Here is a 56,696-nt window from a genome sequence, read left to right on the forward strand (position 1 = left end):
GGCGCGGCCCGGCCCGCCGGGGCCGGGCCCGCCCCCCGCCCCCCCCCCAGTGGGGAGCGAGGTGTGCAGGGTCTTCTTGTTGCCGGAAATGACTGGCGCCTGGGAGTCGTTCCCGCCCTTACGTCATCGCGACGACGACTTTGCCGGCCTTCGCCCGTCCCTTTTCGACGTATTCCATGGCCTGGAGGGTTTCTTCGAACGGGAAGACGCGGTCGATGACGGGGCGGATCTTCCCGGTGTCGATGAGGGGGGTGAGTTCGCGCAGTTGGTCACCGCTGGCCTTCATGAACAGGAACGAGTACGTCACACCGTGACGCCTGGCGTTGCGCCGGGTTTTGAAGCTGAGGGCGGTCATGGCCAGGCGGAGGATCGGGTTCGCGCCCAGTTCGCGGGCGAAGGCCGGGTCGGGCGGGCCCGCGACGCTGATGGCTGTGCCGCCGGGCCTGAGAACGCGCAGGGACCTGGCGAGGTTCTCGCCGCCGAGGCTGTCGAGGACGACGTCGTAGCCGTCGAGGACCTCTTCGAAGTCCTGGGTGCGGTAGTCGACGACGACGTCCGCGCCGAGGTCCTTGGCCAGATCGACTTTGGCGGTGCTCACGGTGGTGGCCACGTGCGCGCCCAGCGCCTTGGCCAGCTGGACGGCGATGGAGCCGAGGCCGCCGGCGCCCGCGTGGATGAGGACCTTCTGGCCCGGCTGCACGCGTGCCCGCTCGACCAGTGCCTGCCATGCGGTCAGGCCGACCAGGGGGAGGGAGGCGGCCTCGGCCATGGTGAGGGTGGCCGGTTTGGGTGCCAGGTCGTCCTGGCGGACGGTGATGAGTTCGGCGAAGGTGCCGATGCGGTCCTTGTCGGGCCGGGCGTAGACCTCGTCGCCCACCGCGAAGCGGGTGACGGACGGGCCGATCCGGACGACCGTCCCTGCGAGGTCGTTGCCCAGAACGAGCGGGAGACGGTAGGGCATGAACGCCTTGAAGTCTCCGTTGCGGATCCTGAGGTCCAGGGGGTTGACGCTCGCCGCGTGGATCTTGACCAGGACGTCGTCGGCACCTACCTGGGGGTCGGGTGTTTCGGCGGCGCGCATCCTGGCTTGGTCGCCGTATTTCTCGACCATGAAAGCCTTCATCGTCGTCTCCCTTCCGTTTCCCGTCCATGAAAGGCCGGGGAGCCGTTTGCCCCGGGTTTTACCCAGTGCAGGGCAGTTTGTGTTGTTTTTCTGGGCGCGCGGGCGCACCGCGTTCTCAGGCGCGTTCACCCATCAGGCCACCGGCACGACCGGAGCGGTGACGCGGTCGGCGGCGCCTCCCTGGAGGCGGTCCAGGGAGGCGGTGATCGCCTCGTGGGGCATACCGAGCGGCACCGCGCTGACCTCGGCCAGGCGGATGTACTGTTCATCGGTCAGGTGGACGTCGAGGGCGCCGAGGTAGCTGTCGAGCTGGGAGAGATTGCGCGGCCCGATGATCGGGACGAGCGTGGCCACGGAACGGGCGGCGCGCTCGCGCACCCAGGCCACCGCCACCTGGGCGGGCGTCATACCGGTCTCCTCGGCGATCGCCAGAACGGTGTCGACGACGGCGGTCTTCTGGCCGGTGCTCTCGGTGTGAATGACCATGCCCAGGTCGCTCAGGCGCCCCTCGGTGGAGCTGCGGTACTTGCCGGTGAGCAGTCCGCCGCCGAGCGGGGACCACAGGGCTGCGCCGAGCCCGAGGCTCTCGGCCATGGGCAGGAGCTCACGGTCGGCGGTGCGCTCGACGAGGCTGTACTCGTGCTGGATGCCCACGATCGGGGCCCAGTTCTTCAGGTCCGCGAGGGTTACCGCGCGCGAGACGCGCCAGGCGGGGAAGTTGGACAGCGCGGCGTGGTGGATCTTGCCCGCGCTCACCAGGTCGTCGAGTCCGCGCAGGAGTTCCTCCACAGGAGTGAGCTCGTCGGGGAAGTGCACCCACAGCAGGTCGATGTGGTCGGTGCTCAGGCGCTTCAGGCTGGCCTCGACCGAGGCGACCAGGTTCTTGCGGCTGTTGCCGGTCCTGGAGATGCCGGGCTGCGGGCCGGCGCCGAGGGCGAACTTCGTGGCCAGGACGAAGTGGTCGCGGTCGGCGGAGATCAGCTTTCCGGTCAGTTCCTCCGACTCGCCGAACTGGTAGGCGTCCGCGCTGTCGAGGAAGGTGCCGCCGGCCTCGGCGAACCGGTCGAAGATCCAGCGTGCCTCGTCCGGCTCGGCGCCTGCGCCCCAGCCGGTGCCGAAGTTCGCGGTGCCGAGCGCGTACTCGGAGACGCGCAGTCCGGTCCGGTGGCCGAAGGTCGTGTAACGCATGAGATGTCCTTGCGTGAAGGGGTGTGAAGGTGGTCGCGCCGGGTGGAGGGGTGAGCGTCAGCCCGCGTTCGGCTGGGGTGCCGTGGACAGGCTCCGCTTGACGTACCGGCTGGTCTCGTCGGCGACGATCTCGGGCAGGCCGGTCTCGATGCCGTACAGGGCCTGGGCCGCGACATCGGCGGCGGAGACCTTCTGATCGGCCGGCACGCCGGCGGCCATGTCGGTGTCCATATAGCCGACGTGCAGCGCCGAGACGGCGATGCCGCGGGGTGCCAGCTCCTCGCGGGTGGCACCGGTCAGCGCCCACGCGGCGGCCTTGGACGCGGCGTAGGAGCCGAGTCCTGCCGGGTGGAACCAGGACAGGGCGGACAGGACGTTGAGTATGGCGCCGCCGCCGTTGCCCTCGATGACGGGGGCGAAGGATCGGGTCGCGGCGAGCGGGCCGAAGAAGTTGGTCTCCATCTCCCGGCGCACCTCAGCCACGTCGCCTCCGATCAGCGACGCGCCGGTGGAGATACCCGCGTTGTTGATCAGCAGTGTCGCGTCGGACGCCACGCGCGCGGCCTCTCGTATCGAGGCCTCGTCCGTGACGTCCAGCCGCAGCGGGATGACGCCCGGCGCGTCGACCGTCTCGGGGCGTCGGGCCGCGCCGTACACCTTCGCGCCGCGCTCGACGAGCTGGGCGGCCAGGTGCCGCCCGAAGCCCCGGTTGGCGCCGGTGACGACCGCGACCGCGTTCTTCAGTTCCATGCTCGCTCCTGGTCGTGGCGGGTGCCGTCGGCCACCCGCAGGAATTAGATTACGAATGCAATCTAAACACGGGGTCTATGATAGATGCCAGTCGACATCCAAATGGGAGGTGGTCATGGGCCGCGTATCGCAGGCGCAGGCGGAGGAGAATCGCAGGCGGGTGGTGGACACCGCGTCCCGGCTGTTCCGCGAGCAGGGCACGCAGGTCAGCGTCGCCGACCTGATGAAGGCGGCCGGTCTGACACACGGCGCCTTCTACAAGCAGTTCGCCTCCAAGGAGGCGCTCGTCGACGAGGCCACCGCCCACGCCTTCGCCGAGCTCGCCCAGCGCTACAGCGCCGGGCTCGAGCGGCACGACGGGCAGCGCGCCGCCGCCCAGCAGGCGCTGATCGACACCTACCTCTCCGTCGAGCACCGCGACGACCCGGCGGACGGCTGCCCGGTCGCCGCGCTCGCCACCGACATCGCGCGCGAGGGCGGGGGGCGCGAGGCCCGTCGCGTCTACGCCGAGGGGGTGGCCGACTTCGCCGATTTCCTGGCCGGTGACGACCAGGACGGCATCGTCCGGCTCTGCACCCTGTTCGGTGCGCTGGTCCTGTCCCGGGCCACCAAGGGCTCCCCGCTCTCCGGGGAGATCCTCGCCGCCGCGCACGCGGCCTTGACCGCGCGGGCTGATCAAGGGCAGTAGGCAGACCGTCTGCCTCGCTGGTCGGCTCGGCCGGACCGGTGGCCGCCGCACCCGGCCGATGGTGTTCCACTTGTTTCACGAAGTACCGGCGTTCGAGCGGACGGCGTCCCTCGCGACCTTCCTGGCCTGTGCACTCATGGGGGAGGCGCTGCATCGGAGGACACCGTCAAGGTCTCGTCCTGAGATTCTCGACGCTCGCGTGATGCGTGATGCTCGAATCGGGAACCTCAAGAAGCGTGAGGCCGAGTGGCTGCTATGACCTCGCCGCCTTGATACCAGCCCGGCATCATGACTGCATGGCGATGCCACTCCGACTCCCCGACGACCTTGACGCAAAGCTCACCGAGCGGGCTCGTCGGGAGGGCCGCAGCAAGCAGGAACTAGCCATTGAGGTCATCCGTGACGCCCAGAACCGAGCCGAGCTGAAGGTCGATGACGTTCTGGCCGAGCTCATGGACAGCGATGCGGAGATCCTGGACTACCTGAAGTGACGGACGTGCGCTACATCCAGATCGACGAGATCCTGGCAATCGCCCGCACGGTCAACGGTACCGAGCACAGCGTGCGTGACATGGGCCTTCTGGTGTCGGCGATCGAGCGACCCCGGACCAGCGTCTTCGGAGCCGAGTCGTATCCCACGCTGCACGAGAAGGCTGCGGCACTGCTGCACTCCGTCGCCCGCAATCACGCGCTGATCGACGGCAACAAGCCCACCGCCTGGCTCGCCATGCGTGTCTTCCTGCGGTTCAACGGTGTCAGCGCCAGTACCGTCTCGCCGCCCGTCTCCGTTGCCGGCCCGTTCGTCGAGGCAGTCGCACAGGACGACATCGATGTACCGGCCATCGCCAAGCGCCTCTCGACCTGGTTCCCCGCTTCTTGACGTTCGACATCGTGCGGCGGGGACGAAACGGAGTTCCGAAAGTGGCAGCCGGCTCCATGCATTCTGCCGGGCAGACTGATCCCGTTCTTTCGGGATCTGTTCGTTCGGCGGATTGATGCGTAGCTCGGGCCGGACGTGACGCCCGCATGACGCCCAGGGTCTTCGGCCAGGCTCCCGGAGCCTGTAAAGCTCCCGGCTGACCAGATGTCTTAGGCGCCGGTGTGACGTTCGCTCGGCGCTCGGGCGCCCGCAGGACTGTCCAGGCCGGTCCCGAGTAGCCGGTAGTCGTCCCCGGCGCCTTCTTCGACCTCAGCGTCCCTGCCGGCCTCGCCGGCACCGGCACGCCCATCTGTCCTCAAACGTTGCTTCGTCCGTGTGACCTGGCCTTGTCTTGTGCGTCGGGGTCCGGTCGGCGCGGGCACACTGCGGCCGACGGGTCGCTCGGCCCGGTGTGCTGCCCAGAGAGGTGCCCACGTGAATCGCCTGACGATGAGGGCTGCCGTGCTTGCGATGGCCGCCATGTTCGGATTGGTCTCTCCGCTGCCCGCCGCCGGGGCTGCGGAGCCCCTCCAGGGGGCCCGGGCGGGCTCCCGGTCACACCAGGCCGCACCGCGCCCCCAGTACAGCCCGAACATCGACTACATCACGTGTGAGATCAACAAGGAGCGGGCCGGTCAGGGCCTGCCGGCGCTTCGGATCTCCGAGCGCGCGTCTGACGTGGCAAGGAGCCACGCGGCCGACATGAGCAGGATGGGGCGGCTCAGCTTCGTCGGCACCGACGGCAGGAGCACGCGGGACCGGCTCAACGATGCCGGCCTCTTCTCCCCGATGTACAGGGAGCACCTGCTCTACGGCTACAACCACGACGGGTGGTTCGCGGACAAGGCCACCGACCCGGCCCCGGAGAACGCGTTCTACAAGCGGCTGATGAGCCGGGACGTCGTGGCCTTCAGCCTGGGCTACGACAACCTGTACTGGGACGTGCTGCTCCTTGGGCCGCACCGCCGTCTGGTGACCAGGGCCGCTGCCTGCGGTGGGAGCGTCGGCTGACAGGAACTGAACCGTACCGGCTGCCGGGCGGCCGGTACGATTCGCCACTGTCGTCACTATCACTTGAATTTCCGTCAGCAATGACGGTTGCAGAACTGTGAAACTTTTCGCTGTATTGGATCTTTTCCCGCTGGAAGAATTCCCCCTTGGTTGCCTCGTTCGAGGAGCCGCAGCGCAACTGAACACCAGGGGGAAACGTGGCAGGAGTGACCGGTCGCGGCGGATGGAAAGTCGAACGGGATGACGATTCGTGGACCGTTCCCGGATATGTCGATCTGAAGAATCTGGGTAAGGGTGGGAATGGGCGGGTAGTGATCGCCCGTCACGAAGCGACCAGCCGAAACGTCGCGATCAAATACCTCAATGAGGAACTTTGTTCGAAGACGGAATTTCGCACTGCCTTGCGAAATGAGGCCCGGCTCCTCAGTGGTCTGACATCGCCTCATGTGACGCGGCTGTACGAGTACGTCGAAGCCGAGCAGGGCGCGGCCATCGTCATGGAACTGGTTTACGGTGCCGCACTCCGCGCGCTGCTGAAGAAAGAGGGACACACGCACCCCGAGGCCGCACTCGTCGTGCTGAAGGGGTCTTTGCGCGGGCTTGCCGCCGCGCACGGTGTCGGCGTCGTGCACCGCGACTTCAAGCCCGAGAACGTGCTGGTGAACTGGGACGGCCAGACCAAGCTGGTGGACTTCGGGATCTCGGCGCGCACCGGCGACCGCCACAACCTGTGCGGCACCTTTGCCTACATGCCCCCGGAACAGTGGAAGACGGAAGCCGCCACGCCGGCCGGCGATGTGTACGCGGCGACCGCCACCCTCTACGAGTGTCTGACCGGTGCGCGTCCGTTCGAAGGGCCGGAACCCGTCGACTTCCTGCGCCAGCACGTCGAGGAGCCGGTGCCGATCGAGCGGGTGCCGGAAGAGGTACGCGGGCTGGTCCTGCACGGCATGGCCAAGGACCCGGCGCTCCGTCCCGCCGGCGCTCTCGACTTCCTGCGGGAGCTGGAGTGGGTGGCCGAGAACGCGTACGGAGCCGACTGGGAGGAACGCGGCCAGAGTCGGCTGGCCGCGGTCGCGGCGGCCCTGGTGCCGGTGGCGATCTCACGCCTGGACGCTCGACTGGTGGGCTCCTCGGCCGAACTGGCCCGCACCGTGCTGACCGCACGGCGCCGCAAGCGGCTGCGCAGGCGGGGCGATGTACTCACCGGCGCGGCCGCCGTGGCGGTGGCGGGGTTGCTGAGCGTGATGCCCAACGGCTGGGCGGGCGGGGCCGAAGCGCACGCCGGTGCGCACACCGAGGCCGTCACCAGGGTCGACGCGCTGAAGGACACCGGTTCGTCGAACGAGACGCGGGGTAGCGAGCGTGACCGCACGCCCGAGGCTGTCGAGGACTCCGACGGGGCGGGCGCAGCGCCCGCCGATGGTGGCACCCGTTCCGACTCGGGCTCCGGCGGGGAGGCCGGGGACAGTGGCACGGACGCCCGGCCTCGGGAGGGGGATACCGGCCGGGGTACGGAGAAGAGCGGTGGCGGGCCGAGTGACACCGGAACCGATGCCGACGAAGGCGTGGACGGGGGCCCTGGTGTGGAGAACGACACCGACCCCAGCGACACCGAGCCCAGCGACACCGACCCCAGCCGCGTCGAACCCAGCGACAGTGCTTCCCCTGAGGACGGAAACACGCCGGGTGGCAAGCCGGACGACAGGGGCCCTGATGAGGGCAGGGGATCCAGCACAGGCCCCACAGACCAGCCCGGATCCGGACAGGACGGCTCCGGCCCCGGCCCCGGCACCGGAGAGAACACCCCGCGGCCGGGACACGGTCACTCGAACGGTGGCACCGGCGACGGTGTACCTGGGTCAGCGGGCGGCCCTGTGACCGGCGGGGGCACGGGCCCGGAAGGTGACACAAGCCCCAGCCCCAGCACGCAGTCACACGCCACCAGCCAGAGCAGCACCGACTCCGGTACCTCCGTCGGCGGCAGCGGCGGCGACGCCGGCTCGGGTTCGGCGGGGACATCGGCGGTGACTCCGCGGCAGGGGACCCCGGTGGCCGTGGAGGGTGAGCCCGGCTGACGCCTGTCCGGCTGAGTGTCTGAGAGCGAGTCGAACGGAGGGCGAGGATGACGGACCGCGGCGAACGCCCGGTGGTGCCGTGGGAGTTACCGGAGACGGGCCTGCAGCCGACCTTGCAGGATCCGGATGTGCAACCGACCATCAGGGACGTCGTCGACGCCACCTACGTTCCGACCGCGCTCGACGCCCACTGGACCAGTACCGAGCCCGCGCCCGCGCCCACGCCGGATCCCGAGCCCGCGCCCGCGCCCACGCCGGATCCCGAGCCCGAGCCCGCGCCCGAGTCCGAAGTCCTGCACTTCGGGCCGGGCGTCCCGCCCCTGGGACTGACGGACACCGCCGTCGACGTCTGGCGCGGCACGGGGAAGCACATGAGCCGGAAAGCTTCCCGCGGACGGCCGCACTGGCTGCGCAGATACGGCCTGGCGGCGGCCGTCCTGGTCGTCGGGCTGGCCTGGTTGCTCTGGCAACGGCAGACAGGGGACCTGAGGATCACCGAGGTCACGGCACAGACGAGCAGCGTCCTCGGATGTGACGGAACCGCCGAGGTGGTCGCGGTGGTGCACACGAACGGGGCGGCCGGCGCGTTCACCTACGAGTGGAACCGCAGTGACGGCACCTCCTCGGGCCCGCGCGAGGAGCGGTTGGGCAAGGGGCAGGAGGAGACGCGTCTGCGCCTGCTGTGGACCTTCCGTGGCAAGGGCACCAGCAAGGCGACGGCGTGGCTGGTCATCAAGTCCCCCAGCCGGCACACCGCGTCCGCGTCCTTCTCCTACACCTGCCGTTGATACCGGTTGAGGGGAGGCGGGGTGAAAGAACCGTCTCTTTCAGCGGGCCCGTTCACGTCAAGCGGGAGCCGAATTCCAAACAGGAGGGCCACGAATCGGTCGGCGTCGCAACGACGGGGAACAGAGCGGCAATCATTTGATACGCAAATTCACATCTTGCGTCGTATGTCCCGCCGGCTGGATAAAATTCACGCAGACGGGACATCTGCGAGGGGGACGGTGTGCCCAGTGTGTGGGAACCACATGGGGAGCGCGGGTCTGCACTGCGTCAGGCACAGACCGCATACCCGCGAGGCACGCTGTTGCGGGAGCTGAACGGAGTGGCCGAGGCGCACGGCGGAGCTGCCGACCAGGCGCGGTCGGCCCTGCTGCAGGCCGGCACCGTGCGCACCTACGAGGCCGGCGAGATCATGCTGCTCGAAGGCGCCACGGACACGTTCGTGCTCGTGCTGCTGAACGGCTTCGCCAAGGTGGCGACGACCGATGATCAGGGCGCGACCTCCCTCGTGGACATCCGTGCCGCCGGTGATGTCACGGGAGAAACCGCGGCCTTCGACAACGAACCCCGTTCGGCCACGGTCACGGCAGCCGAGCGGCTGTTCGTGCGGCGCATATCGCAGCAGGAGTGGCTGGGTTGGCTCGCCCGGCACCAGGCCGCCGGGCTGGCCGTCAGCCGGAGTCTGGCCCATCGCAGTCGTACCGCGGTGCGTCGCCGCACCGAGTTCACGCGCGGTCCTGTCATCGCGCGTCTGTGCCGTGCCGTACTGGATCTGACGGAGCAGTACGGAGCCCCGACACCGGACGGTGTGTCGGTCAGGCCCGGGCTGACGCATGCGGAGTGGGGCGAGTTCATCGGAGCGCGGGAGCGGCGTGTGCAGCATGCGCTACAGGAGTTGAGGGCCTCGCGAGCCGTCAGCTACGGACGCTGCCGCCTCACCGTCCACTCGGTTCCCGTACTGCGGAGAATCGCCGCCGCTCACTGACCGCGCGGCCCGGTCGGCGGCGTCTCCGCTGAGAGGACCTGGCCGAAACGTTTTCTTGGCCGACCTTGGCCCGAACCCGCACTGCGACCGGTTCGGACGGTCGTCGGACGGCTTCACTACGGGCCAGGAGTACGGGGGAGCGTCACGCACGGTTCGCCGTATTCGCTTGTGTGTCAGGCGAGACCACCATGTGAAGCGCTGCGAGGCACTGCATGCCGACCATTCCCGTCACCGTGCTCGGCCCCGCCGAGTCCGGCAAGACCGTCTACCTCGCCAGTCTGTTCCGCAGACTCGCGATCCCGCGACCGGACCTGGGGTTCCACGTCCAGCTGCCACCAGAACAGTCGACCAGGTTGAACAGGATCTACCAGCAGATCACGAGCCCCGACGCCTGGCCGGACCCTCAGCGCCGGCACGACATATCGGAGTGGGAGTTCACCTGCTCCGTCCGCACCGCGCGCAACGAGACCTACAGCCCCTTCTCCATCACGTACCTGGACTACTCGGGCGAGCACCTCACCGAACCGGACGGGCGGGTGGAGGCAGGCAACCGGGTCCTCAGCCGGATCCAGGAGTCCGAGTTCCTCCTCGTCCTGCTGGACGGCGTCAAGGTGCTGCGCTTCCTGGACGGAGACCTCACGCTGATGGAGGATCTCGTCGCCGTCTTCAGTCACATGCTGAAGAGCCGGGGCATCGTGCACTTCGTCATCACCAAGTGGGACGTCCTCGTGGCGGCGGGGCACACGGTGCAGGCCGTCAAAGACTGCCTCATGCGGCACCCGGACTTCAGGGACACGGTGGAGACCCAGCTGCGGTCCCCGGGCAGCGCCAAGGGAGTGCGTTTCATCCCCGTCAGTTCCGTCGGGCTGGATTTCGCGACTCTCGGTCCGGACGGCGTGACCATGGTCAAGAAGGGCGGATTCCCCACGCCGTTGCACGTGGAGATTCCGTTCATGGCGGTGCTGATGGACCTCTTCGAGGCCCAGTTGAAGGAGATGGAGCGTCACGCGCCACCCGAATCCCAGCAGATCGAGCGGAGCAACCAGCGGCTCGCGTGGATGCGGATGGTCAAGGACAGGGTGCCGCTCGTACGGACGCTGCTGAACACGGCCGCCACGAGGTCACCCGTGATGCGGTTGGTGCGGGACCACATGGCCGACGTCTTTCTCCAGTTCGTGGAGACCCAGGTGACCGCCTACGGCGACCGGGTCGAACAGGACATCAAGCAGCTGCGTGACCGCATGCTGCGGGCCACCTCCGAGAAGGAGGCGCTCGCCGGGCTGGTCGCACTCTTCCACGCCAAACTCGCCGAGTTCGAGGCCGAGCATCCGGGCTCGCGGTTCATCAGGGAGGAATCGTCGTGGACCACGGCATGAAGCACTCCTCATCCGTCGAGGTATGGCCGTTCGCCCTCACGCGGTCCGTGAGAACCGGTTTCCGGATCGTGGCCGCGCCCGACTTCCTCGTGGACGAGCACAGGCACTCCCTGCTCCACGACGTGACGGCCGGCGACCCCACGGAGGACGCGGTCTACCGACGTGAGTACCGGGGACGCGGGTCGGAGTCGTTGTTCCTGCTGTACCGGGTCGTCTATCTCAAGGCCGCCGATGTGGGCCAGGACGGCGAATACGCGATGAGCGGACCCCGGCGCACCCCTCTGATCGAAGGAGTCGTCTGCAGGACGCCTCCCGGAGCGCCCGCCACCCAGGAGCTCCTCGCCGACGTCCATCGCCGATGCCGAGCGGACGTACGGGCGTTCTTCGAAGCCGACACCACTGCCCACCCGGTGAGCCCCTGCCCGTCGTTCGCCGCACCGGAGACCGGCGAGACCCTACGGGTCGTGGACCTCGACCCGTACCTCACGGAGCCCTCCCCCTCGGAAGGGAGCACTGTGACGGCCCACCCGGGCCGTCGACCATCGCGCATCCCGCGAATCGCCCGAGCGCTCCTGTCCGCTGTCCTGTCGGCCCTCGGTCTGCGCCCTGATCGACAGGTTGCTGACGCTGGGGACTCCGTACCTGGAGAGGGCGGAAAGAATCCTGTATCTCCTGAGCAGGCTCGCGGCGGGGGAACAGGAGCGGGACATCCCGCGTCAGGCAGGCCCCGGCGGTTGGCGCGAACCGCCGGAGCGATCCTGCTGACCGTCCTTGTCTTCCTGGTCATCAGGAAGCTCAAGTGACCTACGAGGGCCGGCACACGGCGGACGGCATCCGTCTGCTCGTCCAGCTCCTGATGACCGATCTGCGGGGCGTGGATCCCGCCACCGTCAGGCCGGAGCTCTGGGCCGAACCCGTGCGGGGCTGGCTGACCGCGGGGGCCGCCCTGGCCGCCGGCGAGCCCAAGCGGGCGCTGGCCGTGCTGGACGACCCCGAACCCGAGGAGACCTACGACGACCTGGTGACACGGACCCTGCGGACCGCGACCACCGCCATGGACGTCAACTGGGGCCCCGGCGGCGCGGTCGGCTGGGCCCTGCCGGCCCAGGGCGAGGCGGCGCTGCTGAAGGCCATGGACGGAACGCACGGCCGCCTGGCCGTCCTCGCCCGAGACCCGGGCCTGCGGCTCGCCGCCTTCCTGGCGGCCCGCTACCTCCCCGACCTGCTGGTCACCCGTGCCGTCCTGCGGAGCGGGGAGACGCTCGCCGCTCAGCCTCCCGAGGTGATCGCGGCGGTCGGTGGGGCCGGAGAAGTGGGCGAGGCCGTGCGGTGGTTCGACGAGGTGCCGCGCGAGATCGCCGAGGGGCGTCTCGTCGGCCCGGTCGCCTACCACTTGCTGATCGCGGGAGACGTGCGGGCACGGGCCGGGGACCGGCGCCGGTGCGAGGCGCTGCGTCGGGAAGCGCTGCGGCTCGTGCCCGCAGACCCGGCCTTCGCCGCCCTGTCGTCGCTGCTGGCGGGTGACGGGGAACTCGGGACGCCCGGCGCGGCGGAACGCTGTCTGCCCCTCCCCGCAGGGCGGAAGACACTCGACCGAGCCGCGAAGCACTACGCCGCCGCGGACGCGCTGTTCCGGGACGCCGGCGCGGCGCGCGGGCGGGCAGCGGCTGCGCTGCGCCTGGCGCACGTGGCACGGCTGCGGCGGAAGACCGGCGACCGCACCGCAAGCTTCGACCGGGCACTGACGCTGGCCGCGGACGCCGGTGACCAGGCGTGCGTGGCGCGCTCAAGGTGCACAGCATGCTGGACGCCGTGGAGGACGGCAGGCCGTCGTCCGGGCACGACGTGGAGGAGGTCCGCCGCTGGGCGTCGACCGTGGGCAGCGGTTCCTGGCTCCTGGGCTTGGCACACCTCGTCGCCGCGCGGGCCGGCGACTGGACCCGGCAGGGGCACATCGTCCGCGGCCGGGAGGCGGGCGACCTGGCACAGCGGCTCGTGGAACAGGTCGCGGCGGCGGACGTGGCAGGGCCCGTCCCCCCTGCCGTCCGCCTGACGACGGGGCCGATGACCGGCTCGCTGGGGGCGTATCACGACGCCCGCCACCGGCTGTCCTCTCTCGTCCTCGCCGACCTCGATCTCCGCACCCGGGAGCGGCAGTTGCAGGACATGTGCCGGGAGGACGCAGAGGGGCAGGCCACGCGGTCCGTCCCCGTGGTCAACGCCTGGCTGTCCACGGCGCTCGCAGCCGAACTCTTCCTCAACGAGGCGGTGGGACTGGGCGACCCCGACCTCGTCGCCACCGCACGGCCCCGGCTCGCACGGGTGATCGGTCTCGGACAGCGACTGCAGTGCGGGCAGGGTGGAGACACAGCCGTGGCGGAGGCTCTGCGCGATTCCCTGGAGGGGCTGCACGCCGGACTGCTCTCGGCCCATGCCGTCGAGAAACTGCACCGGCTGCGCCGGTTCAGGACGGCAGGTCTGCGGGCCCCGGCGGAACGCGCCGCCCGGGAGGCGGAGGCGCTGATCGAGCGTGGCGCGCCGCCTTCCTTCGCGCGCTGTGCGCTCCTGGTGGAACTGGGCCGCTCGGAGGAAGCGCGGGCGGAGGCCGACGAGTTGGAGGCACACGGGGCGCTCACGGCACAGCAGTCGGCGGCGCTCCGGATACGCCTGCGACAGCCGGAACGGGCCGCCGCGGCGGAGCGGCGCATCGGAGCGGACGGCGCGGAGCCGGTGAAGCCCTGGGAGAGGCCCGCGATCGCGGCAGAGGCGTCGCTCACCCTCGGCGACCCACGGCGCGCCGCCGAGCGGGCTCTGGAGGCGGTCACCGTTTACGAGGAACACCGGTCGAGGATGGGGCGGGACACCCTGCGGGCCGCGTCGGCCGACGACCCCGTGGTGGCCCGCGCCTATCACACGGCCGTGCTGTCTCAGTGGGAGTTGCCCGGTGGGAAAACCGTGGCCTTCGCCACCGCGGAGCGCGCTCGCTCCGGTTTCCTCGAGGCCGTGCACGCCCTCGACAGCGCCGCCGGGCAGCCTGCCGCGCGACGAGCGGTGCGGGGCTGGCTCCAGGCGGAGGCACGCTGGGCCGCGCGGTTCGAGGAGGCGGCAGCCGCCCTGCGGAGCGAAGTCCCGGATCGCGCCGCGTCGCAGGGCCGGGAGCCGGCGGACGCGGCACGTCCTCCGCGGTCCGGAAGATCGTCGAACTGCTGGAGACGATCGCGCGGGGCGAGCGGCTGCGCGGGCTCGCGGACCCAGGGCCTGACGGCTTCACCGCGCAGGACCTGCGGGCCTGGATGGAGGTCGAGGCGACTCCGGGCAGCCTTGACTTCCGCGAGTTCCGGCCCGGTGACGTGTTGCGGGCCGGGGACCGCTACCGGGTCTCCGTCGCCGGCCGCACCCTCACGCCCCTGTACGTCTGGCTGCTGGGCGTGGGTCTGAGCGGCCGCACCTCACTGGTGACCCACGACCAGCCCAGCGGCATCTCCATGGAGCCGGACACCGGGCACGACGGCGGGTTCGGAGACCGTCCCGGGCCGGTGGAGGTCCGGTGGCGGTCCGGGCCGGTGGAGATCTGGTGGCCGGAGGACGTACCGGAGGTGGCCGGCCGTCCGGAGAGCGTGCTGCTGCTGGTCGGAGACCGGGAACTGGACCTGAGCGCGCTGGGCGGTGCCGCACGCCACCACCGGTCGGAGCCCGCCGCGTTGAGCGCGTTGCTGGAAGAGGTGTGCGAAGGCGTCCGGGACTCACGTCAGTCGATCACCGCGAAGGAGCTGCGGTACCGGGTGTTCGGCTGGCACACCACCGTTGAGCCGCCGTCATCGTGAAGCGCGGACGAGAGTCGAGGAACGAGGGGGCTGGACCGGCCAGTGGGCGCAGATACACCTGAAGGACACGACGCTTCCACCGGCCAGGTGCCGCATGACCTGCTGGCCACCGCCGAGCTGGTGGCCGGCGGTGCACTGAGACCCAGGGACCGGATGTGGCGTGCGGGCGTCGCACTCGGCCGCCCCCTGGCATACGCCCTTCCGATGGCCGACATGGCGACGCTGCTGCTGTGTTTCCCGTTCGACTTGGAGGAGATGCCCGCCGGGTGCGGCTACCGGAAGATCGAGCTGGCGGTCACCTTCGACGACGAGAGCCTGAGGGCCCTGGACCTGCGACCCGGAGCCGGGTGGGGCGGGCCCGACGGAGCGCGCGTCACCGCGTTCGGGCTCGGCCGCAACCGCCTGCGCTGGATGTTCGAAGCGCCGCAGACCGGTGGAACGCTGTCTCCTGACGGGCGCTGGGCCCAAGCCGTCCTCGAGTCGCCGTCACCGCTCACGGACGTGTCCGGCCGTGTCCGGGTACGAGGGGTGATAGAGCACCCGCTGCTGAGCGGGACGCGGGCGGAGGGCGAGGTGCAGACACGCAACGAGGTGCCCTTTTCCCTGTCACGTGCGGACATCTGGGCCGCGGCGCCCCTCGCGGAGCGGACACAGCGGCCGGGCGCCTGGGCACTCACCGGCCGCGAGAGCATCGGTCCACCGGGCGAGCGACTGCCCCCAGGGCGACAGCACCTGTGCCTCGCGGTTGACATCGAGAAGTACAGCACCCGCGGCAACGCGGACATGATCCGGCTGCAGCGCTCGCTGTTGCGCGTCATGCGTGCGGCCTGCGCCCGGGCGGCAGTCGACTGGGACGCTTGCGGCCGACAGGCCCAGGGGGACGGCTATCTGCTGGTGCTGCCGCCGGAAACCGACGACACCCGTGCGGTCCCCCAACTGCTGGACGGTCTCGCCGACGCCCTGGCCGCGGTGAACCGTGAGCCGCACGGGGGCACCGACTCCCGGTCGCCTCTGCGCACCCGCATGCGGGCGGCCTTCCACCACGGAATCGTCCACGAGGGGGACAGCGGCTACGCGGGCTCGGCGGTCGTGGAGCTCTTCCGCATGCTGGACGCCGACCCCCTGAGAGCACTCCTGGCCGACGACCGGTCCACCGACCTCGTGGTCGCCTTCTCCGACCGGACGTACCAGGACCTGGTGCTGCAGGGGTACGAGGGCCTGTCACCCGTCGGATTCATGCGCACCGACATCAGGGTCAAACAGTTCGCGGGGGTGGCCTGGATCCGGTCGCAGGGGCACGCTGGTCCCCCTCCTCACGACCTCACCGCACCGGCGTGAAGTCCCGTGCCCCGATGAACTCCGGCCGCCGGACCGGCGCGGCGAACGGTTCCACCGCCGTGTTCTCCACGCTGTTGAACACGATGAACACGTTGCTGCGCGGGTACGGCGTGATGTTGTCGCCGGAGCCGTGCATGCAGTTGCAGTCGAACCAGGTCGCCGAACCGGCCCTGCCCGTGAAGAGCTTGATGCCGTGCTCGGAGGTCAGCTGTGTCAGCGCCTCGTCGGACGGCGTGCCCGCGTCCTGCATCTGGAGGGACTTCTTGTAGTTGTCCCTCGGTGTCCGGCCGGCGCACCCTACGAAGGTCCGGTGCGAGGCCGGCATGATCATGAGGCCGCCATTGGTGGCGTGGTTCTCGGTCAGCGCGATCGAGACCGACACCGTGCGCATGCGCGGGAGGCCGTCCTCGGCGTGCCATGTCTCGAAGTCCGAGTGCCAGTAGAAGCCGGAGGCGCCGAAGCCCGGCTTGACGTTGATCCGGGACTGGTGGACGTAGACGTCGGAGCCGAGGATGCGCCGGGCGGTGCCTGCCACGCGTTCGTCGCGTACCAGGTTCGCGAAGACCTCACTGATCTTGTGCACCTCGAACACCGACCGGACCTCCTGTGTCCTGGGCTCGACGATGCGGCGTTCGTCGGTGCGGAGCTTCGGGTCGTGGAGCAGCCGGTCGAGTTCGGCGCGGTACGTCTCGGTCTCGTCGTCCGTCAGCAGGTGCCCGTCGGTCAGGAAGCCGTCGCGTTCGTACGACTCCAGGTCGGGGGAGGGCTGCCCCCAGACGACCGGGTCCCGGCGGGGTGTGATGACTTCTGCGGGGCCCCGAGTCGGGTACAGGTCCTGGACGGCCGTGGTGGTCGCGGTCATGGTCGGTCCCCTTCTGTGCGCTCGGGTTCGCTCAGGCGTCGGGCTCGGGGGGCGGGTAGGAACCGTTCTCGTCGTGGTCCTCCCACCCGGTGACCGGGGGGTTGAAGACGCACACGCAGCGGAAGTCCGTCTTGGGGCGGAGCGTGTGCCGCTCGTGGCCGTCGAGCAGGTACATGGTGCCGGGCTTGATCCAGTGGGTCTCGCCGGTCTCCTCGTCGGTGAGTTCGGCCTCGCCCGCGACGCACAGCACGGCCTCGACGTGATGCGCGTACCACATCGACGTCTCCGTGCCCGCGTACAGCACGGTCTCGTGCAGCGAGAAGCCGACCTTCTCCCTGGCGAGCACGAGGCGCTTGCTCTCCCAGGTACCGGAAGCGGACCTCACGTGGCGCTCGGTGTTCTCGATCTCACTCAGTGATCGGACTATCACATCGTCTCCCGTACCGAGCGGGCGAGGATCCGCAGCCCTTCGTCCAGTTCCTCCGGAGGGATGGTGAGGGCCGGCAGCAGCTTGACGACCTCGTCCTCCGGCCCGGACGTCTCGACCAGCAGCCCGAGTTCGAAGGCGCGGCGGGCCACGGCAGAGGCGCGGTGCTTGTCCGTGAACTCCATCCCCCACACCAGTCCGCGTCCGCGGATGCCGGCGCCGAGTTGTGGGTGCTCGTCGCGGATCGCCTGCAGTGCGCGCTCGACCTGTTCGCCGCGGGCGATGGTCTGCTTCTCCATGCGGTTGTCGGTCCAGTACGTCTCGAGCGCGGCGGTCGCCGTGACGAAGGCGTGGTTGTTGCCGCGGAAGGTGCCGTTGTGCTCACCCGGTTCCCACACGTCCAGGCCGGACCCGAACAGGCACAGCGACATCGGCAGGCCGTAGCCGCTGATGGACTTCGACAGCGTGACGATGTCCGGCGTGATGCCGGCCTCCTCGAACGAGAAGAAGGCTCCGGTGCGTCCGCAGCCCATCTGGATGTCGTCCACGATGAGCAGCATGTCGTGCCGGTGACAGAGGTCGGCCAGCTCCCGCAGCCACTCGCCACGGGCCACGTTGACGCCGCCCTCGCCCTGCACCGTCTCGACGATCACCGCGGCGGGCTTGTTCAGTCCCGAGCCCTGGTCGTCGAGCAGCCGCTCGAACCACAGGAAGTCCGGGACCTGGTCGTCGAGGTAGTGGTCGAACGGCATGGGGGTGCCGTGCACCAGCGGGACGCCCGCGCCGGCCCGCTTGACGACGTTGCCGGTGACGGCCAGCGCGCCCAGGGACATGCCGTGGAACGCGTTGGTGAAGGACACGATCGCCTCGCGTCCCTTCACCTTGCGGGCCAACTTCAGTGCGGCCTCGACCGCGTTGGTGCCGGCCGGGCCCGGGAACATCACCTTGTAGGGCAGTTCGCGCGGGAGCAGCACCAGATTCCGGAACGTCTCCAGGAACGTGCGCTTCGCGGTGGTGGCCATGTCGAGGCCGTGGGTGATGCCGTCGGCCTCGATGTGGTCGAGGAGGGCCCGTTTCAGGGCGGGGTCGTTGTGGCCGTAGTTGAGCGATCCGGCACCCGCGAAGAAATCGAGGTAGGTGCGGTCGTTCTCGTCGCGAAGGTGGCTTCCCCGCGCGTGGACGAAGACGGTGGGCCACCCTCGGCAGTAGCTGCGTACCTCGGATTCGAGACTCTCGAACACGCTCAGATCCGGCTGCCTGTTCGTCCTTTTCGTCATGACACTCCTAGGTGCGGGAAGAGCCCGAACACCGCACTTTCACGGGGCCACTGCCTTTCAGTGCAGTGGTCCGATGCGGTACAGGTACTCGGGCTCGTGGGCCTCGGGAAACAGCTCCGCGGGAAAGAGGAGTTCACGTTTCAACGGTGCCCTGTGTCGTTCGGCGAAGGAGAGGAAGAGTTGTTGGGAGGCGGTGTTGCCCGGGCTGATGGTCGTCTCCAGCCGGTGGAGGTCGCGCTGCGCGCGGAGTCGGCTGGTGAGGTGGTCGAGCATGGCCCCGGCGAGACCCCGTCCCCGGTCGGCCCCGGCGACGGCGATCTGCCAGATGACGAGCACGTCGGGCCGGTCGGGACGGCGGTATCCGGTGGTGAAACCTGTCGGTGCGCCCTTTTCGTCGCGTGCCACCGCGGAAGTCTGCGCGAAATCGCGGAACCACAGCAGGTAACTGTACGGAGAGTTCACGTCGAGTTCTCCGGATTCGCGGGCGATACGCCAGACAGCGGGACCGTCCGCGATTGTTGGTTCCCCGATGTATTCCGTCAGTGTCGTCATACGGAGCACCTTTGTTCCACGGTCACCGGGCGTTACCGCTGCCCGGGGCGTGTGCGCCTACTCATGTTACGTGTGTGATCCCGAGTCGGCCACGGGACCGCAGGTCGCAGGTGGGGCACGGGAGGCGTACCCGAGCGAGGATGCGCTGGTCACCGCCCAGTAGAGTGCGCCTCTGCGCCTCCTGTCGTCCCCGAAAGCCGAGGTACCGCGCAGTGACGCCCGTACCCCCCGAACCGACCGCCACCGTGACCGTCGTCGGGATCGGGGCCGACGGCTGGGCGGGGCTGCCCGGTGCCTCCCGTGCCGCGCTCAGCGAGGCCGAGGTCCTGATCGGGGGAGCGCGCCAGCTGGATCTGCTGCCGCCGGAGTGCACCGGTCAGCGCGTCGCCTGGCCGTCGCCGCTGCGCCCCGCCGTTCCCGGCCTGCTCGCCGCGCACGCCGGCCGCCGGATCGCCGTTCTGGCCAGCGGGGACCCCATGTTCTACGGCATCGGACGCGCCCTCGCCGAGGAGACGGACGCGCTGCGCGTCCTGCCGCACCCCTCCTCGGTCTCCTACGCCGCCGCCCGGCTCGGCTGGCCCCTGGAGGACGTGGAGGTCGTCACGCTGGTCGGCCGGCCCGCCGCCCGCCTCGCCGCCGCCCTGCACCACGGCCGGCGCCTCCTCGTCCTCAGCGCGGACGCCACCACCCCCGGTGAGGTCGCCGCCCTGCTGCGGGACCGGGGCTTCGGGCCCAGCCCGATGCGGGTCCTCGCACAACTCGGCGGGGAGAAGGAACACGCCACCGCCGAGTCCACCGCCGACGACTGGCCGCACCCGCCCGGCGATCCCCTCAACATCGTCGCCGTCGAATGCCGCCGCGCCCCCGAAGCCCTGCGGCTCGGCGCCGTGCCCGGGCTGCCGGACGAGGCGTACGCGCACGACGGGCAGCTCACCAAGCGGCACGTCCGCGCCGCCACGCTGGGCGTCCTCGCGCCGGCGCCCGGTGAACTGCTGTGGGACATCGGCGGCGGGTCCGGTTCGATCGCCGTCGAGTGGATGCGCACCCACCCCTCGTGCCGCGCGGTCACCGTGGAGCGCGATCCGGTGCGCGCCGAACGGATCACCCGCAACGCGGACCGGCTGGGCGTGCCGGGCCTGCGGGTCGTCACCGGCGCCGCCCCCGCCGTCCTCGCCGAGCTGCCGCCCCCGGACGCCGTGTTCGTGGGCGGCGGACTCACCGCGCGCGGCCTCCTCGACGCGTGCTGGGCGGCGCTGCCCGACGGCGGGCGGCTGGTCGCCAACACCGTGACGCTGGAGTCCGAGGCACTGCTCGCCGACGCCCACCGTCGCCACGGCGGCGAGCTGGTGCGGCTCGCGGTGGCACACGCCGTGCCGGTGGGGGGCTTCACCGGGTGGCGACAGGCGATGCCGGTCACCCAGTGGGCCGTGCGGAAAACCCACGACACCGCGGGACCCGATACCCCGGGACCCGATACCCCGGGACCCGACACCTCGGGGATCGAGACCGCGGGACCCGACATCTCAGGACACGACACCCTTCCGGGAGCAGACAGATGACCGTGTACTTCATCGGGGCCGGCCCCGGTGCCGCCGACCTGATCACGGTGCGCGGTGCCCGCACGCTCGCCGCCTGCCGGGTCTGCCTGTACGCAGGCAGCCTGGTCCCGCGTGAACTGCTCGCCGAATGCCCGCCGGACGCCCGGCTGGTGGACACCGCGCAGCTCGACCTGGACCAGATCACCGCCGAACTGCTGCGCGCCCACGAGGAGGGACACGACGTGGCCCGGCTGCACTCCGGGGACCCGTCCGTGTTCAGCGCGGTGGCCGAGCAGATGCGGCGGCTGGACGCGGCCGGAGTGCCGTACGAGGTCGTCCCGGGCGTCCCGGCCTTCGCCGCCGCCGCGGCCTCCCTGAAGCGGGAGCTGACCGTGCCGACCGTCGGCCAGAGCGTGATCCTCACCCGCGTCGCCAACCGGGCCACTCCCATGCCCGAGGGCGAGGACCTCGCCACCCTCGGCCGCAGCGGCGCACTGATCGTGCTGCACCTGGCCGCCAAGTACGCGGACCGCGTGGTCGAGGAGCTCCTCCCGCACTACGGCGCCGACTGCCCCGCCGCGGTCGTCGCCTACGCCTCCCGCCCGGACGAGATCGTCATCCGCGGCACGCTGGAGGAGATCGCCGGGAAGGTGAAGGAGGCCGGTGTGCTGCGCACCGCGGTGATCATGGTGGGGCGGACGCTGGGGGCGGAGCAGTTCCGGGACAGTCACCTGTACTCGCCGGAGCGGGAACGCCACGTGTGCTGAGCACGGTGAGCGGCCGTCAGGCCACCGTGCTGCGCCCCACCACCGCCCCCGCCCGGTCGATGCAGATCACGTCGACCGCCACCGGCGCCCCCCGCAGTACGGCCAGGGCCTCGTCGCGGGCGGTGGTGGCGACCAGGTCGCCGAGCGGCACCCCGGCCGCGATGCAGGACTGGAGCGCGGCGAGGCCGGTGTTGGCCCCGGCCACCTCGGCGGCCAGGGTCTCGTCCGCGCCGCCGCGCCGGGCCAGTTCGGCGAGGAAGCCCTTGTCGACCTGGGAGCGGGCGGAGTGCAGGTCGAGGTGGCCGGCGGCGAGCTTGGAGAGCTTGGCGAAGCCGCCGCAGACGGTCAGCCGGTCGACGGGGTGGCGGCGGATGTACTTCAGCACCGCGCCCGCGAAGTCGCCCATGTCGAGCAGGGCGTCCTCGGGCAGACCGTACTCGGCGACGACCGTCTTCTCCGACGTCGACCCGGTGCAGCCGGCGACGTGCGTACGTCCCGCCGCGCGGGCCACGTCCACGCCCCGCCGGATGGAGTCGATCCACGCCGAGCAGGAGTACGGGACGACGATGCCGGTGGTGCCCAGGATGGAGAGGCCGCCCAGGATGCCGAGCCGGGGATTCCAGGTGGAGCGGGCGATCTCCTCGCCGTGGTCCACGGAGACGGTGATCTCGACGTCCCCGGTGCCCCCGTGCCGGGCGGCGACCTCGGCGACGTGGTCGGCCATCATGCGGCGGGGGACGGGGTTGACGGCCGCCTCGCCGACGGGTAGGGGCAGGCCGGGGCGGGTGATGGTGCCGACCCCGGGACCTGCCCTGAAGACGACCCCGGCCCCGGCGGGCAGTTGCCGTACCGTGGCCCGGACCAGTGCCCCGTGGGTGACGTCCGGATCGTCGCCCGCGTCCTTCACGATCCCCGCCATCGCGTGCCCGTCGCCCAGTTCCTCGGCGGCCAGCGCGAACGACGGTGTCTGCCCCTTCGGCAGGGTGATGGTCACCGGGTCGGGGAACTCGCCGGTCAGCAGGGCGGTGTACGCCGCCGTCGTGGCCGCCGTCGCACAGGCGCCGGTGGTCCAGCCGGGCCGCAGGCCCGTGTGCTCCAGCTGGGCCCTGCGGCCGCCCTTCACTTCGCTGCTCATGAACGGACCTGGACTTCCATGCACGTACTGATCCTCGGCGGAACCTCGGAGGCCCGCCGTCTCGCCGAACTCCACCACGCGACCCCCGGGGTGACCCCGACCAGCTCCCTCGCGGGGCGGGTGGCCAGTCCGCGGCTGCCGCCGGGGGAGGTACGGATCGGTGGCTTCGGCGGCGTGGAGGGGCTGACCGCGTGGCTGCGCGAACACCGGGTGGACGTGCTCATCGATGCCACCCACCCTTTCGCCGGGACGATCAGTTTCCACGCGGCGCGGGCCGCCGCCACCGCCCATGTTCCCCTGCTCGCCCTGAGGCGTCCCGGCTGGGTCCCCGTCGAGGGCGACGACTGGCACGACGCCGGCTCCCTGGAGGAGGCCGCCCGGTTGCTGCCCGGGCTCGGCCGGCGGGTGTTCCTCACCACCGGACGGATGGGCCTGGCCGCGTTCGCCGCGCTGGACGAGCTGTGGTTCCTCGTACGGTCCGTGGACGCGCCCGAGGCCCCGCACCCGGCCCGGATGGAGGTGCTGCTGGACCGCGGCCCGTTCACGCTCGACGGGGAGCGCGAGCTGCTCCGCCGGCACCGCATCGACGTCGTGGTGACCAAGGACAGCGGGGGAACGGCCACCGCGCCGAAGCTGACGGCCGCCCGGGAGGCCGGGCTCCCGGTGGTCGTGGTCCGCCGGCCCCCGGTCCCCGAGGGCGTCCCGGTCGTCTCCGACCCGGAGGCGGCGGCCCGGTGGGTCGGCAACCGCCTCCGGCAGAGCGGCTTCCCGGCCACCGGCTGAGAACGACCCGGAACTGCCGCTGAACGCCCCGGGCCCCTCAGGAGGCCCCGCCGGACCCGGCCTCCGGATACCGCCGCGGAGTCCAGGTGATCTCCTCGCCGTCCCCGCGGCGGACCGCCCGGGTCTGTGAGGAGCCGACCAGCAGGATCGTGCGCATGTCCACCTCGGCCGGGTCCAGGTCGGACAGCCGTACGATCCGCACCTGTTCGCCCGATCCGCCCACGTCCCGGGCGACCACGACCGGGGTGTCGGGTGCCCGGTGCTCCAGCAGCAGCTCACGTGCCTTGCCCACCTGCCAGGTGCGGCTGCGTGAGCCCGGGTTGTACAGGGCCATCACCAGGTCCGCGGAGGCGGCGGCGCGCAGCCGCTCGGCGATGACCTCCCACGGTTTGAGCCGGTCGGAGAGGGAGAGGACGGCGTAGTCGTGTCCGAGCGGGGCACCCGCGCGGGCCGCTGCCGCGTTGGCGGCGGTCACGCCCGGCAGCACCCGCACCGGCACGTCCGCGTACTCCTTCTGGGAGGCGGCCTCCAGCACGGCCGTCGCCATGGCGAAGACGCCCGGGTCGCCACCGGAGACGACCGCGACCCGCCGCCCGCGCCGGGCCAGGTCCAGGGCGAACTCGGCGCGCTCTGACTCGACCCGGTTGTCCGAGCCGTGCCGGGTCTGCCCGGGGCGCTCCGGCACCCGGTCGAGGTAGGTCGTGTAGCCGACCAGGTCGTCGGCGGCGGCCAGCGCCCCCCGCGTCTCGGGCGTCAGCCACAGCGGACCGGCCGGCCCGGTCCCGACCACGACGACCTCGCCCCGCTCCGGCGCCTGAGGCCGCTCGGCGTCGACCTGGCTGGGCAGCACGGCCACCGAGAAGTACGGCACCGACTCCGCGTCCACGTCCGCCAGTTCGGCGAGCCGTTCCCCGGCCATGGTGGCCCGCTCGACGTACCGGGCCTCGCCCAGCCGCCCCGAATCCGCGAAGGCCCGCCGCACCTTGGTGAAGGTCCGCCCCAGCTTCATCACCACGGCGACGTCCGTCGAGGCGAGCCGTGCGGTCAGCTCCTCCTCGGGCAGGGTCCCCGGCAGGATGGTGAGCACCTCCTCGCCCTCGGCGAGCGGCGTGCCCAGCCGGGCGGCCGCGGCGGACACGGAGGTGACGCCCGGGATCACCTCGGTCGTGTAGCGGTCGGCGAGCCGCTTGTGCATGTGCATGTAGGAGCCGTAGAAGAGCGGATCGCCCTCGGCCAGGACCGCGACCGTCCGCCCCGCATCGAGGTGCGCGGCGAGCCGGGCCGACGCCTCGGCGTAGAACTCCTCCATCGCGCCCTTGTAACCGCCCGGATGGTCGGTGGTCTCGGTCGTGACCGGGTAGACCAGCCGTTCCTCGATGTGGTCCTCGCGGATGTGCTTCGCCGCGATCGAGCGGGCGATGGAACGGCCGTGCCGGGCGCTGTGGTACGCGATCACGTCCGCCTCGGCGATGACCTCGACGGCCCGTACGGTCATCAGGGACGGGTCGCCCGGGCCGAGCCCGACCCCGTACAGCCGCCCCGCGGTGGACTGTTCGCCGCTCACTCTTCCTCACTCGCGATCGCGTTGAGCGCGGCGGCGGCGATGGCGCTGCCCCCGCGACGGCCGCGTACGACCAGGTGCTCCAGGCCGGACGGATGCGCGGCCAGGGCGTCCTTGGACTCGGCGGCCCCGACGAAGCCGACGGGGACGCCGATGACGGCGGCCGGCCGGGGAGCCCCCTCGTCGATCACCTCCAGCAGCCGGAACAGGGCGGTGGGCGCGTTGCCGACGGCGACCACCGAGCCCTCCAGCCGGTCCCGCCAGAGCTCCAGAGCGGCGGCGCTGCGCGTGGTGCCGAGCTTCGCCGCCAGTTCCGGCACGGACGGGTCGGAGAGGGTGCAGAGCACGTCGTTGCCGGCGGGCAGCCGCTTGCGGGTGACTCCGCTGGCCACCATCTGCACGTCGGTGAAGATCGGCGCACCGGAGCGCAGCGCCTCCTGGGCGCGGGCCACGACGGCCGGTGAGTAGGACAGGTCCCGTACGAGGTCGACCATTCCGCAGGCGTGGATCATGCGGACCGCTACCTGGCTGACGTCGGCGGGCAGGGCCGCGAGGTCCGCCTCCGCGCGGATGGTGGCGAAGGACTGGCGGTAGATCGCCGGGCCGTCCTTCTCGTAGTCGTACGTGGTCACGGTGGTCTTCACGCTGCTCTCGGTCGTCATACGGCTCATGAGGTGATCGCCGCCAGGGCGGTGGCGAGTCGGGCGGGGTCGTCCATCGAGGTGCTCCGGGGCTCCTGGCCGCTCACCGCGGTGGAGAGCCGGTAGCCGCCTCCCGGAGCGGCGACCACGTCGACGCGGTCGCCCCGGGGGTGCCCGCAGCGGCGTTCGCACCCGGACCAGTACAGGGGCAGGCCGTGCGGCTCGATCGCGCCGAGGGCCCCGGCCGCGTCGGTCCGTACGTCGGCCCGCGACTTGGCGCACCCCGGGCTGCCGATGCAGGCGCCGACGCGCAGCCAGGGGGAGTCGGGGTCGGTGACGAGGCCGGTGGCGGAGAGGCGGGCGAGGGACTCCTCCGCTGGCGTCCCCTGTGTGGGAAGAACCACACCGCGCCAGGGCGTCAGCCGCAGCTCACCGTCGGCGATATCGGTCAGTTCGCGCCATTGGCGCACCGTGAGCCGCCCCAGCGGTACGTGCACGGAGAGGCCGGTGCCGAGGGCTCCCGGGGAGGGGCCGTCCGTACGGCCGGTTTCGCGGGCCCGCCGCTCGTGACGGATGCCCTCGGCGGTCAGACGCCTGCCGACCGGGTCGAGCAACTCGTCCGCGGGGAGGTCGAGTTCCTCGATGCGCCAGACGCGCGCCCCGCTCTCCCGCGCCGCCTCCAGGAAGGTCTCCGCGGCCACCAGGGCGGCCCGCGCCGCCTCCTCGACGGGGACGAGCAGCGCTGTCCCGGCCGCGCCCAGGCCGAGGTGCGCCCCGCCGTCCGCCGTCGCCCGAACCGTCACGTCGGCATCGAGTCCGGCCACGTCCCCGCGCCCGTCGTCGAGCGCGAACAGGAAACGCCCCGACAGGCCTTGGGCCGCCTCACTCGTGCACAGCGCCGTGTCCAGGGCCGTGAGCCAGGGCCGTACGTCCAGCACACCCCGCCCGTCGAGACCGGACAGCGGTGAGGCCACGATGTTGCGCACCCGCTCGTGGCCGTGCGAGGGCAGCAGCCCGGCCGCGTCCAGCAGCCCCGCCAACTCACCGGCGCAGGCCTCGGCCAGACCCCGCAGCTGCACATTGCCGCGCGAGGTCAGATGCAGGTCCCCGTCGCCCAGCCGCTCCGCGGCGTCGCCGAGGGCCTCCGCCTGCGGAACGGTCAGCACACCACCGGGAATCCGGACGCGGGCCAGCGCGCCGTCGTCCGCAGCGTGCAGCCGCAGGGTGCCCGGGCAGGCGTCACCGCGCTCCCGGGAGACCGCTGTGGCCTGGGGCGATGAACGAAGGGCAGGCGTGGACATGGCGGCGAGCATACCTACCCTCACACCCGCTGTACGCCCCGCCCTTTTCCCATGCCCCTTACTATGATCCGCGGCGGATCATCCGGTCCGCCGACGCCACGACGGCGACAGGGGAGGAAGCCCGGTGCGAGTCCGGCGCGGTCCCGCCACTGTGAGCCCGGCCCGAACGGGGCCGGGTGAGCCAGGAACTCCCGCCGTCCTCCCACCGCCCGGGGCGCGGACACCCCGAGGAAGGCCAGACGCCGCATGATCCTTCTCCTGTCGACGTCCGACACCGACCTGCTCAGCGCACGCGCGGCAGCCGGCCCGGTCCCGTACCGCTTCGCCAACCCGGCCCGCCTCGCCCTTGAGGACCTTCCCGGTCTCCTCGACGGCGCCGACCTGGTCGTCGTACGCCTCCTCGGTGGCGTCCGCGCCTGGCAGGAGGGCCTCGACCTGCTGCTCGCCGACGGCCGCCCGGTCGTCGTCCTCACCGGCGAACAGGCCCCGGACGCCCAGCTGATGGCCGCCTCCACCGTCCCCGTCGGCATCGCCGCCGAGGCCCACGCCTACCTCGCCCACGGCGGCCCGGCCAACCTGGAGCAGCTCGCCCGCTTCCTCTCCGACACGGTCCTGCTGACCGGCCACGGCTTCGAGGCACCCGCGCCCGCCCCCACCTGGGGCCCGCTGGAGCGCACACCCCGCGAGCGCGCGGGCGGCCCGACCGTCGCCGTGCTCTACTACCGGGCCCACCACATGAGCGGCAACACCGCCTTCGTGGGCGCCCTGTGCGACGCGATCGAGGAGGCGGGCGGCCGGCCCCTGCCCCTGTACGTCGCCTCCCTGCGCGCCCCCGAGCCCGAGCTGATCGAGGAACTCCGCGCCGCCGACGCCATCGTCACCACCGTCCTCGCCGCGGGCGGCACCAAGCCCGCCGAGGCATCGGCCGGCGGCGACGACGAGTCCTGGGACGCGGGCGCGCTCACCACGCTGGATGTCCCGATCCTCCAGGCCCTGTGCCTCACGGGTTCGCGCACCGCCTGGGAGGAGAACGACGAGGGCGTCTCCCCGCTCGACGCGGCCAGCCAGATCGCCGTCCCCGAGTTCGACGGCCGCCTCATCACCGTCCCGTTCTCCTTCAAGGAGATCGACGAGGACGGCCTCCCGGCCTACGTCGCCGACCCCGAGCGCGCGGCCCGGGTCGCCGGTATCGCCGTACGCCACGCGCGACTGAGCCACATTCGGCCCGCCGACAAGCGCCTCGCGCTGGTCCTCTCCGCCTACCCGACCAAGCACTCCCGCATCGGCAACGCGGTCGGCCTCGACACCCCCGCGAGCGCCGTGGCCCTGCTGCGCCGGCTCCGCGAGGAGGGCTACGACTTCGGAACGGACGCGGAGGTGCCGGGCCTGGCCTCCGGTGACGGCGACGAGCTGATCCGCGCGCTGATCGAGGCGGGCGGCCACGACCAGGACTGGCTCACCGAGGAGCAGCTCGCCCGCAACCCGGTCCGCATCCCGGCGGCCGACTACCGCCGCTGGTTCGCCACGCTCCCCGAGGAGCTGCGCACGGCGGTGGAGGAGAAGTGGGGCCCGGCCCCGGGCGAGATGTTCGTCGACCGCAGCCGCAACCCGGAGGGCGACATCGTCCTCGCGGCCCTGCGCTTCGGCAATCTGCTGATCCTCATCCAGCCCCCGCGCGGCTTCGGCGAGAACCCGATCGCGATCTACCACGACCCGGACCTCCCGCCCTCCCACCACTACCTGGCCGCCTACCGCTGGATCGCCGCCCGCGCCGAGGACGGCGGGTTCGGGGCGGACGCGATGATCCACCTGGGCAAGCACGGCAACCTGGAGTGGCTGCCCGGCAAGAACGCGGGCCTCTCCGCCGCCTGCGGCCCCGACGCCGCCCTCGGCGACCTCCCTCTGATCTACCCGTTCCTGGTCAACGACCCGGGCGAGGGCACCCAGGCCAAGCGCCGTGTCCACGCCACCCTCGTCGACCACCTCGTCCCGCCGATGGCCCGCGCCGACTCCTACGGCGACATCGCGCGGCTGGAGCAACTCCTCGACGAGTACGCCCAGATCTCCTCCATGGACCCGGCGAAGCTCCCGGCGATCCGCGCCCAGATCTGGACCCTCATCCAGGCCGCCCGGCTCGACCACGACCTCGGCATGGAGGACCGCCCGGACGACGACGGCTTCGACGATTTCCTCCTGCACGTCGACGGCTGGCTCTGCGAGGTCAAGGACGCCCAGATCCGCGACGGCCTGCACGTCCTCGGCAACCCGCCGCGCGGCGAGGACCGCGTCAACCTCGTCCTCGCCATCCTGCGCGCCCGCCAGATCTGGGGCGGCGCCACGGCCCTGCCCGGACTGCGCGAGGCCCTCGGCCTGGACGAGTCCGCGGCGACCCGCACCACCGCCGACGAGACGGAGGAGAAGGCACGCGCCCTGGTCCAGGCGATGGAGGACGCGGGCTGGGACCCGGCCGCCGTGCCCACGGACCACGGTGAACAGGTCGCGGCCATCCTGGAGTTCGCGGCCCGCGAGGTCGTCCCGCGGCTGTCGGGGACCACGAACGAACTCGACCACGCGGTCCACGCCCTGGCCGGCGGCTTCGTCCCGGCGGGTCCCTCCGGATCCCCGCTCCGCGGCCTGGTCAACGTCCTGCCGACCGGCCGCAACTTCTACTCCGTCGACCCCAAGGCCGTCCCCTCCCGCCTCGCCTGGGAGACCGGCCAGGCGCTCGCGGACTCCCTGCTGGAGCGCTACCGCGCGGACAACGGCGACTGGCCCACGTCCGTCGGCCTCTCCCTGTGGGGCACGAGCGCGATGCGCACGGCGGGCGACGACGTGGCGGAGGCCCTCGCGCTGCTCGGTGTCCGCCCCGTCTGGGACGACGCCTCGCGCCGGGTGACCGGCCTGGAGGCCGTCCCGCACGAGGAGCTGGGCCGCCCCCGCATCGACGTCACCCTGCGTATCTCGGGCTTCTTCCGGGACGCCTTCCCGCACACCATCGGCCTGCTGGACGACGCCGTACGCCTGGCGGCCTCGCTGGACGAACCGGCCGAGGTCAACCACGTACGGGCCCACGTCCAGGCGGACCTGGCCGAGCACGGCGACGAGCGCCGCGCCACCACCCGTATCTTCGGCTCCCGGCCCGGCACCTACGGCGCCGGTCTGCTCCAGCTCATCGACTCCCGCGACTGGCGCACCGACGCCGACCTGGCCGAGGTCTACACGGTCTGGGGCGGTTACGCCTACGGCCGCGAACTCGAGGGCCGCCCCGCCCGCGAGGAGATGGAGACCGCCTACAAGCGGATCGCGGTCGCGGCGAAGAACACGGACACCCGCGAGCACGACATCGCCGACTCCGACGACTACTTCCAGTACCACGGCGGCATGGTCGCCACGGTCCGCGCCCTGCGCGGCACCGCCCCCGAGGCGTACATCGGCGACTCGACCCGCCCCGAGACGGTCCGCACCCGCACCCTGGTCGAGGAGACCTCCCGGGTCTTCCGCGCCCGCGTCGTCAACCCCAAGTGGATCGAGGCGATGCGCCGCCACGGCTACAAGGGCGCCTTCGAACTCGCCGCCACGGTGGACTACCTCTTCGGCTACGACGCCACCACCGGCGTGATCGCCGACTGGATGTACGACAAGCTCACCGAGACCTACGTCCTGGACCCCGCCAACCGCGAGTTCCTCCAGCAGGCCAACCCCTGGGCCCTGCACGGCATCGCCGAACGCCTGCTGGAGGCGGAGTCCCGCGGGATGTGGGAGAAGCCCGACCCGGCGGTGCTGGAGGGGCTGCGGCAGGTGTACCTGGAGACGGAGGGCAACCTCGAGGACGACGGCTCCTAGGTCCCGGACCGACTCCTCACCACCCGGTCAGCAGCAGGTGGTTGAGGAGCAGGGCGAGCAGTGCCTGGGCGATGAGCCAGGCGCGGGGACGAGGGAGGAGCGCGCAGGCCGCCAGGAGCCACACCGCGAAGGGCAGCCAGATGCGCTCCGTCTCCGCCTTGCTCATGCCGGAAAGGTCGGCGATCAGCAGGGCGAGGAGCGCCGCGGACACGAGAACCGCGAGGCGGACGTCGTCTCGCGGTTCCGTGCGCCGCCCGATCAGCACGGCTCCCGTCCGCCGCAGCCCCGCCGCCGTCGCCAGTCCCGTGCTGATCACCGCGCAGGCCAGGTTGGCCCACACCCAGTAGCCGTAGGGCCGGATGCCGCCCGCGCCCTGGCGGTAGCGCGTCACCAGCAAGTGGTAGGCCTCCCACCAGTCGAAGCCCGCGAGCGTGAACAGCGCCGGGACCACGGCCAGTCCGGCCAGCAGCGGCACCAGCAGCGCCGGACGCTCCCGGACGCCCTGCCGGCCGAGCGCCAGTACCGCCGCCGCGATCAGCGCGACCAGCGTGAGGCCGTACGACAGGTAGCAGGTCAGGCCGAACAGCAGCCCGGACACCCCCGCCCACCACAAGGACCGGCCGGTGACCGCCAGGGCAAGCAGCGCCACCGCCCACGCCGCCACCGCGGCGAAGTACGCGTCGGCCGACGTGCCCATCCACACGGCGGCCGGGGCCAGCACGAGGAAGGGCGCAGCCCGGCGCGCGAGCGCCTCGCCGGCCAGAGCGCGGATCGTGACCAGCACGGCTACACAGGCCGTCGCCCCGACGGCGATGCACCAGACCCCGGCCCAGCCTCCGCCCCGTAGCCCGACCCGGTCGAGCAGGACGAAGGTGAGCGTGGCCGCGGGCGGGTGACCGGCGACGTGGGCGGGCCAGTTGTCCGGCGAGTCGAGAAGGATGTGCCGGGTGAAGTCCCGCAAAGCCGCCGGGACGTCGTGGAACCGGTCGACGACCTGGAGGTACTCGTAGCGGGTGGTGAGCCTGCGCGCGATGCCCCGGTCCCAGCCGTCGATCAGGGCGAGGGAGCAGATCCACGCCGTGCCCGTGGCCCAGGCCGCCGGCAGCAGGGCACGCCACGGGAGACGGGCCGCGAGGGCGGGTCCGTACGCCACGGTGGCGATCGCGACCAGCACGGCCGCCGGCGTACCGGGGCCCAGGTGAGGCCCCCAGGAGGCCAGCAGCGGAGGCCAGTCGACGAACAGTGTGCGGCTGGTGTCCTGGATGCGGCGGCCGACCAGGACGGCCGCCGTCACGAGCAGCGCGGCGGCACCGGCGGCGTACAGGTCGCGGCGGAGGGAGCGGGTCACATCCGGAACGCTAGGCCGACAGGGCGGGCACGGACCGCCGTCCGGGCCGGACGTCAGCGTTTCGTCATGGGTCGCGCACGCTCTTCCGGGGTGATCCGCGCCTACCGTCGGGCCATGCGAGACGACCCACGGTTTCCCTCCTCTCCCGGCTTCTGGCGCAGCCCCCTGCGCGGCCCCTGGTTCACCTCGGTGCTGGGCCTCGTCCTGCTCGTCGGCATCACCGTGCTGTTCGTGACGGGCCTGGTCTCGTACGCCGCCTACAACCCGGACCTGTCGCCGGTGAACGACAAGACCCCGGAGAAGGGAATCCTCGGCTTCTACCTCTTCGCCTGGCCGACGAACCCGCACTGGCTGTACCGGCTCAACCAGGGCGTCCACGTCACCCTCGGCATCACCCTGGTCCCCGTCCTGCTCGCCAAGCTCTGGTCCGTGATTCCGAGGCTCTTCACGCTGCCGCCGGTCCGCTCGCTCGCGCACGCCCTGGAGCGGATCTCGCTCCTGCTCCTGGTGGGCGGCGGGCTGTTCGAGTTCGTGACCGGGGTGCTCAACATCCAGCTCGATTACGTCTTCCCCGGCTCCTTCTACCCGCTGCACTTCTACGGGGCGTGGGTGTTCTTCGCCGCCTTCGTCGCCCACGCGCTGCTGAAGACGCCCGTCGTCCTGCGCAACGTGCGGCAGCTGCGGGAGGAGAGGAACGATCTGGTGACACCGCGCCCCGCCGAGCCCACCGTCACCCGCCGCGGTGCGCTGTGGTTCGTCGGCGGCGGCTCGCTGCTGCTGTTCGCGACCACGGTGGGACAGAACTTCGACGGTCCGCTGCGGCGCACCGCCCTCCTCGCACCGCACGGCGGCGAGGACCCCGGCAGCGGCCCGAACGGGTTCCAGATCAACAAGACCGCCGCGTACGCCGGGATCGACCCGGCCGAGACGGGCGAGGACGCCTGGCGGCTCGTCGTGACGGGGCGTACGGGCACCGTCCGCCTCAGCCGCACACGGCTCGCCGAACTGCCCCAGTACAGCGCGGCGTTGCCCATCGCCTGTGTGGAGGGCTGGTCGACGTCGGACCAGTGGTGGCGCGGTGTGCGGCTGCGCGATCTCGCCGCGCTCGTCGGGTACGACGGCGACCCTCCGGACGTCCTGGTCGAGTCGCTCCAGCGGCACGGCGCCTTCCGGCGCGCCGCTCTGAGCGCCGGCCAGGTCGCCGACCCGCGCTCCCTCCTCGCCCTGTACGTCAACGGCGAGGACCTGTCCCCCGACCACGGCCACCCGGCGCGGATCATCGTGCCCGCGGCACCCGGTGTGCTCAACACCAAGTGGGTGGCCCGCATGACGTTCGGAGAGCTGTGATGCCCCGACCGCGGATCCCCGTGGGGAACCCCTTCCAGCTTCTGCTGCTCGCCTGCTCCTTCGCGCTCACCGCCTACGCCGGGGTGCGGCTGCTCGCCGACGACTGGTTCGGCGTGGCGCTGTGGGTCGTGGGGGCGGCGCTGCTGCACGACCTGGTGCTGCTGCCGTTGTACGCGGTGGCGGACCGGGCGGTGGTACGAGGGCTGAGGGCGCGCCGGGAGTGGGTGCCGTACGTGCGCGTACCGGCGGCCCTGTCCGGGCTGCTCCTGCTCGTGTGGTTCCCGCTGATCTGCGGGACGGTGGAGCGGCGCTACCGGTCCGCCACCGGACTCTCGCCGGACGGCTTCCTCGCCCGCTGGCTGCTGATCAGCGCCGTCCTCTTCGGCGGCTCGGCGCTGTTGCTGGCGCTGCGCGTGCGCAGGGCGACGAAGGTGCGCCCGCCGGCCGTCCACTGACCGGACCGCTCCCACCCCCGTGCGTACCGGAGCAGGGCCTGTGTGCCGAGCCGCGCCCAGGGGAACGCGGCACCGGCGGCCGAGTGCGCGTCGGTGATGCGGACGTGGACGCGTTCGTCGAGGTCCACCGGGGCGGTCTCGGCGATGAGCAGACCGCCGGGGCGCAGGAGTTCGGCCGCTCTGCCCAGGAGAGCGAGCGGGTCGCCGCCGATGCCGATATTGCCGTCCATGAGCAGGACGGTGTCCCAGCGGCCCTCACCGGGCAACGGCTCGAACACCGAGCGCCGCAGCGCCTGACCGCCGAGCCCCAGGGTGTGGTCGACGGCGGCCTCGCTGACGTCGATGCCGAGGACGGCCCGGCCCCGGGCGGCGAGTTCCGCCACCAGCCGCCCGGGCCCGCAGCCCACGTCCAGCACGGCCCCCTCGCACCGGTCCAGCACGTCCCGATCGACGCGGTCGGCCCGGGCGCACCAGCGTTCCACCTCCAGCGGCAGCAGCCAGCCGTCGGAGCGCCGCAGGAACAGCGGCCCATGACCTGCGCGCAGGGCGGCGGCATAGGGGTCGGCAGTCGCCCAGGCCAGGGCGGGGGCGGGCGGGGCGCTCATCGTGCGGGGACCGATGCGCACCGGGCCAGCCGGGCGGCGAACCGGCCGTGCGGGGCGAGGGCGGCGACAGCGTGGGCGTCGGCGGCGGTGTCGACGTCCCGGAGCGGAGGCAGCTCGCGTACCCGCAGCCCGGCCGCGAGGAGCCGTTCCCGCTGGACGGCTCCGGTCACCGGTGTGGACATGGGCACGCCCCGCAGCAGGGCGGGGTCGGGGTCGGCGAGGCCGAGGGCCCAGAAGCCACCGTCCTCCGCCGGGCCGAACCAGGCGTCGCCCTCGGCGAAGTCGACGGTGAGCAGCTCGGGCGTCACCTGAGGCGTGTCCATACCGATGAGCAGGGCCGGTCCGCCGCACCGCGCGAACGCGTCCGCCAGCCGCTCGTCCAGCCCTCCCGCGCACTGCCGTACGACCTCGAAGCCGGCCGGCAGCCAGGAGCCGGGCTTCCCGTCGAGGACGAGGATCCGGCGGGTGGCCGGGGTCGCCGAGACCGCGTCCAGGGTGTCGGCGAGCGAGGCCTCCGCCAGTGCCGCCGCCTCGCCGGGCGTGAACGGCGGGGTGAGCCGGGTCTTGACCCGGCCCGGCCGCGGCTCCTTGGCGATGACGAGGAGCGTGGTCACCGTACGGCCCCTTCCTCGCCCGGGGACTCGGCCAGTACGCGGCTCATGTCCCGCACGGCCTGCCAGGTGCCGCGCCAGGTGCCCGTCACCTTCGAGGCCCCGGTGCGCGGCAGGTACGGCACGTCGTACTCGGCGATCCGCCAGCCCGCGTCGGCCGCGCGGACGACCATCTGGAGCGGATAGCCGCTGCGCCGGTCGGTGAGGCCGAGCGCGAGCAGCGGCTCGCGGCGGGCGGCGCGCAGGGGACCGAGGTCGTGCAGGCGCAGCCCGGTCCGGCGGCGCAGCATCCGTGCGAGCGCCAGGTTTCCGGCGCGGGCGTGCGCCGGCCATGCGCCCCGCCCCTGCGGACGCCGCCGGCCGAGGACCAGGTCGCTCCCGCCGTCACGCACCTCGCGCACGAAGCGGACGAGCAGAGCCGGGTCGAGGGAGGCGTCGCAGTCGCAGAAGCACACCACGTCGGCGGTGGCGGCGGTCAGTCCGGCGTGGCAGGCCGCGCCGAAGCCCCGGCGCGGCTCGCGTACGACGGTCGCGCCGTACGCGTGGGCGACCCGGTCCGAGCCGTCGGTGGAACCGTTGTCGACGACGAGTGCGCGCCAGCCCGGCGGGATCCGTTCGAGGACCCAGGGCAGGGCCTCGGCCTCGTTCAGGCAGGGCAGCACCACGTCGACGTCCGAAGGAATCGTCGTCACGGCATTCACCCTACGAACACGAATCGATACATAACGGACTGCCGCTCCTTACGAAACGCGGACGTCGGCGGCCCGTGGGTGCCCGGGCACGGCATCACCGGCGGCCCGGTGCCAGGCTGGAGCCATGCAGCAGTCCCATCAGCACGAGGAGACCCCCGACGGGGCTCCGCGCATCCTGGTCGTCGACGACGATCCGACCGTCGCCGAGGTCGTCACCGGGTACCTGAAGCGCGCGGGTTACCTCGTCGACCGCGCGGACGACGGACCCACCGCCCTCACCCGTGCCGCCGCGCACTGGCCGGACCTGGTCGTCCTCGACCTGATGCTGCCCGGGATGGACGGCCTTGAGGTGTGCCGGCGGATGCGGGGGCAGGGGCCGGTCCCGGTCATCATGCTCACCGCGCGCGGCGACGAGGACGACCGCATCCTGGGCCTGGAGGTCGGTGCCGACGACTACGTCACCAAGCCCTTCAGCCCGCGCGAACTGGTCCTGCGCGTGGAGTCGGTGCTGCGCCGCAGCAGGCCCGCCGCCCCCGGGCACCGACTGGGGGCGGCCGGTCTGACCGTCGATCCGGCCGCCCGCCGCGCCACCAAGAACGGCACCGAACTCGCCCTCACCCTGCGCGAGTTCGACCTGCTCTCCTTCTTCCTGCGCCATCCGGGGCGGGCCTTCGGCCGGGAGGACCTGATGCGCGAGGTGTGGGGGTGGGACTTCGGTGACCTGTCGACCGTCACGGTCCACGTCCGCCGCCTGCGCGGCAAGGTCGAGGACGACCCGGCCCGGCCCCGCCTCATCCAGACCGTGTGGGGCGTCGGCTACCGCTTCGACGCCACGGGAGCCGCCACCGAAATCACCGGAGAGGAGGCCGGATCGTGAACGACACCCTCCTCATCGCCCTGTACGCCTTCGCCGGCGCCGCGGCCACCGGCCTGGTCGGCGCGGGCGCGCTGCGCCTGATCCGGCGCCGCTCGCTCACCGCCTCGCTCGCCGTGGTCGCGGCGGTCGGCGTGGTCGCGATGCTCGCCGGCACCCTCGCCGTCGCCTGGGCGATGTTCCTCTCCGCGCACGACCTGAGCGTCGTCACGACCGTCGTCGCCATGGCGGCCGTCGTCTCCCTGGCCACCGCGCTGCTGCTGGGCCGCTGGGTCGTAGCACGCAGCCGTGCCCTCGCCGTGGCCGCGCGCTCCTTCGGCGACGGCGGAGACTTCGCCGCCCCCGACGGCCCGGCCACGGCCGAACTGGAGTACCTGAGCCGCGAACTGGCCGCCACCAGTGCCCGGCTCGCCGAATCCCGGGAGCGGGAACGCGCTCTGGAGACCTCCCGGCGGGAACTCGTCGCCTGGATCTCGCACGACCTGCGCACCCCCCTGGCCGGTCTGCGCGCCATGTCGGAAGCGCTGGAGGACGGCGTCGCCGCCGACCCGGGCCGCTACCTGAGGCAGATGCGCACCGAGGTCGAACGCCTCAACGACATGGTCGGAGACCTCTTCGAACTCTCCCGCATCCACGCCGGCACCCTCCCCCTCGCCCCCACCCGCGTCTCCCTGTACGACCTGGTCGGCGACGCGCTGGCGGGAGCCGACCCGCTCGCCCGGCAGCACGGGGTGCGGCTGGTGGGCGGTCGCGTCGAGCAGGTGCCGGTGGAGGTGGACGGCAAGGAGATGAGCCGGGTGCTGGGCAACCTGCTGGTCAACGCCATCCGCCGGACCCCGGCCGACGGCACGGTCGCCATCGCCGCGGAGCGTTCCGCCGAGGGGGTGGTGGTGTCGGTGACGGACGCCTGCGGCGGCATCCCCGAGGAGGACCTGCCGCGCGTCTTCGACACCGGCTGGCGCGGCACGCACGCCCGGACGCCCCCGGCCGGCGCGGGTCTGGGCCTCGCCATCGTCCGGGGGATCGTGGAGGCCCACCAGGGCCGGGCCACCGTACGCAACATCCCCGGCGGTTGCCGTTTCGAGGTGGTGCTGCCCGCTGCCGCTTCTCTTTGATGCGGGCAGCACCACCGGCTCAGAGGGCTATCCGTCCCGCATCCCGGCCCGCGCGAACTCCGCCATGCCCTCGGCGAACCCGACCGCCGGCTTCCACGCCAGCCCGTCCCGCAGCCGTGCCGAGTCCGCGGTGATGTGCCGGACGTCGCCGAGCCGGAACTCGCCGGTGACGACGGGTTCGGGCCCGCCGTACGCGGCGGCCAGCGCACGCGCCATCTCGCCGACGGTGTGCGGGTCACCGCTGCCGGTGTTGTACGCCGTGAGCGCACCGGTGGGCGACGAGGCCTCCAGGGCGGCCAGGTTGGCCTCCGCCACGTCCCGGACGTGCACGAAGTCCCGCCGCTGCCGCCCGTCCTCGTACACGCGCGGCGCCTCGCCCCGGGCCAGCGCCGAGCGGAAGAAGGAGGCGACCCCGGCGTACGGGGTGTCGCGGGGCATGCCCGGCCCGTACACGTTGTGGTAGCGCAGCGACACCGCCGACCCGCCGGTGCAGCGGGCCCAGGCGGCGGCCAGGTGCTCCTGGGCGAGCTTGGTCGTCGCGTACACGTTCCGGGGATCGACCGGGGCGTCCTCGCCGACCAGGCCGGGGGCGAGGTCCGCCCCGCAGACCGGGCACGGTGTCTCGAACCGCCCCGCGTCGAGGTCGGCCACGGCACGCGGGCCGGGCCGGACGACCCCGTGCCGGGAGCACTCGTACCGTCCCTCCCCGTAGACCACCATCGACCCGGCCAGCACGAGACGCGGCACACCCGCCTCCGACATGGCGGCGAGCAGCACGGCGGTCCCGAGGTCGTTGTGCGAGACGTACTCCGCCGCGTCGGCGACCCCGTCACCGAGCCCGACCATCGCGGCCTGGTGACACACGGCATCCACACCGGACAGGGCACGGCGGACCGCTGCCGCGTCCCGCACGTCTGCCGCGGGATCCTCCCGCACGTCGAACACGACCGCCTCGTGCCCCCGCTCCCGGAGCGCGGTGACGACATGGGACCCGATGAACCCGGCACCGCCGGTGACCAGTACGCGCATACGGCCACGCTAGGCCCGCACCGGGCCCGCGCCAGGGGGCCGCGCCCGTACGTCATGACTCCGTAAGGACGTGCCCGGTGCGTCGAACCGGGACAAACCGGGCGTTACTTGGGACGCTGCCCCCATGACAGCAGCCGCAGCCTCCGGTGACGCCGTGCATCGCTACGACGATCTGACCGCCCTCTACATCAACTGCACCCTCAAGCCGTCCCCGCAGCTCAGCCACACCCAGGGGCTGATCGACAAGAGCCGGGCCATCATGGACGCCGCCGGTGTGACCACGGACGTGATCCGCGCGGTCAACCATGACATCGCGCCCGGCGTCTACCCGGACATGACCGAGCACGGCTTCGCCACCGACGCCTGGCCGGGCCTGTACGAGAAGGTGATGGCGGCGGACATCCTCGTCCTGGCCGGCCCGATCTGGCTGGGCGACAACAGCTCGGTCACCAAGCAGGTCGTCGAGCGCCTCTACGCCTGCTCCTCGCTGCTCAACTCCCGGGGACAGTACGCCTACTACGGCCGGGTGGGCGGCTGTCTGGTCACCGGCAACGAGGACGGGGTGAAGCACTGCGCCATGAACCTTCTCTACAGCCTCCAGCACCTCGGCTACACGATCCCGCCCCAGGCCGACGCCGGCTGGATCGGCGCGGCCGGCCCCGGGCCGTCGTACCTCGACACGGGCTCGGGCGGCCCGGAGAACGACTTCACCAACCGCAACACCAGCTTCATGACCTGGAACCTGATGCACCTCGCCGCCCTGCTGAAGCGAGCAGGGGGCGTTCCCGCCTACGGCAACCAGCGCTCGGAGTGGGACGCCGGCTGCCATCCCGGGGCGGACAACCCCGAGCATCGCTGAACGATCGTGGAAAGTACCGGAACCGACCAACCCGGGGCACACTACTCCGATAACATGTTCGATCGTGCAACGATCACCCAAGAGAGGTGATCCACTCACCTAACAACACGCAAACCGAATAAGACAATTGATGCCTATATCAACGCGAATACCCACGCCGGCAAGACGCAGGGGCATGCTGTGGGCCGCGGCCGGGGCCGTGGCCCTCGGCTTCCTCATAGCCCTCGAGATCGTCGCGCGCCACTACGACGTGCCGGGGCCGATCACCCGCCAGGTGCGAGAGGTGATCGTCGCCCCCAAGTCGGGCGCCCTGCTGTACGCCGGCATGGCGTTGATGATGGTGGTGCTCACCTGGCGGCAACGCTTCATCGCGCTCGGCACCGCGATCGGCATCGACGTCGTCTTCCAGCTGGTGCGGTGGGCGGCCGGCATCGAGGTGACCGAGGGCCACCCCTTCGGCAACGGCGCGCTGTGGGTGCTGCTGGGCTTCGGGGTGATCGCCCTCACCCGCCGCACCGGCGCGGAACGCCTCCTGCTGCTCAAGGGCGTCGGGCTGGGCCTGCTGCTGGTGGCCGGCCGCAAGACCGGCGACACCTGGTTGTTCATCACGTCGAAGGCCCTCCCCACGGTGCTCGACCCGTACGTGGCGACCGCCGACCACGCGCTGGGCAACCCGTCGTGGCTGGTGGGCCGGATCGTCGAGGCCAGCGGGTCGATCGGCTTCAACATCCTCGACCTCGTCTACGGCCAGCTCGCGGTGGCCGCGGTCCTCGTGGCGCTGTACCAGCTGCGCAACGTGGCGGCCGAGCGCCGCTTCCCGGGCCACCACCTGGTGCGCACCTTTCTGGTGATCGGCCTCCTGGGACCGGGCATCTACATGATCTTCCCGGTGGTCGGACCGATCTACGCCTACGGCACCGGCACCGAGCACTGGGACGGGATGAGCCTGTGGTGGTCGGACGCGCCGGCCACCTCGCACTGGGCGCTGGCCAACCTCTGGCCGGACGTTCCGCCGCCGGCCGACGCCCCGCAGGCGATGCCGTTCGACGGGATCACCCCCCGCAACTGCATGCCCAGTCTGCACACCGCCTGGGCCACCGCGATCTTCATCCACACCCGCAAGGGCCCCCGCGCCCTGCGGTTCGCCGGCACGTTCTGGCTGATCGCCACGCTCACCGCGACGCTGGGATTCGGCTACCACTACGGCGTGGACCTCGTGGCCGGCGTGGTGTTCACGCTCACCATCGAGGCCGCGCTGCGCTCGCTCGCACGCGGCTGGGACCGGTCGGGAACCCAGCTGGTCGTCTACGGGACGACGGTCTTCGGCGCGCTCCTGCTCTCCTACCGCTACCTGCCGACGGAGATGGCCGCCCGCCCGTGGCTGTTCGGACCCCTCGTCCTGCTGGCGATGGGCTCGGTGATCTACGGCTACATACGGACGATCAACCTGTGGGAACCGAAGCCCGCCCCGGCCTCGCGGCCCGAACCCCAGCCGGAACCGGTCTAGGGGGCTTCTAGCGACGGCCGAGTGAGCCGGCCCGTCACGGGTACTCCGCCCTCCAGGAGGAGAGGGCGGCCATGTCAAGGACCACCGACAACCTCGCAGACGCCGCGGTCGACGTCCGTTTCATCGGCAACGCGACCGTGCTGCTGTCGTACGGGCCGCTCACCCTGCTCACCGACCCGAACTTCCTCCACCGCGGGCAGTACGCCTGGCTCGGACACGGGCTGCTCAGCCGGCGCCTGACCGAACCGGCCCTCGACGTGCACGAGCTGCCCCGCCTCGACGGCATCGTGCTGTCCCACCTGCACGGGGACCACTGGGACCGCAGGGCCCGCCGGCACCTGGACCGCACGGTACCCGTGCTGACCACACCGCACGCGGCCCGCCGGCTCAGGGTGGTGCACGGCTTCCGTCGCACCGCCGGACTGCGCACCTGGCGCGGGCTCACCCTCCAGCGCGGCGGGGCGCAGGTCAGCGTCACGGCGCTGCCCGGCCGGCACGCCGGCCGCGCGCTGCTGCGCGGGCTGCTGCCGCCGGTGATGGGCAGCATGCTGGAGTTCGGCCCCGTCGGGGGACCGGTGCGGATGCGGCTGTACATCTCGGGCGACACGCTGATGTACGACGGCCTCGACGAGATCGCCAGGCGCTTCCCGGCGGCCGACCTGGCCGTCCTCCACCTGGGCGGCACCACGCTCCCCGGCGGGTTCGTGGTCACCATGGACGGCGCCCAGGGAGCGGAACTCGCCCGGCGCCTCGACCCCCGGCTGCTGCTCCCCGTGCACTACGACGACTACACCGTGATGAAGTCGCCGTTGGCGGCGTTCCTGGCCGAGGCGGACCGGCTCGGGCTCGGCGACCGCGTCGTCCACTGCGGCCACGGCCGGAGCGCCCGCATCATCCGCGAGCCCGGGGCGGCCCCGACGGTCCGCTGACCGGCGAAACGGCGCGATCAGCACGCAGCGCGTCTCCACAGATAGGTCTTGCCTATACGGGGCATCGATTTTTGGTCGTGGACCCCCTGATCCGCGGCCCGGTTCACTGTGGCCCAGAGCTGGCGCGGACCGATCGGGCTCGGTGCCGCGCGATCAGGGAGGCTGCAATGACGCAAACCCCGGCCGACGAGCGAGCCGAGCGAGCCACGCGCATCGGGGCGACGCCCTGGTACCGGCAGTTGTACGTCCAGGTACTCGTGGCCATCGTGATCGGCATCGTGCTGGGCTGGCGATGGCCGGATCTCGCCACGGGCATGGAGCCGATCGGCACGACGTTCATCACCGCGATGAAGATGCTGATCGGCCCCATCGTCTTCCTGACGATCATCGGCGGCATCGCCGGGGTCGCCGATCTCAAGAAGGTCGGCCGCACCGGCGTCAAGGCGCTCACCTACTTCCAGGCCGGCACGATCGTCGCCCTGCTGACCGGGCTGGTGGCCATCAACCTCTTCCGCCTCGGCGACGGCGTGCACGCCGACCCGGCGACGCTGCGGACCTCGGGCGACGCGAGCCAGTACATCGAGCAGGGCGAACACCAGCACTGGTGGGAGTTCCTCACCCACATCGTGCCGGACAGCTTCTTCGCCCCGTTCGTCGAGGGGGACATCCTCCAGGTGATCTTCCTGGCCGTCGTCTTCGGCATCGCGCTGAAGTTGGTGGGCCCGACGGGCGAGCCGATCGTCGCGGGTGTGCACCGGCTCACCGCGGTCGTCTTCAAGGTCCTGTCCTTCGTCATGAAGGCCGCACCGCTGGGCGCCTTCGGCGCCATGTCCTACGCCATCGGGAAGTTCGGCCTCTCCACGCTGACCAGCCTCGGCTCGCTGATCGTCCTCTTCTACGTCACCTCCGTGCTGTTCGTCGTCGTGGTGCTCGGCGGAGTGCTGGCGCTGTACGCGCGGCTGAACATCTTCCACCTCTTCCGCTACTTCAAGGAGGAGTTCTGGCTGATCCTCGGCACGTCCACCGCCGAGCCCGCGCTGCCCGGGCTGATGCGCAAGCTGCGCTTCATGGGGGCCGAGCGGTCCACGGTCGGACTCGTCGTGCCGACCGGCTACAGCTTCAACCTCGACGGCGCGGCCATCTACCTCTCCCTGGCCGCCCTCTACATCGCCCAGGCCACCGACACCTCCCTCTCCCTCGGTCAGCAACTCGGGCTCCTCGCCGTCATGCTGCTGACCTCCAAGGGCGCGGCGGGGGTCGCGGGCGGGGGGTTCATCGCGCTCACCGCGACGCTGTCGACCGTCGGCTCCGTCCCGGCCGCGGGCATCATGCTCATCTTCGGCATCGACAAATTCATGTCGGAGTGCCGGGCGCTGGTGAACTTCTTCGGCAACGCCGTGGCCACCCTGGTCGTCGCCAAGTGGGAGAACGGCCTCGACCTCGCCAGGGCCCGTGCGGTGCTCGCCGGCGAGAGGGGAGAACCACCCACGGCCACCGAGCCCGAGCCCGCGGAAGACGGCCGGGCCGGCGTGCCCGCCGCCGCCCGGACCGCCGAGGTGACGCCCTGATGGCGTCCGTCCTGATCGCCCCGGACAAGTTCAAGGGCTCCCTCGGCGCCGACGAGGTGGCCCGGGCGCTGGAACGCGGACTGCTGGAAGCGGCCCCGGACGCACACGTCGTCCGGCTGCCGCTGGCGGACGGCGGTGAGGGGAGCGTGGCCGCCGCCTGCGCGGGCCGGTTCCGCCGCGAGGAGATCACGGTGACCGGGCCGACCGGGCAGCCGGTCGCCGCGTCCGTCGCGGTGCGCGGCCGCACGGTCCTCATCGAGGCCGCCGCCGTCTGCGGACTCGGCGTCCTGCCGGGCGGCCGGAAAGCACCGCTCACGGCCACCAGTCACGGTGTCGGCCAGGCGATCGGGTACGCGGTGGCGGGCGGAGCGGAGACGATCGTCCTCGCGCTCGGCGGTGTCGCCACCACCGACGCCGGTGCGGGCCTGCTGGAATCCCTCGGCGCGCTGCTCGCCCGCGAGGACGGCACACGGGTCGGCCCCGGCGGCGGGGGACTGGCCGACCTGCGCACCGCCGACCTCGCCGGGGCCCGCGCCGCCCTGAAGGGCGTCGAGCTGGTCCTGGCCACCGACGTGGACAACCCACTGCTCGGACCGGCCGGCGCGGCCCGCGTCTACGGTCCGCAGAAGGGGGCGAGCCCACAGGACGTGCGGAAACTGGACGACGCCCTCGCCGGTTTCGTGCGCCGGCTGGCGGCGGACGTCCCGGACGCCGCTCGGATCGCCGAGAGTCCCGGAGCGGGGGCGGCCGGCGGACTCGGCTACGCCGGGATGCTGCTCGGCGGGCGGGTGCGCTCGGGGGCCGACTACTTCCTCACCCTGCTCGGCGCCGACGAGCTGCTGGCCGCGAGCGACTTCGTCGTCACCGGCGAGGGCAGCCTCGATGAACAGTCCCTGTCCGGCAAGCTGCCGGTCGCGCTCGCCCGGCGGGCTCGCACGCACGGCACACAGGCGCACGCGGTAGCGGGCCGCTGCGCCCTGCCCGCCGACCGGACCGCCGCCCACTTCCGTTCCGTCCAGGCCCTGACGGACCTCACCGACCAGGACTGCGCGCACGACAGCGCCCTGTCCGCACGGCTGCTCGCCCAGTGCGGCCGGGCACTCGCCGACCGCTGGATCGGCCGGGGAAGGACCGGAACCGGCAGGTAGGCTCGCCGTTCGCGGCAGGACGGAGCGGGGAGGCAGCTTGGACGCCCGGCAACTGGAGTACTTCCTCGCCATCGTCGAGCACGGTGGCTTCAGCAAGGCCGCCGCCGCCCTGCACGTCGCGCAGCCCTCGCTGTCTCAGGCGATGGCGAACCTGGAAGCCGACCTCGGTGTGGCCCTCTTCCACCGGGTGGGCCGCGGCGTCGTGCTGAGCGAGGCCGGCCAGGAGCTGCTGGAGCCGAGCAGACGCGTACTGCGCGACCTCGCCGCCGTACGGGACACCGCGTCCGCGCTCTCCGGACTGCGGGGCGGCACCGTCGAGGTCGCCACCATGCCCTCGCCCGGCATCGAGCCGCTGACGACGCTCGTCCACCGCTTCACCGAGCTGCACCCCTCGGTGACGGTCAGCACCCAGGCCGCGTTCACCCCCGACGAGGTGCTGTCCCTGGTCCGCAGCGGCGCCTGCGAGCTGGGGCTGCTGGGCAGCGCCACCCCGGTACAGCCGTCCGGACTGGACGTCCTGCACGTCGAGGACCAGCCGTTCGTGGTCGTCGCCGCGCCCGGCGGGGCGATCGAGGACGACGTCACGATCCGCCCCGAGGACCTCGCCGGGCAGAAGCTCATCGCCTCCCGCACCGGCAGCCTGATGCGCAGCATCGTCGACGACATCACCGCCGGCGGCACCGGCACCCAGATCGTGACGGTCGTGGACCACCGCACGTCCATCCTGCCGCTGGTGCTCACCGGGGTGGGCGTCGCGGTCCTGCCGTCCTCCTGGACGCGGCTGGCACGCCGCTGCGGTGCCGTGGTGGCCCCCATCGAACCGACCGCTCAGCTGCACGTGGCGATGGTCAGCCTGCCCGCGCACCTCACGCCCGCCGCACGCGCCTTCCTCACCCTCACCGGTTCGCTCGCCAGGCTGCGCGCGGCCCGCGACATGTGACGCGCGACCGATCGGCCGCGCCTATACGCCGGATCGGAAGCAGGTCTTGGACGCCGCACGACCGCCCTGTGTTGACTCGGAACCGATCCCACCCCCGTGAGCCGGAGGCACCCATGACCACCGCACCCCGCACCTTCCGTATCGCCGCCGTCCCCGCCGACGGCGTCGGCAAGGAGGTCGTCGCCGCCGGACGCGCCGTCCTGGACGCGCTCGCCGAGGACTCCGCCGGTGCCTTCGCGTTCGCGTGGGAGGAGTTCCCCTGGGGCTGCGAGTACTACGAACGCACCGGCAGGATGATGGACGAGGACGGGCTCGACCGGCTCAAGGACTTCGACGCCGTCTACTTCGGTGCGGTCGGCTGGCCCACCGTCCCCGACCACATCAGCCTCTGGGGCCTGCGCCTGAAGATCTGCCAGAGCTTCGACCAGTGGGCCAACGTCCGCCCCGTGCACTTCCTGCCGGGCGTCGTCAGCCCCCTGCGCAAGGCCGACGACACCGAGCTGGACTGGGTCGTCGTCCGCGAGAACAGCGAGGGTGAGTACGCGGGCCTCGGCGGCCGCAACCTCGGCGGACGCGGGCCGGGCGGCGAAGTCGCCGTCCAGTCGGCCCTGTTCACCGAGGTGGGCTGCGAGCGGATCATGCGGTTCGCCTTCGACCTGGCCCGTACCCGGGCCCACCGCAAGGTGTCGTCGGTGACCAAGAGCAACGCCCAGCAGTACGGCATGGTCCTCTGGGACGACGTGTTCCGGCGGGTCGCCGCCGACTACCCGGACGTGGAGACCGAGAGCGTCCTGGTCGACGCGATGTCCGCGAAGTTCGTCCTGCGCCCCGAGGAGCTGTCGGTGGTCGTCGCGTCGAACCTGAACGCCGACATCCTCTCCGACCTCGGCAGCGCGCTGGCGGGCAGCCTGGGCCTTGCGGCCAGCGCCAACCTCAACCCCGAGCGCCGCTTCCCGAGCATGTTCGAGCCGGTCCACGGCTCCGCCCCGGACATCGCGGGCCAGGGCCTGGCCAATCCGATCGGCGCGGTCGGCAGTGCCGCCTTGATGCTGGAGCACTTCGGTCTGCCCGACCAGGCGGCCCGCCTGCGCCGGGCCATCGAGACGACCACGGCGGCCGGCGTCCTCACACGTGACGTCGGCGGCACCTCGTCCACCGAGGACGTGGCCAAGGCCCTCATCGACGCCCTGAACGCCTGACCCCGCTCGATCTCCGGCACGCCTTGTGCCGACTCTCCTGTGAGTGATGCCCGCACCTCGCCGGCGGCCCGCTGACCGCTGCCGGTCGAGGGCCGTATGGGTCCCGTCAAAGGTGCGCGCGCCGCCGTATGGGAGCCGTCAACGGGCGACCCGATCCGGCCACGGAGCGGTTTCCTCGAAGAGTCCGTTGCTCTCCCGAAAACCACTCCAGGAGTCCGCGATGGCCGATCTGGCCTTCGTCGTCATCACGATCGCGCTGTTCGCGCTCGTGGCCTTCGTCGCCAAGGGGGTGACGAAGCTGTGACCGCCGAGAACGCCGTCGGCCTGGTCGTGGCCGTCGCCCTGCTGGGCTATCTCGTCCTCGCCCTGATCTTCCCCGAGAGGTTCTGAGCGGCGATGAGTCCCGTACTGGCCGGCGTGCTGCAACTGCTCGCCCTCGTGGCGGCCCTCGCGCTCGCCTACCTCCCCCTCGGCGCCTACATGGCCCGGGTCTACTCCTCGACGAAGCACCTGCGGGTCGAGAGGTGGATCTACCGGGGCATCGGTGCCGACCCGGACACCGAGATGCGCTGGCCGGCCTATCTGAGGGGGGTCCTCGCGTTCTCGGCGGCCGGGGTTCTCTTCCTCTACCTGCTGCAGCGGCTCCAGGGCGTGCTGCCCGGCTCGCTCGGCTTCGACTCGGTGAACCCGGCGCAGTCGTTCAACACGGCCGTGTCGTTCGTGACCAACACGAACTGGCAGTCGTACTACGGCGAGCAGACCATGGGGCACGTCGTGCAGACGGCCGGTCTCGCGGTGCAGAACTTCGTCTCCGCCGCCGTCGGCATGGCCGTCGCGATCGCGTTGGTAAGGGGCTTCGCACGCTCGCGCACCGGTGAACTGGGCAACTTCTGGTCCGACCTGGTGCGCGGCACCATCCGCATCCTGGTGCCGCTGTCCGTGGTCGCCGCGGTGGTGCTGGTGGCGTGCGGCGCGATCCAGAACTTCTCCGGCATCCACGAGGTGGGCCAGTTCATGGGTGGCTCGCAGCAGTGGAACGGCGGGGCCGTCGCCTCGCAGGAGGCCATCAAGGAGCTCGGCACCAACGGCGGCGGCTACTTCAACGCCAACTCCGCCCACCCGTTCGAGAACCCGACCCCCTTCACCAACCTCTTCGAGATCTTCCTGATCCTGGTGATCCCGTTCGCGCTGACCCGCACCTTCGGCGTGCTGGTCGGCTCGGTGAAGCAGGGCTACGCCATCCTCGCCACGATGTTCACCATCTGGCTGGGCTTCACCGCCCTGATGATGTGGACCGAGTTCGCCCACCACGGCCCGGCGCTCCAGGCCGCGGGCGGCGCGATGGAAGGCAAGGAGGTCCGTTTCGGCGTCGGCTCCTCGTCGATCTTCGCGGTGTCGACCACGCTCACCTCGACCGGCGCGGTCGACTCCTTCCACTCGTCCTTCACCGGCCTGGGCGGCGGCGTCACCATGCTGGGCATGATGCTGGGCGAGATCGCGCCCGGCGGCACCGGCTCCGGGCTCTACGGCATGCTGATCATGGCCGTCATCGCGGTGTTCATCGCCGGCCTGATGGTGGGTCGTACGCCCGAGTACCTGGGCAAGAAGATCGGCACCCGCGAGATCAAACTGGCGGCCTGCTACATCCTGATCACCCCGGCGCTGGTGCTCGTCCTCACCGCCGCCTCCATGGCGCTGCCGACCCCGCCGCACTCGATGCTGAACCCCGGGGCGCACGGCTTCTCCGAGGTGCTGTACGCCTTCACCTCCGCCGCGAACAACAACGGCTCGGCCTTCGCCGGCCTGAACGCCAACACCGACTGGTACAACACCATGCTCGGGCTCGCGATGCTGCTCGGCCGCTTCCTGCCCATGGTGTTCGTGCTGGCGCTGGCCGGATCGCTCGCCGGACAGAGACCGGTGCCGGTCACCGCGGGCACGCTCCGGACGGAGAAGCCGCTGTTCACCGGGCTGTTGGTGGGCGCGATCCTCGTCATCACCGGTCTGACGTACTTCCCGGCCCTCGCGCTGGGCCCGCTGGCCGAGGGACTGGCGTCATGACCACCCGTACCGATCCCCGAGAGGACGCCGTGTCCACTCCCACCCTCGCACCCCACCGGGACGAGCCGACGGGCCGGAAGGCTCCCGAAGGCCGTGTCGGAGCGGGCCTGTTCGACCCGGGGCAACTGCTCAGGTCGCTCCCCGAAGCCCTCCGCAAGCTCGACCCGCGGGTGATGGTCAAGTCGCCGGTGATGTTCGTGGTGTGGATCGGCTCCCTGCTGACCACCGCCTTCTCCTGCGCGAACCCGGGCGACTGGTTCGGCTGGACGATCAGCGCCTGGCTGTGGCTGACCGTCGTCTTCGCCAACCTCGCGGAGGCGGTCGCCGAGGGCCGGGGCAAGGCCCAGGCCGACACCCTGCGCCGGGCGAAGACGGACAGCGTGGCCCGCAAGGCGGACGGCACGGTCGTTCCCGGCACCGAGCTGAGGATCGGCGACCTGGTCGTCTGCGAGGCCGGTGACGTCATTCCCGGCGACGGCGATGTCGTCGAGGGTGTCGCGTCGGTCGACGAGTCGGCGATCACCGGCGAGTCCGCCCCGGTCATCCGGGAGTCCGGCGGCGACCGCTCCGCCGTCACCGGCGGCACCAAGGTCCTCTCCGACCGGATCGTCATCCGCATCACGACGAAGCCGGGCGAGACCTTCATCGACCGGATGATCAACCTGGTCGAGGGCGCCGCCCGGCAGAAGACACCCAACGAGGTCGCGCTGAACATCCTGCTCGCCTCGCTGACGATCGTCTTCCTGCTGGCCTGCGCCACCCTGCCGCCGTTCGCGGACTACGCGGGCACCCGCCTGACGATGGTCGTGCTCGTGGCGCTGCTGGTCTGCCTCATCCCGACCACCATCGGCGCCCTGCTCTCCGCCATCGGCATCGCGGGCATGGACCGGCTGGTCCAGCGGAACGTACTGGCCATGTCGGGGCGCGCGGTCGAGGCGGCGGGAGACGTGTCGACGCTGCTGCTCGACAAGACCGGCACCATCACCTACGGCAACCGCCGGGCCGCCGAGTTCGTACCGGTGGCCGGCACCGCCGAGGCCGAACTGGCCGACGCCGCCCAACTGTCGTCGCTGGCCGACGAGACACCGGAGGGCCGCTCCGTCGTCGTCCTCGCCAAGGAGAGGTACGGCCTGCGCGAGCGGCCGCTCGTCGGCGCCGAGTGGATCGCCTTCACCGCGCAGACCCGGATGTCGGGCGTCGACGTCGGCGGACGCCGGGTCCGCAAGGGCGCCGCCGGATCTGTCACCGCGTGGGTCGAGGAGCAGGGCGGCACGGTCGCCGGGGACGCGGACGGGATCGCCGCCCGCATCTCCGAGGCGGGCGGCACCCCGCTGCTGGTGGCGGTCGAAGACGCCGCCGACGGGGCCCGCGTCCTGGGCGTCATCCACCTCAAGGACGTCGTCAAGGACGGCATGCGGGAGCGGTTCGGGGAACTGCGCCGCATGGGCATCAGGACCGTCATGATCACGGGCGACAACCCGCTCACCGCGAAGGCGATCGCCGACGAGGCCGGCGTCGACGACTTCCTCGCCGAGGCCACCCCCGAGGACAAGATGGCCCTCATCAAACGCGAGCAGGCGGGCGGCAAGCTGGTCGCGATGACCGGCGACGGCACCAACGACGCCCCGGCCCTCGCGCAGGCGGACGTGGGCGTGGCGATGAACACGGGCACGTCGGCCGCGAAGGAGGCCGGCAACATGGTCGACCTCGACTCCGACCCGACCAAGCTCATCGAGATCGTCGAGATCGGCAAACAACTCCTCATCACCCGGGGCGCGTTGACGACGTTCTCCATAGCCAACGACGTCGCCAAGTACTTCGCGATCATCCCGGCGTTGTTCGCGGCGGTCTACCCGGGCCTGGACAAGCTCAACATCATGGGCCTGTCCTCGCCGAACTCCGCGATCCTGTCGGCGGTCGTCTTCAACGCGCTGATCATCATCGCGCTGGTGCCGCTCTCCCTGAAGGGCGTGCGCTACCGGCCGGTCAGCGCGGACAAGCTGCTGCGGCGCAACCTGACGATCTACGGCCTCGGCGGCCTGGTCGCCCCCTTCATCGGCATCAAGATCATCGACTTGCTCATCTCCTTCATCCCCGGGCTGTGACCTCTCCGAAAGCGTGCTGATGGCCATGAACAACTCCGTCGTGAACACCGCCCGGCTGCTCGGGGCGGGCCTGCGCGCCCTGCTCGTACTGACCCTGCTGACCGGTGTGCTCTACCCGCTCGCCGTGACGGGCGTGGCACAGGCTCTCTTCCATGACAAGGCGAACGGCTCGGAGGTCAGGGCGGACGGCAGGGTCGTCGGCTCGTCCCTCATCGGCCAGCAGGACTACGGCCCGGGCTACTTCCAGCCGCGCCCGGCGAACGGGCTGGGGACGAACTCGGTCAACACCCGGTACAAGCTCGTCCTCTCCGGTGCCACCAACCTCTCCGCCGACAACCCGCAGCTGATCAAGTCGGTGAAGCAGGCCAAGGCCGAAGTCGTCAGGGAGAACTCCACGGCCCGGTACAAGGTCAGCCCCTCCCAGGTGCCCGCCGACGCGGTCACCTCCTCCGGCTCCGGCCTGGACCCGGACATCTCCCCGCAGTACGCGGACCTCCAGGTCCACCGGGTCGCCGAGAAGAACGGCCTGTCCGTCGCCCGGGTCCAGAAGCTCGTCGACGACCACACCGAGCACCGCACCCTCGGCTTCATCGGCGAGCCCCGGGTCAACGTCCTCGAGCTCAACGTCGCGCTGCGGGCCGTTCTGGCCAAGAGCTGAGACGCCCCCAGCCCTGACCGGATCGGCCTCCCGCCGGCCGCTGCCGGGTCACGCCCCGCGGACGTCGGCGGCGAGCTCCTCCCGCCAGTGGAGGGAGACGCGCTGCTGGAGGACCGTCGCGGCGGCGGCCGGCAGGGGGAGCCGGACGAACTCGCGCAGCGCGCGGGCCGCGTGGTCCCGTGCGACCCACGCGGTGAGGTCCTCGTCGGACACCGGCCCGCTGTCCTCGTGCCGCAGCAGCTCCCGGGTCGCGTGGACCTCCGCGGCCAGGGTGCGCATCCGTACGCCCAGCGGGTCCTCCTGGTCGCAGCGGACGGGCAGGCCGCGGTGGATGCGGTCCAGGGCGTCGGACACCTCCGGGTAGGTGTCGATGCCCGTCTCCGACGCCAGCCGGGTCAGCTGGGCCGCGACGGCGACGCGCAGGCGCTGAGGCGGCGTGCTCTGCACGAACCGGGCCAGGTCGAAGTCCCTCACCTGCGCGGGCGGTTCGTGCTCCGCTTCCGGCAGGTCGTCCAGGAAGGGCAGCAGCAGGGCACTGGCCAGCTCCGCCGCTCCCTCCCCGGCCGGGTCGTAGGCGATGCCGAACTCCTGCTCCAGCTCGGCCAGGAAACCGGTGTAGGCGGCGGTCGAACCGGGCCAGAGGTCCACGCCGAGACGCCGTGCCCAGGGCCCGCCCGCGGTGTTGGGCTTCCGCGGCGACATGACGCGCCGGATCTGCTCCTCCGGGCAGCGCACGCCGTCCTCGGCGAGAGTGAGAGCGACCTCCGGACCCTGCCTGGTCAGGACCATCACCCGCGTACCGGCCGACAGGGCGCGCAGCACCGCGGGCCGGGCGAACTGCGCGGCACCGCCCTCCAGGATGGCGAACGCCCAGCCACCGCTCTCACCGGCGCGGACCAGCGGCCGGTGCGCGGCCCACGCGGACTCCACCGCCCGCTGCGCCTGCCGTCGGTCGCGCGGCCGGACGGTGCCCGGGACCGCGCCGAGCCTCCGCAGCATTTCCTCCGGCGTCAGGCCGGCGGCGAACACCACGTCGGGCTGGTCCGGGAGCGGTGCGGGGCGGGGGCGGCCGGTGCGGACGAACAGGAGTCTCTGCGCCCCTGACCGCGCCGGTTGCGGCGGGGTGCTCGCGTCGTCCGGGAAGACCGGCCGCCGGACGGCCGGCGGGTCCGACTCCGGCTCGGCGAGCGTGGCGGCGTGCGAGAGCGGGGAGACCGGGTCGGCGGGCACCGTCCTCTCCGTCTCCCACACGAGCCTGCCGTCCACGGCCAAGGGGATGTGCCCGAGGAAAGGGAAGCCGCCGTTCAGGGCTTCTGCCAAGTCGGCCAGAAAGTGACGCAGCGAGGGCCAGGGCGGGACGGAGGGCATGTACCCGTCGAAGTAGCCGGCCACCCGGCCGTGGTGGGGCCCGGGACGGCAGGCGAGGAACAGGCCGTCCGTGGCCCTCAGGGCGATGCCCCGGGTGAGGGGCAGCCGGTCCGCACCGTCTTCGGTTCCCTCCGCGAGGCCTCGGAGGAAGGTCGTGTCCCGCACGATGTCCGCGACTTGGGACAGCGCTCCGTAGGACGGCAACTCCAGTGCTCCGTCACCGGGTTCCACCCCGTCATGGCAGCGCAGCGAGGCCACCAGGTCGGGAGGGAACGACACACCGAGCGTGCGCTCGGCCCCCTCGATGCCGGCCTGGGACGCGGGCGGGCGCAGGGTGGCGCGGGTGCGGGGAGCGTGCCGGGCCAGCCAGGCGTCGACGCGGGCCCAGGAGTCCTCGACGGCGGGGATGCTCATGGCAGCGGACCCTACGCCGGACCACCGACAGCGCCTCTGCCCAGCCCTGCGCGGCAGCGTCGTAATCCCGCCGTTTTCACGGACGTGGCGCCGGTGAGGTGAGGGACGAGTCGAGCGGCGGAAGAATGCTGAAAGCAGGCTCTCCCGGGTGCGATCGCACCGTCTTCAGACCGGCACGCACGCGCCGGAACGGAGGACTGACTCATGGCCACTCCGCTCACCGCAGACCGGCTCGTCGCCGCGCTGAAGGCCGAGGGCTGTGCCGTACACGAGGTCGGCGGCTGGCGCACCAACAACCGTAACCACAAGGGCCCGTGGGGCCCCGTGCACGGGGTGATCATCCATCACACGGTCACCGGCCCCGGCACGGACGTCGTCGAACTGATCTACCACGGCCACAGCGCCCTGCCCGGCCCGCTCGCCACCGGCTGCATCACCAAGGACGGTGTGGTCCACCTGACCGGCAACGGCCGGGCCAACCACGCCGGCGGCGGCGACGGCGACGTGCTGAACGCCGTCATCCGCGAGTCGTACGGCACGTACCCGCCCGCCACGCACGAACACGACGGTTCGGCCGGCTCGGTCGACGGCAACGCCCGTTTCTACGGCTGGGAGTGCGAGAACAAGGGCGACGGCAAGGACCCGTGGCCGGAGGTCCAGTACGTCGCCATGGTCAAGGCCACCGCCGCCGTGTGCCGTGCGCACGGCTGGGGCCCCAAGAGCACGATCGGCCACCTGGAGTGGAGCGACTGGAAGGTCGACCCCCGCGGATTCGACATGGCCGACTTCCGCCGTGACGTCGCCGACGCCCTGGCCCGGCCGGCCGGCCGGTGGAAAGGAGAGGACCCCATGCCCCAGTACGTCAACCTCGGTGTCGCCAGGCAGTACCAGCTCGCGCCCGGTGCCTGGGACTCGATCGAGTTCACCTCGGAGTGGGCCGACGAGACCGGCGACCACGCCAGTGGCGGGAGCGTCTTCGCCCGCGGCCCGGCCCGGTTCGGCGGGAGCCTCGGCCTGCACATCGACGGTCTGCCGGCGGGCGCGGTCGTCCAGGCACGCATGTCGGAGTACGAGGGCGACCAACTCCGGGCGGACCACCCGATCCACGAGGTCGTCGGGACCGGCGGCGGCAGCTTCGCGGTCGTACCCCTGACGAAGCGGCTCGCGTCGGGCCGCAGCATGCGCGTCCGGCTGCTGAACCAGTCCGCCGCCCCGGTCACCGTCGCGAGCGCGGTCCTGACCGTACTGGTGTGGAAGGAGACCTGAGCCGAGGCCGGTCCGCGGCACCCCTCGGCCCGTGCCCTCCGGGAGACGATCGCCGTCCGGACACGTACAGGAGGGCATGAACCCAAGCGAGCCACTCCCGTTACGAGTTGAACCAAGGCACGGCCCTGTGATTAGGGTTCGGTCGATGTTCTGCGCAGACGCCACTCCTTTACTCCCGGCAAGACGAGGCACGGCCGCTTCGAGTCGCTTCGGGAGGGCTCGTGAGTGACACGGTGAGCACGGCCCGCCCGGCGGCCGAAGAGGTTCGGGAGTCCCGGAGTACGGAACGGACCGCGCCGGCCCGCCCGGCCAGGCGGCGGGACGCGTTCTTCGACAACGCCAAGTACCTGGCGATCGTGCTGGTGGCCGTAGGGCACGCCTGGGAGCCGCTGCGGCCGGACAGCAGGGCGGTCACCGCCCTCTACATGCTCGTCTACGCCTTCCACATGCCGGCGTTCATCATCATCTCCGGCTACTTCTCACGCACCTTCGACGGGAGCCCGGCCCGCCTCAGGCGTCTGGTCACCGGCGTCGTCCTGCCGTACGTGGTCTTCGAGACGGCCTACACCCTGTTCACCCGCTGGACGAGCCAGGACCCCGACCGGCCGATCAGCCTGCTGGACCCGCTGTACCTGACCTGGTTCCTGGCGGCGCTGTTCGTCTGGCGGCTGACCACGCCGATCTGGCAGCGCGTGCGGTGGCCGCTGCCGCTGGCCCTGGTCGTCGCGATGCTGGCGACGCTCTCGCCGTCCATCGGCAACGACCTCGACCTCCAGCGCACCCTGCAGTTCCTGCCGTACTTCGTGTTCGGTCTGCTGCTGCGACCGGAGCACTTCCGGCTGGTGCGCCGCCGCGAGGCGCGGATCCTCGCCGTGCCGGTGGCCGGATGCGCCCTGGGGGCGGCGTACTGGGCGGTCCCGCGGATGAACTACGCCTGGTTCTTCCACGCCGACAGCGCCCAGGGCCTGGCCGCCCCCTCCTGGTACGGGCCGGTGATGACGCTGGCCGCCTTCGGCTGCTCGGTCGTCCTGGTCGCCTGTTTCCTCGCCTGGGTACCCGGGCGCAGAACCTGGTTCACGGTGCTCGGCGCGGGCACGCTGTCCGGCTATCTGCTGCACGGCTTCCTCGCGCAGGCCGCGAAGTACTGGGGCTGGTACGAGCCGGCCTGGGTGCGGGAGCCGGTGGGCGTGGTCGTGGTCACGGCCGTCGCGGCCGCGGTGATGACGGCGCTGTGCACACCGACCGTACGGCGGCTCTTCCGCTGCGTGACGGAACCCGGGATGGAGTGGGCCTTCCGCCGAGCTGCGAGGTGACGGGCCGGCCCGCACGCTGGAGAGACAGCACACTTCTCCGCGAGGGAGCACGGCCATGGCGAATCACCGCAGTGGGAGCGGGAGGCCGAAGAAGGGCGACAAGGTCACCTGGAGCAGCCACGGCAGCCAGGCCGAGGGCGAGGTGGAGAAGGAGATCACCGAGCGGACCCGGGCGTCGGGACGCACGGTCGACGCCTCGCCCGAGGAACCGCAGTACGAGGTGCGCAGCGACAAGTCCGGCAGGACCGCCGTGCACAAGCCGTCCGCGCTCAAGAAGAAGAAGTGAGGCGGCGTGGACGGCGGGGAACGCGAGGAGACCTGGAACGCCTTCCGTGAGCTGGTGAACATGTCACCGGCCGAACTGGAGGAGTGGCTGGCCTCCGACCGGTCGCGGAACGCCGGACAAAGCCAGGACGGGGGCGAGTCCACCGGGCACGCCTCCGGCCGGCGGATCGTGGCGATCCTGCGGGCCAGGAAGGGCGACCTCACGGACGACGACTACCAGCACATGCGCAAGGTCGTCGGCTACGTC

Annotated in this window: 51 protein-coding genes and 1 riboswitch (1 of these 52 running past the window's edge); of the genes, 34 read left to right on the forward strand and 17 right to left on the reverse strand. The window is 71.7% G+C overall.

Annotated elements, in window-relative coordinates; all coding sequences use genetic code 11:
• Positions 1-118: 118 nt before the first annotated feature.
• The 3 genes from ABZ016_RS34435 to ABZ016_RS34445 all read right to left on the reverse strand — a co-directional run bounded on the left by ABZ016_RS34435 (position 119) and on the right by ABZ016_RS34445 (position 3,061).
• Positions 119-1,123 (reverse strand): NADP-dependent oxidoreductase, encoded by a 1,005-nt coding sequence (locus ABZ016_RS34435; RefSeq protein ID WP_356920636.1) that lies wholly within the window; start codon positions 1,121-1,123, stop codon positions 119-121.
• A 132-nt stretch (positions 1,124-1,255) separates the two neighbouring features.
• Entirely contained in the window at positions 1,256-2,311 is a 1,056-nt protein-coding gene (locus ABZ016_RS34440) for an aldo/keto reductase (protein ID WP_356920637.1), read from the reverse strand.
• 57 nt (positions 2,312-2,368) lie between these two features.
• Complete coding sequence (locus ABZ016_RS34445) at positions 2,369-3,061, reverse strand: SDR family oxidoreductase (protein ID WP_356920638.1); 693 nt, start codon at positions 3,059-3,061, stop codon at positions 2,369-2,371.
• A gap of 115 nt (positions 3,062-3,176) precedes the next feature.
• Between ABZ016_RS34445 and ABZ016_RS34450 the strand changes: the two genes are divergently transcribed.
• The 12 genes from ABZ016_RS34450 (at position 3,177) to ABZ016_RS34505 (ending at position 16,066) form a co-directional block, all read left to right on the forward strand.
• Entirely contained in the window at positions 3,177-3,749 is a 573-nt protein-coding gene (locus ABZ016_RS34450) for a TetR/AcrR family transcriptional regulator (RefSeq protein WP_356920639.1), read from the forward strand.
• A gap of 296 nt (positions 3,750-4,045) precedes the next feature.
• Entirely contained in the window at positions 4,046-4,240 is a 195-nt protein-coding gene (locus ABZ016_RS34455; RefSeq protein WP_356920640.1) for a ribbon-helix-helix protein, CopG family, read from the forward strand.
• Positions 4,237-4,629, forward strand: a complete 393-nt coding sequence (locus ABZ016_RS34460; RefSeq protein ID WP_356920641.1) for a Fic family protein — start codon at positions 4,237-4,239, stop codon at positions 4,627-4,629. The genes ABZ016_RS34455 and ABZ016_RS34460 overlap by 4 nt, the downstream gene beginning before the upstream one ends.
• 519 nt (positions 4,630-5,148) lie before the next feature.
• Positions 5,149-5,679 carry a CAP domain-containing protein gene (locus ABZ016_RS34465; RefSeq protein ID WP_356920642.1) on the forward strand — a complete coding sequence of 177 codons (531 nt, stop codon included), beginning with the start codon at positions 5,149-5,151 and terminating at the stop codon, positions 5,677-5,679.
• Positions 5,680-5,876: 197 nt separating this feature from the next.
• Entirely contained in the window at positions 5,877-7,757 is a 1,881-nt protein-coding gene (locus ABZ016_RS34470) for a protein kinase (RefSeq protein WP_356920643.1), read from the forward strand.
• Positions 7,758-7,804: 47 nt separating this feature from the next.
• The gene (locus ABZ016_RS34475; RefSeq protein ID WP_356920644.1) at positions 7,805-8,545 is read left to right on the forward strand and encodes a hypothetical protein; all 741 of its coding nucleotides are present in this window, start codon (positions 7,805-7,807) and stop codon (positions 8,543-8,545) included.
• A gap of 302 nt (positions 8,546-8,847) precedes the next feature.
• Positions 8,848-9,528 carry a Crp/Fnr family transcriptional regulator gene (locus tag ABZ016_RS34480; protein WP_356920645.1) on the forward strand — a complete coding sequence of 227 codons (681 nt, stop codon included), beginning with the start codon at positions 8,848-8,850 and terminating at the stop codon, positions 9,526-9,528.
• Positions 9,529-9,740: 212 nt separating this feature from the next.
• Positions 9,741-10,904: a hypothetical protein gene (locus ABZ016_RS34485; protein ID WP_356920646.1), complete on the forward strand. Its 1,164-nt coding sequence runs from the start codon at positions 9,741-9,743 to the stop codon at positions 10,902-10,904.
• Positions 10,889-11,707: a hypothetical protein gene (locus tag ABZ016_RS34490; protein ID WP_356920647.1), complete on the forward strand. Its 819-nt coding sequence runs from the start codon at positions 10,889-10,891 to the stop codon at positions 11,705-11,707. Before ABZ016_RS34485 ends, ABZ016_RS34490 begins: the two co-directional genes overlap by 16 nt.
• Positions 11,708-12,704: 997 nt before the next feature.
• Complete coding sequence (locus ABZ016_RS34495; protein ID WP_356920648.1) at positions 12,705-14,342, forward strand: hypothetical protein; 1,638 nt, start codon at positions 12,705-12,707, stop codon at positions 14,340-14,342.
• A complete protein-coding gene (locus tag ABZ016_RS34500; RefSeq protein ID WP_356920649.1) occupies positions 14,258-14,728 on the forward strand; it encodes a hypothetical protein in 471 nt (156 codons plus the stop codon). Before ABZ016_RS34495 ends, ABZ016_RS34500 begins: the two co-directional genes overlap by 85 nt.
• Before the next feature lie 87 nt (positions 14,729-14,815).
• Positions 14,816-16,066, forward strand: a complete 1,251-nt coding sequence (locus ABZ016_RS34505) for a hypothetical protein (RefSeq protein WP_356920650.1) — start codon at positions 14,816-14,818, stop codon at positions 16,064-16,066.
• Here the strand turns inward: ABZ016_RS34505 and thpD are convergent.
• From thpD to ectA, 4 genes are read right to left on the reverse strand one after another with little or no spacing between them, the layout of a single operon-like run.
• On the reverse strand, positions 16,050-16,928 hold the full coding sequence (thpD, locus tag ABZ016_RS34510; RefSeq protein WP_356920651.1) for an ectoine hydroxylase: 879 nt from the start codon (positions 16,926-16,928) through the stop codon (positions 16,050-16,052). The genes ABZ016_RS34505 and thpD overlap by 17 nt on opposite strands.
• A gap of 31 nt (positions 16,929-16,959) precedes the next feature.
• Complete coding sequence (locus tag ABZ016_RS34515) at positions 16,960-17,358, reverse strand: ectoine synthase (RefSeq protein WP_356920652.1); 399 nt, start codon at positions 17,356-17,358, stop codon at positions 16,960-16,962.
• The gene (gene ectB, locus ABZ016_RS34520; protein WP_356920653.1) at positions 17,355-18,632 is read right to left on the reverse strand and encodes a diaminobutyrate--2-oxoglutarate transaminase; all 1,278 of its coding nucleotides are present in this window, start codon (positions 18,630-18,632) and stop codon (positions 17,355-17,357) included. The genes ABZ016_RS34515 and ectB overlap by 4 nt, the downstream gene beginning before the upstream one ends.
• A 57-nt stretch (positions 18,633-18,689) precedes the next feature.
• On the reverse strand, positions 18,690-19,184 hold the full coding sequence (gene ectA / locus ABZ016_RS34525) for a diaminobutyrate acetyltransferase (protein ID WP_356920654.1): 495 nt from the start codon (positions 19,182-19,184) through the stop codon (positions 18,690-18,692).
• A 212-nt stretch (positions 19,185-19,396) separates the two neighbouring features.
• Between ectA and cbiE the strand changes: the two genes are divergently transcribed.
• Positions 19,397-20,743: a precorrin-6y C5,15-methyltransferase (decarboxylating) subunit CbiE gene (gene cbiE / locus ABZ016_RS34530; protein ID WP_356920655.1), complete on the forward strand. Its 1,347-nt coding sequence runs from the start codon at positions 19,397-19,399 to the stop codon at positions 20,741-20,743.
• Positions 20,740-21,489: a precorrin-4 C(11)-methyltransferase gene (gene cobM / locus ABZ016_RS34535; protein ID WP_345663635.1), complete on the forward strand. Its 750-nt coding sequence runs from the start codon at positions 20,740-20,742 to the stop codon at positions 21,487-21,489. Before cbiE ends, cobM begins: the two co-directional genes overlap by 4 nt.
• A 16-nt stretch (positions 21,490-21,505) precedes the next feature.
• On the opposite strand, the gene ABZ016_RS34540 is transcribed toward cobM, so the two are convergent.
• Positions 21,506-22,624, reverse strand: a complete 1,119-nt coding sequence (locus tag ABZ016_RS34540; RefSeq protein WP_356920656.1) for a cobalt-precorrin-5B (C(1))-methyltransferase — start codon at positions 22,622-22,624, stop codon at positions 21,506-21,508.
• Between the two features lie 18 nt (positions 22,625-22,642).
• Here ABZ016_RS34540 and ABZ016_RS34545 point away from each other — a divergent pair, with 18 nt between their 5' ends.
• On the forward strand, positions 22,643-23,407 hold the full coding sequence (locus ABZ016_RS34545; protein WP_356920657.1) for a cobalt-precorrin-6A reductase: 765 nt from the start codon (positions 22,643-22,645) through the stop codon (positions 23,405-23,407).
• A 37-nt stretch (positions 23,408-23,444) separates the two neighbouring features.
• On the opposite strand, the gene ABZ016_RS34550 is transcribed toward ABZ016_RS34545, so the two are convergent.
• The 3 genes from ABZ016_RS34550 to cobG are packed head-to-tail and all read right to left on the reverse strand — an operon-like array spanning position 23,445 to position 26,922.
• The gene (locus tag ABZ016_RS34550) at positions 23,445-24,971 is read right to left on the reverse strand and encodes a precorrin-2 C(20)-methyltransferase (RefSeq protein ID WP_356920658.1); all 1,527 of its coding nucleotides are present in this window, start codon (positions 24,969-24,971) and stop codon (positions 23,445-23,447) included.
• Entirely contained in the window at positions 24,968-25,639 is a 672-nt protein-coding gene (locus tag ABZ016_RS34555; protein ID WP_356920659.1) for a precorrin-8X methylmutase, read from the reverse strand. The genes ABZ016_RS34550 and ABZ016_RS34555 overlap by 4 nt, the downstream gene beginning before the upstream one ends.
• Positions 25,636-26,922 carry a precorrin-3B synthase gene (gene cobG / locus ABZ016_RS34560; RefSeq protein ID WP_356920719.1) on the reverse strand — a complete coding sequence of 429 codons (1,287 nt, stop codon included), beginning with the start codon at positions 26,920-26,922 and terminating at the stop codon, positions 25,636-25,638. Before cobG ends, ABZ016_RS34555 begins: the two co-directional genes overlap by 4 nt.
• A 101-nt stretch (positions 26,923-27,023) precedes the next feature.
• Positions 27,024-27,101: riboswitch (cobalamin riboswitch) on the forward strand.
• Between the two features lie 55 nt (positions 27,102-27,156).
• Between cobG and cobN the strand changes: the two genes are divergently transcribed.
• Positions 27,157-30,753 carry a cobaltochelatase subunit CobN gene (cobN, locus tag ABZ016_RS34565; RefSeq protein WP_356920660.1) on the forward strand — a complete coding sequence of 1,199 codons (3,597 nt, stop codon included), beginning with the start codon at positions 27,157-27,159 and terminating at the stop codon, positions 30,751-30,753.
• Between the two features lie 16 nt (positions 30,754-30,769).
• Here cobN and ABZ016_RS34570 read toward each other — a convergent pair whose 3' ends face one another.
• Complete coding sequence (locus ABZ016_RS34570; protein WP_356920661.1) at positions 30,770-32,101, reverse strand: hypothetical protein; 1,332 nt, start codon at positions 32,099-32,101, stop codon at positions 30,770-30,772.
• Positions 32,102-32,215: 114 nt separating this feature from the next.
• Here ABZ016_RS34570 and ABZ016_RS34575 point away from each other — a divergent pair, with 114 nt between their 5' ends.
• Positions 32,216-33,448, forward strand: a complete 1,233-nt coding sequence (locus tag ABZ016_RS34575) for a molybdopterin-dependent oxidoreductase (protein ID WP_356920662.1) — start codon at positions 32,216-32,218, stop codon at positions 33,446-33,448.
• A 310-nt stretch (positions 33,449-33,758) separates the two neighbouring features.
• Here ABZ016_RS34575 and ABZ016_RS34580 read toward each other — a convergent pair whose 3' ends face one another.
• From ABZ016_RS34580 to ABZ016_RS34590, 3 genes are read right to left on the reverse strand one after another with little or no spacing between them, the layout of a single operon-like run.
• On the reverse strand, positions 33,759-34,508 hold the full coding sequence (locus tag ABZ016_RS34580; RefSeq protein ID WP_356920720.1) for a methyltransferase domain-containing protein: 750 nt from the start codon (positions 34,506-34,508) through the stop codon (positions 33,759-33,761).
• Complete coding sequence (locus tag ABZ016_RS34585; protein ID WP_356920663.1) at positions 34,505-35,122, reverse strand: DUF2064 domain-containing protein; 618 nt, start codon at positions 35,120-35,122, stop codon at positions 34,505-34,507. Before ABZ016_RS34585 ends, ABZ016_RS34580 begins: the two co-directional genes overlap by 4 nt.
• A complete protein-coding gene (locus tag ABZ016_RS34590; protein ID WP_356920664.1) occupies positions 35,119-35,820 on the reverse strand; it encodes a glycosyltransferase family 2 protein in 702 nt (233 codons plus the stop codon). The genes ABZ016_RS34585 and ABZ016_RS34590 overlap by 4 nt, the downstream gene beginning before the upstream one ends.
• Before the next feature lie 115 nt (positions 35,821-35,935).
• On the opposite strand from ABZ016_RS34590, the gene ABZ016_RS34595 reads away from it, so the two are divergent.
• Positions 35,936-36,688 (forward strand): response regulator transcription factor, encoded by a 753-nt coding sequence (locus tag ABZ016_RS34595; protein WP_356920665.1) that lies wholly within the window; start codon positions 35,936-35,938, stop codon positions 36,686-36,688.
• The gene (locus ABZ016_RS34600; RefSeq protein ID WP_356920666.1) at positions 36,685-37,800 is read left to right on the forward strand and encodes a HAMP domain-containing sensor histidine kinase; all 1,116 of its coding nucleotides are present in this window, start codon (positions 36,685-36,687) and stop codon (positions 37,798-37,800) included. The genes ABZ016_RS34595 and ABZ016_RS34600 overlap by 4 nt, the downstream gene beginning before the upstream one ends.
• A gap of 27 nt (positions 37,801-37,827) precedes the next feature.
• On the opposite strand, the gene ABZ016_RS34605 is transcribed toward ABZ016_RS34600, so the two are convergent.
• Positions 37,828-38,829, reverse strand: coding sequence for an NAD-dependent epimerase/dehydratase family protein (locus tag ABZ016_RS34605; RefSeq protein ID WP_356920667.1), 1,002 nt, complete (start codon positions 38,827-38,829; stop codon positions 37,828-37,830).
• 124 nt (positions 38,830-38,953) lie between these two features.
• Between ABZ016_RS34605 and ABZ016_RS34610 the strand changes: the two genes are divergently transcribed.
• From ABZ016_RS34610 to ABZ016_RS34660, 11 genes are all read left to right on the forward strand, one after another.
• Positions 38,954-39,688 (forward strand): flavodoxin family protein, encoded by a 735-nt coding sequence (locus ABZ016_RS34610; RefSeq protein ID WP_356920668.1) that lies wholly within the window; start codon positions 38,954-38,956, stop codon positions 39,686-39,688.
• 175 nt (positions 39,689-39,863) lie between these two features.
• Positions 39,864-41,195, forward strand: coding sequence for a DUF5933 domain-containing protein (locus ABZ016_RS34615; RefSeq protein ID WP_356920669.1), 1,332 nt, complete (start codon positions 39,864-39,866; stop codon positions 41,193-41,195).
• A gap of 71 nt (positions 41,196-41,266) precedes the next feature.
• Positions 41,267-42,124, forward strand: a complete 858-nt coding sequence (locus ABZ016_RS34620; RefSeq protein WP_356920670.1) for an MBL fold metallo-hydrolase — start codon at positions 41,267-41,269, stop codon at positions 42,122-42,124.
• Between the two features lie 167 nt (positions 42,125-42,291).
• Positions 42,292-43,692, forward strand: a complete 1,401-nt coding sequence (dctA, locus tag ABZ016_RS34625; protein WP_356920671.1) for a C4-dicarboxylate transporter DctA — start codon at positions 42,292-42,294, stop codon at positions 43,690-43,692.
• Positions 43,692-44,840, forward strand: coding sequence for a glycerate kinase (locus tag ABZ016_RS34630; protein WP_356920672.1), 1,149 nt, complete (start codon positions 43,692-43,694; stop codon positions 44,838-44,840). The genes dctA and ABZ016_RS34630 overlap by 1 nt, the downstream gene beginning before the upstream one ends.
• A gap of 37 nt (positions 44,841-44,877) precedes the next feature.
• The gene (locus ABZ016_RS34635; RefSeq protein WP_356920673.1) at positions 44,878-45,780 is read left to right on the forward strand and encodes a LysR family transcriptional regulator; all 903 of its coding nucleotides are present in this window, start codon (positions 44,878-44,880) and stop codon (positions 45,778-45,780) included.
• Between the two features lie 113 nt (positions 45,781-45,893).
• Entirely contained in the window at positions 45,894-46,979 is a 1,086-nt protein-coding gene (locus tag ABZ016_RS34640; protein WP_356920674.1) for a tartrate dehydrogenase, read from the forward strand.
• A 300-nt stretch (positions 46,980-47,279) separates the two neighbouring features.
• The gene (kdpF, locus tag ABZ016_RS34645) at positions 47,280-47,369 is read left to right on the forward strand and encodes a K(+)-transporting ATPase subunit F (RefSeq protein WP_055523315.1); all 90 of its coding nucleotides are present in this window, start codon (positions 47,280-47,282) and stop codon (positions 47,367-47,369) included.
• 6 nt (positions 47,370-47,375) lie between these two features.
• Complete coding sequence (gene kdpA, locus ABZ016_RS34650) at positions 47,376-49,040, forward strand: potassium-transporting ATPase subunit KdpA (protein ID WP_356920675.1); 1,665 nt, start codon at positions 47,376-47,378, stop codon at positions 49,038-49,040.
• Positions 49,037-51,145, forward strand: a complete 2,109-nt coding sequence (gene kdpB, locus ABZ016_RS34655; RefSeq protein ID WP_356920676.1) for a potassium-transporting ATPase subunit KdpB — start codon at positions 49,037-49,039, stop codon at positions 51,143-51,145. The genes kdpA and kdpB overlap by 4 nt, the downstream gene beginning before the upstream one ends.
• 25 nt (positions 51,146-51,170) lie before the next feature.
• Positions 51,171-51,803: a potassium-transporting ATPase subunit C gene (locus ABZ016_RS34660; protein ID WP_356920721.1), complete on the forward strand. Its 633-nt coding sequence runs from the start codon at positions 51,171-51,173 to the stop codon at positions 51,801-51,803.
• A gap of 48 nt (positions 51,804-51,851) precedes the next feature.
• On the opposite strand, the gene ABZ016_RS34665 is transcribed toward ABZ016_RS34660, so the two are convergent.
• Positions 51,852-53,585 (reverse strand): hypothetical protein, encoded by a 1,734-nt coding sequence (locus ABZ016_RS34665; RefSeq protein ID WP_356920677.1) that lies wholly within the window; start codon positions 53,583-53,585, stop codon positions 51,852-51,854.
• Positions 53,586-53,789: 204 nt separating this feature from the next.
• Here ABZ016_RS34665 and ABZ016_RS34670 point away from each other — a divergent pair, with 204 nt between their 5' ends.
• The 4 genes from ABZ016_RS34670 to ABZ016_RS34685 form a co-directional block, all read left to right on the forward strand.
• Positions 53,790-54,851, forward strand: coding sequence for an N-acetylmuramoyl-L-alanine amidase (locus ABZ016_RS34670; protein ID WP_356920678.1), 1,062 nt, complete (start codon positions 53,790-53,792; stop codon positions 54,849-54,851).
• A 221-nt stretch (positions 54,852-55,072) separates the two neighbouring features.
• Positions 55,073-56,164 carry an acyltransferase family protein gene (locus ABZ016_RS34675; protein WP_356920679.1) on the forward strand — a complete coding sequence of 364 codons (1,092 nt, stop codon included), beginning with the start codon at positions 55,073-55,075 and terminating at the stop codon, positions 56,162-56,164.
• A gap of 55 nt (positions 56,165-56,219) precedes the next feature.
• Positions 56,220-56,450: a DUF2945 domain-containing protein gene (locus ABZ016_RS34680; RefSeq protein ID WP_356920680.1), complete on the forward strand. Its 231-nt coding sequence runs from the start codon at positions 56,220-56,222 to the stop codon at positions 56,448-56,450.
• Between the two features lie 6 nt (positions 56,451-56,456).
• Positions 56,457-56,696 carry the 5' portion of a DUF3140 domain-containing protein gene (locus ABZ016_RS34685; RefSeq protein WP_356920681.1) on the forward strand. It continues 93 nt past the right edge of the window, so the window shows 240 of its 333 coding nt (coding positions 1-240); its start codon is at positions 56,457-56,459; the stop codon falls past the right edge of the window.

It is taken from the genome of Streptomyces sp. NPDC006372 (assembly GCF_040612515.1).
Lineage (GTDB): Bacteria > Actinomycetota > Actinomycetes > Streptomycetales > Streptomycetaceae > Streptomyces.

What these genes read in the sequence shown, in the direction of transcription:
- ABZ016_RS34435 (WP_356920636.1), bottom strand. Translation starts at nt 1,123, where the DNA reads ATGAAGGCTTTCATGGTCGAGAAATACGGCGACCAAGCCAGGATGCGC.
- ABZ016_RS34440 (WP_356920637.1), bottom strand. Translation starts at nt 2,311, where the DNA reads ATGCGTTACACGACCTTCGGCCACCGGACCGGACTGCGCGTCTCCGAG.
- ABZ016_RS34445 (WP_356920638.1), bottom strand. Translation starts at nt 3,061, where the DNA reads ATGGAACTGAAGAACGCGGTCGCGGTCGTCACCGGCGCCAACCGGGGC.
- ABZ016_RS34450 (WP_356920639.1), top strand. Translation starts at nt 3,177, where the DNA reads ATGGGCCGCGTATCGCAGGCGCAGGCGGAGGAGAATCGCAGGCGGGTG.
- ABZ016_RS34455 (WP_356920640.1), top strand. Translation starts at nt 4,046, where the DNA reads ATGGCGATGCCACTCCGACTCCCCGACGACCTTGACGCAAAGCTCACC.
- ABZ016_RS34465 (WP_356920642.1), top strand. Translation starts at nt 5,149, where the DNA reads ATGTTCGGATTGGTCTCTCCGCTGCCCGCCGCCGGGGCTGCGGAGCCC.
- ABZ016_RS34475 (WP_356920644.1), top strand. Translation starts at nt 7,805, where the DNA reads ATGACGGACCGCGGCGAACGCCCGGTGGTGCCGTGGGAGTTACCGGAG.
- ABZ016_RS34485 (WP_356920646.1), top strand. Translation starts at nt 9,741, where the DNA reads ATGCCGACCATTCCCGTCACCGTGCTCGGCCCCGCCGAGTCCGGCAAG.
- ABZ016_RS34495 (WP_356920648.1), top strand. Translation starts at nt 12,705, where the DNA reads ATGCTGGACGCCGTGGAGGACGGCAGGCCGTCGTCCGGGCACGACGTG.
- thpD (WP_356920651.1), bottom strand. Translation starts at nt 16,928, where the DNA reads ATGACCGCGACCACCACGGCCGTCCAGGACCTGTACCCGACTCGGGGC.
- ectB (WP_356920653.1), bottom strand. Translation starts at nt 18,632, where the DNA reads ATGACGAAAAGGACGAACAGGCAGCCGGATCTGAGCGTGTTCGAGAGT.
- ectA (WP_356920654.1), bottom strand. Translation starts at nt 19,184, where the DNA reads ATGACGACACTGACGGAATACATCGGGGAACCAACAATCGCGGACGGT.
- cobM (WP_345663635.1), top strand. Translation starts at nt 20,740, where the DNA reads ATGACCGTGTACTTCATCGGGGCCGGCCCCGGTGCCGCCGACCTGATC.
- ABZ016_RS34540 (WP_356920656.1), bottom strand. Translation starts at nt 22,624, where the DNA reads ATGAGCAGCGAAGTGAAGGGCGGCCGCAGGGCCCAGCTGGAGCACACG.
- ABZ016_RS34545 (WP_356920657.1), top strand. Translation starts at nt 22,643, where the DNA reads ATGCACGTACTGATCCTCGGCGGAACCTCGGAGGCCCGCCGTCTCGCC.
- ABZ016_RS34555 (WP_356920659.1), bottom strand. Translation starts at nt 25,639, where the DNA reads ATGAGCCGTATGACGACCGAGAGCAGCGTGAAGACCACCGTGACCACG.
- cobG (WP_356920719.1), bottom strand. Translation starts at nt 26,922, where the DNA reads ATGCTCGCCGCCATGTCCACGCCTGCCCTTCGTTCATCGCCCCAGGCC.
- cobN (WP_356920660.1), top strand. Translation starts at nt 27,157, where the DNA reads ATGATCCTTCTCCTGTCGACGTCCGACACCGACCTGCTCAGCGCACGC.
- ABZ016_RS34575 (WP_356920662.1), top strand. Translation starts at nt 32,216, where the DNA reads ATGCGAGACGACCCACGGTTTCCCTCCTCTCCCGGCTTCTGGCGCAGC.
- ABZ016_RS34580 (WP_356920720.1), bottom strand. Translation starts at nt 34,508, where the DNA reads ATGAGCGCCCCGCCCGCCCCCGCCCTGGCCTGGGCGACTGCCGACCCC.
- ABZ016_RS34595 (WP_356920665.1), top strand. Translation starts at nt 35,936, where the DNA reads ATGCAGCAGTCCCATCAGCACGAGGAGACCCCCGACGGGGCTCCGCGC.
- ABZ016_RS34605 (WP_356920667.1), bottom strand. Translation starts at nt 38,829, where the DNA reads ATGCGCGTACTGGTCACCGGCGGTGCCGGGTTCATCGGGTCCCATGTC.
- ABZ016_RS34610 (WP_356920668.1), top strand. Translation starts at nt 38,954, where the DNA reads ATGACAGCAGCCGCAGCCTCCGGTGACGCCGTGCATCGCTACGACGAT.
- ABZ016_RS34615 (WP_356920669.1), top strand. Translation starts at nt 39,864, where the DNA reads ATGCTGTGGGCCGCGGCCGGGGCCGTGGCCCTCGGCTTCCTCATAGCC.
- ABZ016_RS34620 (WP_356920670.1), top strand. Translation starts at nt 41,267, where the DNA reads ATGTCAAGGACCACCGACAACCTCGCAGACGCCGCGGTCGACGTCCGT.
- dctA (WP_356920671.1), top strand. Translation starts at nt 42,292, where the DNA reads ATGACGCAAACCCCGGCCGACGAGCGAGCCGAGCGAGCCACGCGCATC.
- ABZ016_RS34630 (WP_356920672.1), top strand. Translation starts at nt 43,692, where the DNA reads ATGGCGTCCGTCCTGATCGCCCCGGACAAGTTCAAGGGCTCCCTCGGC.
- ABZ016_RS34640 (WP_356920674.1), top strand. Translation starts at nt 45,894, where the DNA reads ATGACCACCGCACCCCGCACCTTCCGTATCGCCGCCGTCCCCGCCGAC.
- kdpA (WP_356920675.1), top strand. Translation starts at nt 47,376, where the DNA reads ATGAGTCCCGTACTGGCCGGCGTGCTGCAACTGCTCGCCCTCGTGGCG.
- kdpB (WP_356920676.1), top strand. Translation starts at nt 49,037, where the DNA reads ATGACCACCCGTACCGATCCCCGAGAGGACGCCGTGTCCACTCCCACC.
- ABZ016_RS34660 (WP_356920721.1), top strand. Translation starts at nt 51,171, where the DNA reads ATGAACAACTCCGTCGTGAACACCGCCCGGCTGCTCGGGGCGGGCCTG.
- ABZ016_RS34665 (WP_356920677.1), bottom strand. Translation starts at nt 53,585, where the DNA reads ATGAGCATCCCCGCCGTCGAGGACTCCTGGGCCCGCGTCGACGCCTGG.
- ABZ016_RS34670 (WP_356920678.1), top strand. Translation starts at nt 53,790, where the DNA reads ATGGCCACTCCGCTCACCGCAGACCGGCTCGTCGCCGCGCTGAAGGCC.
- ABZ016_RS34680 (WP_356920680.1), top strand. Translation starts at nt 56,220, where the DNA reads ATGGCGAATCACCGCAGTGGGAGCGGGAGGCCGAAGAAGGGCGACAAG.